The sequence below is a fragment of the Streptomyces sp. AC1-42W genome, from assembly GCF_003248355.1.
Classification (GTDB): Bacteria; Actinomycetota; Actinomycetes; order Streptomycetales; family Streptomycetaceae; genus Streptomyces.
On sequence record NZ_QKWY01000002.1, the window covers coordinates 453256 to 509861 of the forward strand.

Genomic DNA, 56606 nt, shown 5'->3' on the forward strand with positions numbered 1-56606 from the left:
GCTTCGACCGCCTCCATCTCCGCCGCCGACACCCAGATCGGCGAGCTGATCGCCGAGGCCATGGACAAGGTCGGCAAGGAAGGCGTCATCACCGTCGAGGAGTCCCAGACCTTCGGTCTGGAGCTGGAGCTCACCGAGGGTATGCGCTTCGACAAGGGCTACATCTCGGCGTACTTCGCCACCGACATGGAGCGCATGGAGTCGTCCCTGGACGACCCGTACATCCTGATCGTCAACTCCAAGGTCAGCAACGTGAAGGACCTCCTTCCGCTGCTGGAGAAGGTCATGCAGTCCGGCAAGCCGCTGCTGATCATCGCCGAGGACGTCGAGGGCGAGGCCCTGTCGACCCTGGTCGTCAACAAGATCCGCGGCACCTTCAAGTCCGTCGCCGTCAAGGCTCCGGGCTTCGGCGACCGCCGCAAGGCCATGCTCGGTGACATCGCCATCCTCACGGGCGGCACCGTCATCTCCGAGGAGGTCGGCCTCAAGCTGGAGAACGCCGGTCTCGACCTGCTCGGCCGCGCCCGCAAGGTCGTCATCACCAAGGACGAGACGACGATCGTCGACGGCGCCGGTGACAGCGACCAGGTCCAGGGCCGCGTCAACCAGATCCGTGCCGAGATCGAGAACTCCGACTCGGACTACGACCGCGAGAAGCTCCAGGAGCGTCTGGCGAAGCTGGCCGGCGGCGTGGCCGTCATCAAGGCCGGTGCCGCCACCGAGGTCGAGCTCAAGGAGCGCAAGCACCGCATCGAGGACGCGGTGCGCAACGCCAAGGCCGCCGTCGAGGAGGGCATCGTCGCCGGTGGTGGCGTGGCTCTGCTCCAGGCCTCGGCCGTCTTCGAGAAGCTGGAGCTGGAGGGTGACGAGGCGACCGGCGCCAACGCCGTGAAGCTCGCCCTGGAGGCCCCGCTCAAGCAGATCGCCGTCAACGGTGGTCTTGAGGGTGGCGTCGTCGTGGAGAAGGTCCGCAACCTGGCCGTCGGCCACGGTCTGAACGCCGCGACCGGCGAGTACGTCGACATGATCGCCGAGGGCATCCTCGACCCGGCGAAGGTCACGCGCTCCGCGCTGCAGAACGCCGCGTCGATCGCCGCGCTGTTCCTCACCACCGAGGCCGTCATCGCCGACAAGCCGGAGAAGGCCGCCGCGGCCGCTCCGGGCGGCATGCCGGGCGGTGACATGGACTTCTGATCCTGACGGATCGGGATTCCAGCAGTACCAAGACACCGGCCCCCGGGGACTCGTCCCCGGGGGCCGGTGTCGTCGTGCGTACGCACATGGGTACGGGCTCAGCCCGCGTCGAGGCCGTCCACCAGCCGGGTGAGGAACCGGTCGAACATGGCCTCCGCGGTGACCGGCCGCCCCGCCGTCGCCAGCGCCTCCGCCAGTTCCGGATGGCGGCCGTCCGCCGCCACCTCGGCCAGGTACAGCGCCTCGGCCGCCGCCCGCCCCGGCTCCCCGGCCGCCCGCGCCTGGCCGATCTCGTAGGACGCGTGGGCCGCCACGAACGAGGTGAGCTGGGCGAAGACCTCCAGCCGGGCCGCCCCGTCCAGCCCGCTGGGCCGCAGGGCGGCGAGCGCGTGTTCCAGGAAGTCCAGCGTGCGGGGCCCCAGGGTGCGGCGGGCCTGCACGGCGGCCGGCAGCCACCGGCTCCGACCCAGCCCGCCTCACCGTCCCCCTGGGCCACACCGCCCACGTCTTCGCCCCCGGCCACCGCATCCGCTGGCAGATCACCCCGGGCGCCCACCCCCGCTACGCCCCGAACCCCGGCACGGACGTCCCCCGCGCGGAGGCGACGGAGTTCGTCCCGATCCGCATCACGGTGCACGCGGACTCGGAACTGAACCTGCCGGTGGCGGGGGAGTGAACAGGACGCGCCGGACCTTCCTCTGTCAGTCCGGGCTGGTAGACATACGACTGGCCATCGTGAATCAGGTCAGTAAAATAGATTCAACTAGGAGGTGCTAAGTGGATCTCGTGCTTGTGGGGGAGCGGATCCGCCGCGAACGTGAGCGCGCTGGGCTGAACCAGCGTGAGCTCGCTGGGCGCGCCCAGCTCTCCCAACCCACTCTGACTCGTATCGAGACCGGCGCCCGCGCCCATGTGACGCTCGCCGAGCTGGACCGTCTCGCCGTCGCCCTGGACATTCCGGTACGACTGCTGACCAGCGGTGATCCCGTGCGCGAGAGGGTCCAGATCGCGGCGCGGACCAACGAGCTGTCGGCCGAGGCGCGCGAGAAGGCCCTTCGGCACACCCTCGAAGTGCTCGAACTGGACGCTCGTCTGGACAGGCTGGGGACGGATACGGCGCAGCAGCGAAAGCCGCAGGGGCGTCTGCCGGTCCCGGACGAGCGACTCTCCTGTGAACGGCAGGCCGCAGAGCTGGCCGCTCAGGTCCGGGTGGCTCTTCGCCTGGGCTGCGCGCCGATCGCCGATGTGGATGAACTGATCGAACAGCTCACGGGCGTGGACACGGCGGTATTGCGGCTCCCGAAGGGCGCCGAGGGCTTCACGGCCACGGACCCCGTTCGCGAGACGACACTCATCGCCGTTCGAGCGTGCGACGTTCCGGAACGTCAGCGGTTCAGTTTCGCGCACGAACTCGGCCATTGGCTGTGGAACGACGGTGCCCAGGTGCACGAGCTGAATGACGGCAGAACACCGGGCGAGAGACGATGCGATGCCTTTGCCCGGCATCTCCTGGCGCCGGACGAGGGCATCAGATCCTGGCTCGCGGCCGAGGGCTTCGCGGAAGGCGACCGTGTCGAGGAACGCTCCGCCGCACTTCTGGCGCGTCATTTCCGGGTCAGCTTTCCCGTCATTCTGATTCAGCTGGAAGAGATGGGGATCATCACGACTGCGCGGAAGGACGAGTTGTGGGGCCCGACGGGCGAGCAGCTGGCGCACCGCTATGGCTGGGGTCCGGCGTACGAGCAGGAGAAGGAGGCCGCCCAGGCGGTGCGCGCTCCTCGGCGCATCCTCGAACGTGCCGTCGACGCGTATCGGCAGGATCTCCTCGGTGTACGTGCCCTGGCGATGCTTGAGGGACGCAAGCCGGAAGATGCCGAGGCCAGGCTCACGGAAGCGGGTATCGTCCCCGACCCGCCGAGCCCCAGGCGAGCCGACCTTTCCCGATTGGTCGCCCGGGGGCTGGCGAAGGACGAGTAAAGTAGTCCGACCGGGGGATCTCGAAGGGTGGGGGCTTGCCCAGGAAGCACGTCGAAACGTCGAAGGAGACGGTTTCGCCGGATCAACGTGAACCGCTTTGCATTCTCGACGCGGTGATCTGTGTGCACTTCGTCGGTGCGAACGTCCACCGCTTGCTGGTGGGCGTTCTCCAAAAGGCGGATCTGACGCTGCTGGTGCCCCAGGAAGTGTGCGACGAGGTAGCCCGCAAGGACCGCAAGTATCCCGGTCTGGCGCTCAAGTGGGCGCGGCTGACGGGGAGTCCGTACGTCCGGGTTCTCCCCGCCCTTGAGGCCCGGACGGCTCCCGCCCGTGTCGTCGAAGTGTTCGAGGACGTACGGGGGCGGCAGATCGAGGAGGCATTGCGGGGGCCGAAGGATCTCGGGGAAGCGGTGGTGGTGGCCCATGGGGTGCACTACCGGGACCAGGGCCATGAAGTACTCGTCGCCATCGACGATCAGGGGGGTCAGGCCATCGCGAGCGCCCGCGACCTGGACGTCATCACCATCGAGGACGTGCTGGTGCTGGCCATCGAGTTCGGCCACTTCCCCACCGAGGGGGACCTGAAGAAGGTGTACCGGAAGCTCCGGGAGTTCGGCGACGGGCTTCCCTCGTACGGGCAGACGCCGTTGGCCATCTCCTACAAGGAGTGGCGAGGCCGGCAGCCGACGGACGACGCATAGCGTCGCCGGTGGCGGGGGAGTGAACGGTCCCGGCGGGTGTCGGAGGTCGTAGGGTCGGGGGGTCGGACGGGTTCGGCAACCGGGCCCGTACGGAAGGGAATCCGTCGTTCGTACGACCCATGGGAGAGGCTTCCGGTATGGCTGTCATCCACCGCACCACCCTGGCTCCGACCAAGCTCGAAATGCTCACCGCCTGGATGCCCACCCGCCCCTGGTACGTGGGACCCAGCCGGCCGAACCTCGTCAGGTCCGGCGGGTTCCGGCTGGACGATCCGCAGGGGGAGGTGGGCATGGAGCTGATGGTGGTCACCGACACCTCGGGCGACGAGCCGACCGCGTACTTCGTGCCGCTCACCTACCGGGGCGCCGCGCTCGGCGGGGCGGAGGACGCCTTCGTGGGCTACCCGACGCACGGCGTGCTGGGGAGGCGGTGGGTGTACGACGGCTGCCACGACCCGGTCCTGACGGCGCAGCTGCTCGCCCTCCTCGACGGCCGTGTCGAGGCGCAGGCCCAGAGCGTGAGCGACACCCCGGACCCGAGCATCGAACACGCCTCGGAGGCAGGGCCGTTCGACTCCGTCACCGCCTCGGCCGCCGACGGCCCGGACGGTACGGACCTCACCCTCACGGGTGGCGCCGTTCTCCACATCAACCGCGTCCTGCGCCCCGGCGCCCTGTCCCTCCCGGAAGGCGCGACGGGACACGTCTCGGGCCCGTGGCGCACCCCGGACGACGAGGAGGTCCGGGGGGTCTTCGCGGTGCTGCGCACGGCGTAGGCCCGAAGGGTTCGGCGGTCAGTCGGTGGCGTACTGGTCGCGGTACTCCTCCGTGGGGGCGATCGGCGTGATGACGTCGATCAGGACCCCGTTGGGGTCGGCCACGATGAAGTGCCGCTGGCCGAAGTCCTCGCTGCGCAGTTCGAGGACGGGGTGCAGTCCTTCGCCGGTGACGAGGCGGTCCCACTCCGCGTCCACGTCCTCCACCTCGAAGTTGAGCAGCAGGCCCTGCGCGGGGACGCGGTGTCCGGCGGGGACGGTGGGGTGGGTGTGGTCGAGGAGGGCGAGTTCGTAGCCGGGGGCCTCCGGGCGGCGCAGGCTGACGTACCAGTCGGCCTCGAAGGTCGTCTCGAACCCCAGGAGGCGGGTGTAGAAGGCGTGGGACTCTCGCAGCTTCGCTGTGCCGATCACGGGATAGAAGCCGGTCAGCTTCATGTCTGAACCCTTTCGCGTACCGTCAGTATGCGAAGAAGCTATTCACATACCTTCGGTATGTCAATGAGGAGTGCGATGCGACAGGACGGCATCCGGGCGCAGCAGCGGGAGCAGACCAGGCAGACGTTGCTGCGGGAGGGCCGGCGCCTGTTCTCGGCCGGTGGTTACGGTGCGGTGGGCCTGGCGGAGATCGTCGGGGCGGCCGGGGTGACCAAGGGGGCGCTGTATCACCACTTCACCGGCAAGGCGGAGCTGTTCCGTGCCGTTCTGGAGGAGATGCAGCAGGAAGTGGGGCGCCGGGTGGCCGCCGCGGCCGATGCCCATGACGATCCCTGGGATCAGTTGGTCGCCGGCTGCCAGGAGTTCCTCACGGTGACGACCGATCCGGACATCCAGCGCGTCATGCTGGTCGACGGGCCCGCCGCGCTGGGGTGGAGCGAGTGGCGGGCGATGGACGAGGCCGCCTCCGCCCGCCACCTCGCCGACGCGCTGTCCTCCCTCGTCGACGCGGGGATCATCGCCCCGCAGCCGGTCGCGCCCCTGGTCCATCTGCTGTCCGGCGCGATGAACGAGGCGGCCCTGTGGCTCGCTTCCTCCTCGTCCGGCCCCGAGGACCTGCCCCACACGCGAGCGGCACTCACGCGACTGCTGCAGGCGCTGCGCGCGGGTACGACGCCGGGGCGCGGAGGAGAGCGTGATAGGTAGACCGGCGGCCGGTGGGCCGTACTGGGTCTGGGCTCTGCGCGCGGTTGCTCTGGTGGTCCTCTGCCTGGGGTGCCTGAGCGCGATGTCCGCGGTGTGTCCGCGGGGCGTGGGGATGGACGAGTTCCGGGAGGACGTGCGGGGCGGGCGGGTGGACGTCGTGCACGTGGTCTACGTGTCCCCGGTGGAGGTCCAGGCGCGGTGGTCCGTGGGGCTGTTGGGGGACAGGGCGGTCACGTACCGCTTCGAGGAGCTGGGGGGTGGGGTCGAGGAGGAGTTCATCGCTCTGGCCCGGACGGAACTCGGCCCGGCGGGCGAGGGCGTTGCCTTCGACACGGTGGACCCGCTGGCCGGCCTCGGCGGCCTCTCCGTCCTGGTGCCCGTTCTGTACTGGCGGTTCATCGAGCCCGGCCTGCTCCAGTGGGCGGTGCTCGCGGTGTTCCTGGGCGTGCTCGTGGACGCGTGCTTCCGGAGCTCGCTGCGGAGTGTGAACGCCGGGTACTGGCTGGTGGCGTGCGTGCTCACGGGGTCGGGTGCGCAGGCATACCTCTGGTCGGAACCCGCCTCCCCACGGCACCTGGGCAACCCGGCGGCAGCTCCCCGCATCTCGGGACTCGGCGTGGCCGCGAGGACGCTGCTCTGGTCCGGAGCGACGCTGCTCGGCGGATGGGCGGTGCTACGGGGGCTGCCGTGGGGGCGTTGAGGTGCGGTGCTTGTACGGGTTGGGTCCCAGGTGGGGAAGGTTCGATACCCGGAATAGTGAGGTGCTGGCATGGGTGGGGACGGTTCGGTGGCGGCACGGGGTCTTGTTGAGGGGCATTCGGGCCTTTCTGCGGATTCTCGGGCTGCGGCGCTGCGTGTGTTCGTGCCCGGTGAGGGGGACGCTCCCGAGCTGACACCGTTCCTGCTGGGGGTGGCCGCCGACCCTGGTGAGGAGGATCTCGTGCGGATCGCGGCGATTCGGTTGCTGGAGATCGTGCATCGGTACGACGACGGGCTCGCCGCTGTCGCACGGGACGCACTGATCCGGCTGGCCGGGGAGGACGAGGACTGGGATGTGCGTAATGCCGCCGGCTGCGCGGTGTTCAGCCTGCCGGGGGCCGAACGCGAAGTCACCCGCATGCGCGCCCTGATCGCGGCGGAGGAAGACGACTTCGTACGGGAGAACATCGAAGCGGCCCTACGGCTGAGGTCATACAGGGGTCAATGAGCGTGGCCGGGCGGGCCGACTTCAGGGCCGGTGGAGTTCAGGCATGACGGCGCAGGACCGTGTATGCCGCAGCCCGAGGGTGGCAGCCGCATCGCCGTGCAGCGCAGATGGCGACCACCAAGTGAAACGCTGCCGACCCAGCCTTTCCGGCCTCACGGGTAGCCTTGTTCACCACATCAACCATGCCCTGCGCCCCGGCGCCCTGTCCCTCTCGGAGGGCGCGACGGGACATGTCTCGGGCTCGTGGCGCACGCCGGATGACGAGAAGGTCCGCAGGATCTTCGCGGTACTGCGTACGGCGTAACCCCAAGGGGCACGGGTCTCCGCATCCTGCGGGCACAACCCACATGGCGCGGCGGCCGGTCAAGGTTGCGATGATCTCGAAGTCTCCGTCGTAGTGCAGGATGCCCAACTGGTTCAACTCGGCCGTTGCAGCGATCAGTAGGGCGGGCAGGGGCAGGGGTCGACGGAAACCCGCGCCAAGGGCTTGGCGCTGGATCTCCAGTGCACGTGCGAACGCATCGTCCGTTATGTGCAGGTAGTCAAAGGCGCGGAGCCAGGTGCTGATCCGGGTCGCCTCCGCACTGTTACGGCAGCTGTAGATAGGTCTGTCGGTGCTCGTTGCTGCTGTTCAGCGGCTTGAGGGGGCGGGTGAGGGCATGAGGACGGCCGCCTTGATCATGACGTGGTGTGACGCAACATCAGAGCGAGACGGCCGCTTCGGCCACGGTAGACCACGAAGGCCACGACAGCGCGTTCAGGGGCCTGTTGGCCTCGGTGGCCGACTGCTTCGCCCGCTGTGAGACCCGGGAGACGTTCGCGCGGATGACCCGGGGCATGCTGATGGAGCTTGAGGACGTTAATTGCTGGAGCTTGTCCGAAGCGATCGGTGAGCGGGGCCCGCACCGCCTGCATCATCTGTTGTCCCGCGCGGTGTGGGACGAAGAAACGGTGCTGACGAGGACGGCGGCCTGGGCCGTGGGCCTGCTCGACGACGGCGACGGGATCCTGATCGCGGACGAGACGGGCGATGCGAAGTCCTCCACCGACGCGGTCGGCGCGGCCCGCCAGTACTCCGGCTCGGTCGGCGGCGTGGGCCTGTGCCAGGTCGCCGTGCACCTCACCTTCGCCACGACCGCCGGGCACTGCCTGATCAACCGGCGCCTGTACTTCACCCAGGAGTGGGCCGGTGACGAGGAACGCCGTGAACTGGCCGGCGTCCCCGACGAGCTGTGCTTCGCCACCAAGTCGCAACTCGCGGCGGACATGCTCCGCACCGCCGCCCAGCAGGGCATATCCGCCTCTTTCTTCCTGGGCGACGAGGTCTACGGCGGGCAGGAGCTGCGTACCGCCTGCCGCGAGCTTCACCTGGGCTACGTCGTGGGAGTGCGCTCCAACCACCACGTCACCACCCCAGCCGCGAAGCTGAGCGTGGCCAAGGCCGCCGCCCGGCTGCCGACACGGGCCTGGCAGCGCATGCGAACCGGGGCGGGACAGAAAGGCATCCGCGACTACGACTGGGCGATGATCGAAGTCACCGCCGACGACACCCCCGACGGGCACGACGACAAGGCGGGGACCTCGGTGCTGCTGGTCCGCCGGCACCGCTACACCCGCACCGTGTCCTACTACCGCTGCTACGCCCCCGGGCCGGTGACACTGGCGCGACTGGTGTCACTGGTGTGTCTCAGGTGGCGGGTGGAGGACGACTTCCAGGACGCGAAGGAGATCTGCCACCTCGACAAAGGCCAGGTCACCTGCTGGAACTCCTGGCACCGCTGGAGCGTGATCGCCCTGGTCGCCTACGCCTTCCTGGCCACCGCGGCCGCCCTGGAGCGCACCGCACAGGCCGACCGCGACGAACCCGGCGAGGCCGACCTCGTCCCCCTCAGCAGCCACGAACTCCACCGCCTGTTACGGGCCTTGACCCTTCCGCCGCCCCAGCGGGACCCCAACCACCTGCTGTGGTGGTCCACCTGGCGCCGCCGCCACCAACACCGCGCCCGCCTCTGCCACCGCCGCTGGCACGCGTACGCCGACACCGCACCATGATCAGAAGGCTCAGCGGCTATCTACAGCTGCCGTATCAGACCTGCTGGCGGCGCCTGGATCGCTGGCAACAGGCCGGGGCCTTCGCGCAGTTGCACCGCATCTTGCTCGCGAAACTGCACGCGGCCGGCGAACTCGACTGGTCTCGCGCGTGCGTGGATGGCTCCCACGTCCGCGCAAAAAAAAGGGGCTCTCCTGCCGTATGCGTGGGTGCCCTGACCAGGACTGATACGGGAAACACGCCGTCCCCTGCCATCCTTTGAGTTCTCTAAGGGCTGTCCCGTAATCCCCGGTGGATCAGCGCGCGGCGTCAGATGCGGTGCATCGCAAGGCGGAGGGGCGTTCGCATACTGGACGTATTCGGACGTTCCGACAACGCAGCGAGGTGCCGTAGCTGTCGTCGTGCGCCCGCCGGGGATTACGGGACAGCCCTTAGGCTCAAGTTGGATCAAGCAGGAAAACGGCGTGTCCCTCTTCAGGATATGGAAGCGGACCCTGACGGCCGAACACACGGTGGTCGAGGGCGTCCGGATCGATGAGAGTGAACAGTGTGTGGTGGTGTCGGTACGGTCTGATGCCCGACGTCGGCAGCGGTGCGGCCGGTGCGGACGGGCGGCGCCCTGGTTCGACGCGGGGCGGGGCCGGCGCCGGTGGCGGGACCTGGATCACGGCGTGATGCGGGTGTTCCTGGAGGCCGACGCGCCGCGGGTGGACTGCCGCGGGCACGGGGTGACGGTGGCGGCCGTGCCCTGGGCGAGGCACGGCGCCGGGCACACCTACGCCTTCGACCAGCAGACCGCCTGGCTGGCGGCCGAGTGCTCCAAGACCGCGACCGCGCGGTTGATGCGGGCCTCGTGGCGGACGGTCGGGGCGGTCGTGGAGCGGTTCGTGGCCGACCGGGACCGCACCGTGGACCGGCTGGCCGGCCTGCGGCGGATCGGGATCGACGAGATCAGCCACCGCAAGGGGCAGAAGTACATGACGGTCGTCGTCGACCACGACACCGGCCGGGTGGTGTGGATGGCCGACCGGCACGGCAAGGACGTCCTGAACACCTTCTTCGACGCCCTGGGCCCCGAACGCTCCGCGAAGCTCACCCACATCAGCGCCGACGGCGCCTCCTGGATCGCCGACACCCTGGCCCGACGCGCGCCGGACGCCGTCCGCGTGATGGATCCCTTCCATGTGGTGGCCTGGGCCACCGATGCCCTGGACACCGAGCGCCGCGCGAGCTGGAACCGGGCCCGCCGCCAGGCCGACGGCAAGGACACCGCCCGCGCTCTGAAGGGCTCCCGCTTCGCGCTGTGGAAGAACGAGGCGGACCTCACCGACCGGCAGGCCGCGAAACTCACCTGGATCGCCGCCACCGACCCCCGCCTGCACCGCGCCTGGCGCCTGAAGGAGGCTCTGCGGATGGTGTTCGCCCTGGCCAGGACCCGCCCCACGGCTGCCCTCAAGGCCCTGGACCGTTGGATCGGCTGGGCACGGCGCTGCCGCATCGACGCCTTCGTCGACCTCCAGCGCAGGATCACCCGCCACTACGAGGCGATCCGGGCCGCCCTGACCACCGGCATGTCCAACGGCCTCGTCGAATCCACCAACACAAAGACCCGTCTGATCATCCGCCGCGGCTTCGGCTTCCACACCGCCGACGCCATCATCGCCCTCGTCATGCTTACCCTCGCCGGCCCCCGCCCCACCCTCCCCGGACGCCAACCCGCCACAGAGTGACCCACGGAAGCGACAGGAGAGCCTGAATTTACGAAATGCGCCCGGCGTGCTCGGGCGTGCGGAAGCATATTCGAGCCCCGAGCCCCACGCCCCGTCAGCGGCCTGGGCGGTCGGCCTTGGGGATCAGGCCCGCTCGGGCGGCTCGGGCCTGAGCCCGGACCTTGTGCGGCGGGAGCGCGGGCGCGGCGGCCCGGGTTCGCGGCCTGGCGCCTCGGCAGGGGGCGCACTTGCCGCCCAACAGGGCCTCCGGCGGCCCCGGTACGCGGCATTCGCTGCACTCCAGTGTGCGCAGCACCGTCCGGGGCGCGGCCTCGCGCGCGGGCGGGAGCTTCGTGCGGAGACGGTTCGCGACGAACGCCGCCGGGTGGTGGATGCGGTCCGGGAGGCCCGTGGTGAGGGCGTTCAGGATCTCCGGGGGCGTCGCGCCCCGCCGCAGCCACTCGCTCATCGAGGGCTCCAGCGCCACGCAGTCCCGCTGCGCCAGCGACAGCGCGGGGGCGGTGCGTCCGAGCGCGGCAAGCAGGATGAACGCCCTTGAGCGCGTGGACCGTTCGGGCTCCGTGGGGGCGTCGCCCCGGGCGAAGGCCGTCCACCACGTGTGGTCCCGCGCGGTCCGCGAGAAGAACGTACGCGTCACCCACACGAGTTGTTCCCCGCTCGCCACGCAGTCGCTTCCCCGGCGCAAGTGCCCGGCTTCCTGAAGGCGGTTGAGGCTTGTGCGGACCGCGCACTGCCCGTACGGGAGGGTCTTCGCGAGCGTTTTCACGGAGATGTCGGCGCCGTCCGGCAGGGCGTCGATGTACGAGGCGATGGCCGCGTCACGCGGTACGAGGTGCGTGAAGTCGGCGCCGGTACGGGGGCGTTGGTCGGGTGCCGAACGCTTGCCGTAACCGGGGTTCGCCATCGGGTGGTCGGGCGAGGGGTCGCCACTAAACTGGCTGTCAGCCATCTGATCGTTTCCCTTTAGCTGTCGATTGAGGTGGTCAGGCCCCTGGCGGTGCGCAAACACCGGCAGGGGCCGTCTGTGTTCAAGTCCTTGCCGAAGCTAGAACGGGACTACGTTCCGTCGCAAGTCAATCGCCAGAAGTCACCCTTGCGGGTCACAAGGGTGGGCGGGTGGGTACAAGTCCCCCCAACCATTCCGCTGAAAGAGCGCTCGGAGCCCGAAACTTGAGCTTCGGGCCGACCTGCGTCAGGCGAGCTTGAGATCCGCGAGATGGCAGCCTCTGTCGGCTGCTGCTCCCGCCGCTGCGGCCGACAGGCACACAACCCTGTGAGAAGAACCCGCCAACCGGCGACAGGGGACCCCGTCACAGACGGTGACTGTTTAGGGGTTTCAGCTGGTTGCGGGCAGCGTCCAGGGCCGTCCGGCGAAGAGGTCGCGTAGGGCGGTCAGGGGGTTGAGTCCGTGTTTGCGTACGGTGGAGATGTACGAGCGGATCCGGGCGAAGCGTCTGGCGCCGGTCAGGGTCCGCCAGGATCCGGAGATCTTCTGTTGCACCTTGATCATTCGGAGGTCGCGCTCGGCGGCGTTGTTGTCGAACGGGATCGTGAAGTCGACCATGTACCGCTGGTACTCCTCGGTGCGGTCCCTGAGCCGACAGGCCAGGGCTCTGGCTTTGGAGCGGGGCCCGGTGCCGGGGTAGGGGTTGGCGGTGATGCCGCACAACGCCGCCTGGCGGTAGCGGTCTTGGAGGCCGGTAAGGGTGTCGACGGGCAGGGCGTCATGCCCGCCGGCCACAGCGTGGGCGACCGCGTCCTTGGCCTCCAGCAGTACGTCGATCATCGACTGGGCCCAGGCGGGATCGCGGCGGGTGTCCTCGGTTACCGCGATCAGTTCGCGCAGCACGTGCGCGCCGCACAGGGCCTGGGCATTGCCGTAGATGGTGTAGGAGGCCAGGGCGTCGGTGACCAGGGTGCCGGTGAAGGCGGGCAGCACGCCGAGGTCGTCCATCGCGTCCCGGCCGCGCTGGGTGTGGATGCCGTAGTAGGTGACCAGGTGGGTGCACATCACGTGCAGCCAGTGCAGCTTGCCCGCGACCCGGACCCCGGACTCGTCCGCGTGTGCGACAGGAGCCGCGGACAGGTGTTCCTTGAGCTGCTCCTCGAAGTCGGCCAGGTGCTCGTGGGCGCGGGCCGGCACGGACAGGACGGTGCCGGTGGAGACCGGCAGGGCGAACAGGTTCTCCATCGTCTCGGCCAGGCGCTTGGCCGGGAGATGCTGGTATGCCGACAGGTAGGCGATCGCGGCGCGGACCCCGGGCCCGTACACAGCCTGGCCTGTCACCTGGTCCGGAGCCGTCGCCGAGGTGGTGTGCCCACAGCCGCAGACGGCCTGATGCAGCCGGTGCTCGGTCACCTCGGGGCGGATCTCGGGCAGATCGAAGACCTGCCGGGCCCGATAGCCCGTGCTCACGGCCCCGGAAAGTTCGTCGCCGCAGCCGCCGCAGGCGGCCGGATGGTGATCGACTATCACGTGGGGGTCGGTGACCAGCTCCAGCCGGCCGCCCGGATCACCCTTGGCGCGGCTGGGCTTGCGTCCGGTGGCCCTCCGCAGCGACTTCGGTGCCGGCTTCTTCCGCAAGCCGTCGCTGGAAGACGGCTTGGACGAGTTGTGCGAGTCGGTGGCCAGCCGCCGCTTCAACTCCGTGATCTCGGCGTCCTGCTCAACAATCCGGGCTTCGAGCCGCTCGATCGTCGCGGCCTGGGCGGACACCACGAGCTTCAACTCCACGACCAGCGCGGCCAACTCCTCGTACGAGGGTGGCGGCGGGGGCGAAGTCACAAGATCAACCTACCGGAGCGCCGCGATCACTCCGCAGCGAGTCGCCGCAGGTCACGCACGGTCGTAAACAGTCACCCGCCGTCAGGATGGAATCAGCTCACTCTTCACACAGATTGTCCCAGTAGTTGCCAGGAGATGCATTCAGGTCGGTCACCCGTTCGCATCCGACAGAACTCCTCTACCCCTTTGCGAAGCTCCACCAACGGAATAGCTGCTCCGGGCTCGTAGTATCTGGGACCTCCAGGGTCTGCGATTAGCTCCGGATCGACTGGCGGAGGGGTTTCCCCCTTCGACGTCCAAACAAATCTACGCATATCACCTTCGGCAACGCCTTCGGGAATTCGACTCGTCCACCATCTCAAAGCACCGTAGCCAATCTTTGAATTTACTGATACGTAGAGGTAATTATTGGGCCACCTTTCGTTGGTCTCATCCGGGTAAACCCCGCCGACAATGCTGAAGTCAAATCTGTCAGGAACAACCTCAAATCCCTCTTCGGTCAAACTCCTTATGGTCGAACTATTTATTACCTGATCAATGACATCTGCAACTTCTTGATCCGAGCGAGCATACACTTCCCCACTCCCGGAACCACAGTAGATAATCATAAGATTATTTCCATCTCCCTTTGTTTTAGTTCAGTCTACCAGGGAAAGCGTAGTGCCTTGCGGTGCACTGCCCAACAAGTTGGGCAGTGCACCGCAAGGCGGAAGCGCTAGAACGTAAAAACTCTACACTTCGCAACGATTTATTGGCGGCTTAACCCAAGTGGAGTTGGGTCGTTTGACCACGCCGGTGAGAGGGACTGCCGTCTTGGCGGCCGGTAGCCAGACGCATAGTACCTGGTCCTCGTAGAGGATTGCAGGGACGGCTTGCTGACATCCCATTGCCCCTTTTCGATTCACCCGCGGACAGACGTAGTTTTTATTTATGACAACGTGGAGAACTTTCCCTTTCTCCATCCTGTTTCGCATCTCCCATGCAATTTTCGCTTCCACATGTTGTGCGGAATCTGCATAGGTTGAGAAATTAGGAAAATCGTCGGACCCTTTGAGGAAATCGTTTATCGCATTTGCGCGTTCGCTGGGGCCGCTCCGGACGAGTCCTTCCCAGACCTGTGTACCATTTGGTTGGTATACGTACCCGGCGGCCTCTTCTCCATATCCCGAAATGGGAAGCTTACTTCGCGCCTTGATTACCCACGCTGGACAACTTCCCGTGTTGTGGACGAGGACATCGAGACTGCCGGTGGAAACGTAGTATGTGTGAATCCCTCGAACAGTGAGGTCGTATGCATCCTGGATGCCGCGCCAGTTTCGCTTTTGCGTGACCGAAGTAGTGGTGCTTTCCGCCGTACGCAGTGTGTCGCCGACTGCAAGCGCGCTGGCTGCCTTCCACCTTTGTTCGTTCTCCGACCAATAGGGGTGGTGGCTGGTAGACATGACAGAGGACCCATCGGAAATTGTAACTTCCGTAAAATCGCGGTCATCTGGCGTGCGGATAGTCTGGGTAACCTGCCGACTGCCGGTTACTCCCGTCACCGGGTCAGTAGCTGTTACGGCGTCGCCGATGCGGATCTGTTCGATGGCTCGATGGGAACCATCGGCCATAAGGACTCTGGTGCCAGCAGGGAAGCTATGCGTGGCACCGACCAGGCAACTAACGGTACGGCGTACCGCACGTCCGGCCTTGACCGCCTCGATACCCTTACCGATTTTGGCAACGATTTTAAGCTTGCCTGCCGGCGTGATTGCGGCTACAGCCATGATGCAATCGAGAAGGGTTGGGTCTTCTATGCATGCCTCGATGTCGGCGAGACCCGAAAGTTCCCATGCGAGCGTCTTGTACGTCTCTGGGTCTGTTAGGACATCTTTGACTTTACTGAAGAAGTCGGTGCAGTAAGTTGTATTCCAGCCAGGAATCTTTATCTTGCTGTCGAGGAGATCAAGACAGAAGTAATCATGCCCCTCGGGCTCCTCGGACTTACGTCTTTCCTCTTCTTGGCGTTCCGCCTCGTCCTTTTCTTGCTCGGCAAGGGTGAGAACCAAATTCCAGGCGTCCTTTGCTGCCTGCTCGGCCTCAGCTGAACTCTCACCTGCGGCAATGGCTGATGCTTTGGCATCATCGGCGGCCTTTTTAGCCTCGGCAGCCGAGTTGCGGGCATAGTTGGCCGAGAATTCTGCCTGGTAAGCGGAATTCGCGGCAGCTTCTGCCTCCGCTTCTGCCCTGTCGGCAGCATTGCGTGCTGTGGTGGCTGATTGGGCCGCCGCTGCCGCACTTTGTGCAGCCAAGTCAGCAGACTTCTTCGCAGCATCCTTGTATTGATCGGCCAAATCTGCCGACTTTTGGGCTTCGGTGGAGGCATTTGCTGCGTCAGCAGTAGCTTGCTTGGCTGAGGCGGCTGCCTCAGCGGCGCGCCAAGCATCAGCCTTTGCCTGTGCTCCGATTAGGGCGCCTTCGTCGAGGAGACGCTGTACTTGGTGAATGTGGAAACTGGCGAGCTCATCCTTGCGCTGGGCCATGTAATGGCCCGCAATGACAAAATCGTGTATGAGGTTGGGCGGGCCGGCGAGTGCCACCTTGGCCGCGGCTCTGAGTTCAGGCCCGCCGGTCTGGGCAAAACGAGCGGTGAGGACTCTCTCATCTGTGAGCCGTTCACCATACTGGCCGATCTGGAGAAATGCTGCGAGTGCCTTCCCTGTGCCGTTGGCCAGTGCGGCCTTGGCCTTGTCGCTGACGTTGGTGTCACCATTTTCGGCAAGTCGGGCGACATCGACCTTCATATCGTCGAGACCGACCTCGTACTGGCCATCGGTATAGAAGTTGTCTACTTGCTCGGGTGTGCCCTTGAGTATTTCCCCTGCCGCAGTGCGCACGGTCGCGTAAGGACTGTGGTTGCTGAGGTCAAGAACGCGCTCGCGTACATCTCTGTGGTTGGCTTCCTTCCAATGGGTGCAAAGGTAGTCCAGAACATCTTGATCGGTTCCGGAGAGTGCATGGCCTGCGGCTTCCTGGTGCCAGGGGCCCAGCAGTTTCATGGCTTGGAGAGCCAGCCGGCGTCCCTTGGCTGCGGTGGCCTGGGTGTCTACATCCGAGCGTCTGGCCTCAGCTGCGAGCTGTACTGCTGTGTCGTTAAGTGAGAGGGCTTGGACCTGGGCTGCTGCGGAAGCAGAAATGCCAGCCTCGGTGGATATTTTCATCGAGCGGGCTCGCTCGATTGCCGCGTCTGTGCGGGTCTGGAGATCGGCGGTTTCAGTTTCCCGAGCCAGGTCGTAGATGCTCTTGGCCTTGGTGACGGCAGCGTCCACGTCATCAGACGCTGCCAAAGCCGCTTCGGCGTTCTTCTGGGCGACATCTGCGTAGGTGGCTGCATTGCCTGCCTGCGCTGCAGCCTCGTCGGCAAATTTTGCTGCCTTCTTCGCGTGCGCGGCAGCTGCGTTCGCCGCATCACGTGCGCCAAACGCAGCTGTGGCAGCGCGAGTAGCCAGGGCTGTAGAGCGAGCGGCAGCGGCATCGGCCACAGCAGCATGCCGGCGGGCTTCGGCAGCAGCCTGCCGTGCTGCCTCAGAGTGCAAGCCGGCAGCGTCGGCGTAGCTGTTCGCCTCGTCAGCAGCATTTGCGGCTGCGCGCGAGTGGGCTGTTGCGCGCGTGGCGGCCTCGGCGGCCTCGGCGGCCTTTGCCGAGGCTTGGCCTGCAGCATCTGCCGCTCCGGCCGAAGTTACAAGAAGGGCTGCGACAACACGTGCCTGTTTTGCGGCTGCTGTCGCTTCGTCGGCCTTGGACTTGTCCCCGGCAGCGGCGATGGCGGCCTTGAATGCCTTGTTAGTGGCCTTTCCCGCAGCTGCGGCTGCAGAGGCGGTTTGAGCGGCAGCAATAGCAGCTCGGCGTGCTGCACTGCTGGCCGCGTTTGCCGCACCGATGGCCTCCTGAGCGGCATCAGCGGCAGCGTGTGCGGCATCTGCCGCTTGCTGTGCCTTGACAGCAGCCTTCTTGGAGTCGTTCTTGGCCGCCTCAGTTTCTTTGGCGGCTTTCTTGGCCGCCGCTTCAGCAAGCTCGGACGCTGTGACTGCTTTGGCCGATGCTTCTTCTGCCTGCTTCGTGGCATCCTCGGCGAGCTTTCCTGATGCCTTGGCGCTGTCAATCAACTCCGCGATGGACGCATGTTCCTGGTCGCGGTTTCGGGCAACGAACTGTCCGACATCCAGAAATTCTTGGATATCTACGGGAGTGCCACGCAGCGCTACCTTGGCTGCGGCTTTTACGTTCGGACCACCTATGGTCGCCAATCGCGCGGTCTCGACACGGTTGTCATCCTCGACGGCCTCATACTGACCAGTATTGAGGAACAGTTCCCGATCGTCAGCCGTTCCTTGGAGGGCCTGCTTGCCTGCCTCCCGCACGCCGTATTCCCCGAGAGCCACCAGTCGGGCAATGTCGACCTTGCGGTCATCGTCCAGCGGCGATTCGAAGCCGTGGAGAAGAAATTCCTCCAACTCCTCTGGTGACTTCGCTAGAGCATCCTTGGCCGCTTTTCGCAGGCCCGGACCGCCCGTCATAGCCAAACGTGCGGCATCGATTCGATTGTCATCAAACTGGATGGCTTCCGCTTCGTCCAGGAACTGCTGGACTTCTGTATCACCTCCGAGGAGTGCTTGCTCAGCTGCGATCTTCAGCCCGGCACCACCAGTCTCCCAGTACTGAAGAATCTGAGCACGCATATCGACCGGAATTTCTGGTGTTCCCGCTGCTGCGGCGGGAACGCCGAGAAGACCTGAAATCAATCCTGCGCATAGAAAAACCCTTAGAAGGCGCTGACGAACCGACAGGTGCCTATCGTTGCTAAAACCAGATATCCGTCGACCGGATCTTTTTGTTTTATTCACTATTTCTTTACTTTGCATGAATGGTTTTCCGTGTCGGAAATTGCATAGTTGTACTAGTGGTGTTAATTCAACTGGTTCCCATTTGCGCAGATGGGCCGACCTTGGGAGGGATTGCCGGGGCTGCTCGATCGTACATGCAGCCGTGGCCATAAGTGCTCGCGAGTGGATAACGCTGCAGACGAAAACAGCAGGTCAGGTAGGTATGGGTTGGGGTTGCCGAGATTGCCACATGCGCCTGATGGGCGGAGTAATGTGTCATATCGCCTTAATTGGGTGATTGGTGCATCTATGGAGTATCCGTCTCGCCGCAAGCCGGGCTCCGCGCCTGCAATGAGGCGCAGTCATATCGACTAATTCCGGGTGGCTGTGATGCGCATCACCATAGAATCTTCACATTCTTGCCTCTGCGGATGGTTCAATTTGTAATGCCCTGCGCGGGTGGGAATTCATTCGTTCGCAGGTATCTTTGGAAGGGCAGGAAATGATAATGTGCCATGTGCGAAGCGTCCTCTTGGCTGTGCTTTCTGTGCTGTTCGTAGCCACTGCGGCAGCATTCGTCGTACCCCAGCTCCTCAATGACGGTTTCGCTGAAGCTGCGACGGGAAGTGAAATGCCTTATGTGGTGGAGGATTTCAATTACCCGGGTGCGGCAAAGATTGAGCAGGAGGCTGGTGCGGTCCTCAAGCGCGGGGATGGGCATATGGTGATGGTTGCATGTGACGGCACCGAAGACATTTCAGTCATGAGCCGTGCAGGGCAGAAGGATTTCTGCTTCGACGTGACAGCGAAGCCCGCTTTTCTTACGCTTGAGATACCGCAAGCGTACGGTATCTGGACTTCAGACGATCCCGTAAAGACCACGCTCAAGGACGGGGACGGTGCAACGACTGTGATCGACGCGCCTGCTAATAATTTCACCGGGTACGGAGAGGCCGGCCAGATCGACGGTGCACCCACGACCCTTATTGAGTTGCGGGTTGCTGATTGATTGGATGTGACACTGTCAGGTGCTCCCACCCAATATCTAGCCAATAGCCGTCCGCAGTTTAATTCCAGGATACGGGTCCATCTTTTGCGGGTGGTCGCACATCTTCTTCGGTCCCAAGCTCCCTTGACATGAAAGTCGCAAAATAATGCGTAGTTACAGACGTGGCAGCAGGTCCGCTTTTGCGGTTGGTCTCGCATTCATGGTGTCAACCCCTATGCTCATCATGGTTACACCAGCTCAAGCCGTGGTCGGAACTGGTGTAACCGAAACCGCCTACGACTTCACCGCCCGGTTGAATATCGGAAACGGTGTGCGTGCGTGTTCAGCTGCACTCGTAGCACCTCAGTGGCTCGCGGCTTCAGCGAGCTGTTTCAGCGACGACGGCGCCAGTGAGCAGGTGGCTAGCGGTGCACCGAAGTGGAAGACCACGGCTACTCTCGGGCGCTCGAACCTCAACGCTACGGGTGGTCAGGTCCGCGAGGTCGTAGAGATCGTGCCACGCCCCGGCCGGGACGTAGTTATGGCGCGGCTATCCGCGCCCACCACCGGTATCACGCCCGTCCCTACGGCCATAACGGCCCCCGGTACGGGTGAGGAACTGCAGGTTGCCGGTTTCGGCCGAACCAAGGGCGAGTGGGCGCCCATTAAGCTCCATAAGGCTACCTTCAAGGCTAGCTCTCTTACGCACAGCACCCTTGGTATCAGCGGAAAGACAGCCGCGGACGCCATCTGCGCAGGAGACGCCGGCGCTCCGATCGTGCGTACAGCCGGTGATGGTGGATTTGAGCTGGTGGCTCTGGTATCGCGTTCATGGCAAGGGGGCTGCTTCGGCAGCGAGGAGACCCGCACGGATGCCATCGGGGCACGCCTCGACAATATTGTCGTGGGCAACAAGATCATCACGGGTACCACGCTTTTCCCGGGTGACAACCTCGTCTCCAACTCGATGCGTCTGACAATGCAGTCGGATGGCGATCTTGTGATCACTGCCAATGGCAGCGGCAAGGCACTCTGGTCGACAAAGACGGCCGGCCATGCCGGTGCCACTGCCCGCTTCACGGTTGGCGGGAACCTGATCGTCGTGGATGCCGACGGTACGACAGTGTTGTGGGAGTCCAAAACCTCTGCAGCTAACGGTACTGTTGTCCTGCAGAATCGAGGGAATCTGGTCATCTACAACGGCAACAACGAGTCCCAGTGGTCGAGTGGCACGGTGGTTCGCCACGACTACGACGGTGACGGCCGCAGCGATATGGCAAGCTGGTACGACTACTCTGACGGCAGCGACAAGATCCATACATTTCTCGCCGATGCCGCCGGCAAGTTTCAGGAGCCGGGGTCTGGATATGTGAAGGCCAAGGGCACCTGGTGGGCGGAGCACATGAAGTTCGCCACCGGTGACTTCAACGGTGATGGCCGCGGTGATGTCGCCGCGTTCTACGGTTACGACAACGGCAGCGTCTCCCTGTTCACCTGGCTGGCCACTGGGGACGGCAAGTTCGCGGAAGGCATTACATCTTGGACGGTTCCCGCCGGGAACTGGACTTGGAGCCGCATAAAGGTGCAGTCCGGTGACTTCAACGGTGATGGCCGTGACGATGTCGCCGCCTGGTATGACTATGCCGACGGCTCAGACAAGCTCTTCACCTTCACAGCCAAGGCGAATGGCGGGTTCAACGCACCGTTCTCGTCGTTCTCCAAGACCAGTGGCTGGACCGCGTCCAGGATGAAGTTCACCACCGGTGATTACAACGCCGACGGCCGTGATGACATCGGCGTCTTCTACGGCTACGCCGACGGGAACTCCAGACTCTTCACGTTCACCGCCAAGCCGACCGGTGGCTTCGGTGAACCACTCGGGGGCTGGGAAGATGCCAAGTGGGGCAGCTCCGACCGCACCAGCGTCTTCTCCGGCGATTTCAACGGTGACGGCCGTGACGATTTCGGTACTTGGTACGACTACGCCGACGGTCACGACACCGCATTCAGCTTCAATCCCAGCAGCACTGACGGAAAGTTCGGCAACCGCACCGAGATCTGGAACGTCGCGGAGGGTCAGTACTGGCGTGACCACATGCAGATCAGCACCGGTGATTATAACGGCGACGGCCGTGATGACCTCGGAGCCTTTTACGGCTACGACAACGGTACTGTGCGGACCATCACCTGGACTGCCAAGGCTGACGGCACTCTGAACGAACCTGTCAAGAGTTGGACAGCTGAAACCGGCTGGGCCTACAACCGGGTAACCCTTTTCGAGCGCTACAGTTCATAGCAGCCCGACCAGAGGGAAACACAGGCACGTTCGCCCGGTCCCGTCGACCGGGCGCATGCCGGCTATCGCCTCGTCCGTGCGCCTATGACGGACAAGAAGCGCTGCCGACTCCCATGCATCCGTGAGCTGATTCCATCCTGACGGCGGCGTCCGCCCGCAGGCCGGCAGGCCCTGCTCGCCCTGGCTCACCCGCGATGCTGTGATACCTACGCCCAGTTCGCCGCCGGGTTCCGCACAGTCACCGCCACGGTCCACCGCTGCATACACGAGGTCATCGACGTCCTGGCCGCCCCCGCCCCGACCCTGACCGAGGCAATTGGGGCACGGGGCCGCGGAGCTCGCGCTTCGGGCCCCGTGAGTCAGGCGAGCTTGAGATCCGCGACGAACGTCTGCCAGGCGCCCGCGCCGAAGATGACGGCCGGCCCGTCGGTGACCTTTGAATCGCGGACGGGGACGATGTCGGGGACGCCATCGAGGACTTCGAGGCAGTCGCCGCCGCTGCCGCCGCTGTAGCTGGACTTGTGCCAGATGGCCGTGGAGAGGTCGTAGTGCGTACCGGTGTGCTTCATGCTTGCAATCCTCCGCCGCTCGGTCGAGTGAGACGCGCTGTTCGTTGCAAGAGGGCACGGGGCCGCGGAGCTTGTGCTCCGGGCCCCTTTTGCGTCAGGCGGTCTTGACGTCCGCGACGAACGTCTGCCAGGCGGCCGCGCGGAACACGACGGCCGGACCGTCCGTCACCTTGGAGTCGCGGACGGGGACGGCATCGGGGATGCCGTCGAGCACTTCGAGGCAGTCGCCGCCACTGCCGTCGCTGTACGTGGACTTCCGCCAGGCGGCCGTGGCCAGCTGGTAGTCAGAACTCGTCTGCTTCATGCTCGTAATCCTCCGCCACCGACTCGATCAAGGCCAGTGACGCTGTCGGTGAAAGCGCGCTGGCCACAACCAAATTGTAGGTCAGTTCGTACTTGCGGACCGTTGCTGGATCGTCCCGCAGCTGCCCGGTTTCCAGGCCCTGTAGGTAGGCCATCGGCGGTGCGTCGGAGAACGACATCAGTTTGAGGGCACCCCCGAGAGCCATGTGGGCGCCTGCGGAGAACGGCAGGACCTGCACGATGACCCGGTGTTGCCCTATCAGGTTCGCGATGTGACGAAGAGCCTCCGCCATGACCTTCGGGCCGCCCACTCGCCGACGTAAGACCGATTCATCCACCACGGCCCACAACAGCGGGGTTGTTGGATCGGCGAGGAGCTGCGCGCGTTCGAGACGGCCCGCGACCAGGTCGTCGATCACGCTTTCAGCGGCCGTTGGCTGGTTCGCCCAACACACTGCACGCGCGTACGCCTCTGTCTGTAACAGGCCGGGGATGAGCTGAGGCGCGTACTCGCGGATCTCCGTCGCACGGGCCTCCGCCTCAGCGGCATCGGCGAAGTGATCCGGGTACTTGGACTTCGCCAGCGCCTTGCAGTTCCGTACGAAGAAGCCGTCGGCGTTGAAGAAGTCATCCAACTGGACGGCGTGTTCCATCTGCATCCGCCGTACGCCGGACTCCAGCTGGCCGATGAACGAGCCGCTCACGAAGAGGCGGTCGGCCAGTTCCGTCTGGGAGAGGCCCGCCTTCTCTCTTCGGTGGCGCAGTTCGGCGCCGAGTAGGGCGCGCGGCGAGGAGGAAGGGTCCAGCTTCTTGGGACCTGGCATGACTACTCCCGGTTGCACAGATTGCGTTGTTGGGCAGGAACCTCTTCCACCGTAGCGACAGGATCACCACTCTGGGTATGCATCGTCGTTACTCAGTGTGGAAGGAATGGATCATGACGACTACGGAACGGCGCGAGACGGCAGTGGAGACGATCAAGCACGCGGAAGAGGTGGTGGCGCTGTTGCGCGAGGGGTTCCTGAAAGCCGGGGTGAAACTCCCGTCCCTCCGGATCGACGCGGCGTCGTGCGTGGGTGAAACCCCGGCGATCCTCGTTGACCTGGGCCGCTGCAACATGGCGGCGGCGACCCGCCTGGCCCAGGTTCTGGAGCAGAAGGCGGCGGCCTCATGACACACGGCGAGCCGACCGGGCCGGCGGCCTTCGCCCCGGAGCGCGGCTCCTTCGCGGTGGACGGCCGGGACGGCCGCGTGGGCCGGGTGATGGGCCACGTAGGCCCGTCCGTACAACTGCGCCCACCGGGGGGTGGCACCGAGTGGGACTGCCCCCTGGAACTGCTGAAGGTCGCACAACCGGCGGACGTACTACGCGCACGACTGAGCGAAGTGAACTGGGAGGGCCAGCTGCCCCGGTGAGGCGGCGACGTCCTACCCGTACGCGCGGGGCTGTCGGGCCCTGCGCGAGCGGGCGGCGCCGATGTTCGGCTCGCCCTCCGCCTCACCGCTACCGACGCCGACGCGTCGATCGGCACCGGCCCGGTGTGGGGCCGGGCCTTACCGGTTGGTGCCCCCGTGCCGCGTAGACCACTCGGAACGGGGGCGGGTTCTATTCCATCTCAGCCATGAGCTTCACCAGATGCTCAACGGCCGTTTGCTCGTCCTCGCCTTCGGCGCTGATCGTCACGACGCTTCCTTGCGCCAGCCCCAATGTCTGGAGCTTGAACAGGCTTTTCGCGCTGACGCTTTTTCCGTTACATGCAATAGTAATATCGCATGTAAATCCTCTCGCCTCTTTGACGAACTGTGCGGCTGCGCGTGTGTGGACCCCGTTAGGTGCGGTGACAGTGACTTCCTGCTGAAACATGGCGAGTTCCCCTCACGAGAACGGGCGGTCTGTTATCTCCGGTCTGCAGGCTAATGGTCGAGGGGCGCATTTGCGGTCGGGTTGAGCTGCCCGGCGCATCCCCAACCCCACGCACACATGTGCGTCATTTCACAAGGGGCCGCCAGCCGCCACCCGCCGACCGGTGAGCCCGGGCGCACGTTCTGTCGGCGGCGTGGAGAGAGGCAGGATCGAGACCAACGTCGCTCTATTAGATGGCCGTCGCCATGTCTTTGAGTGTCGGTGACGTCGTTTCCTGCGGGGCGAGTTGCAGGGGTCTCGGCTTCGCCCGCGGCTTGCGTGGTCGTCGTTCTTCGGGGAAGAGCGAGAGGCTGATCGTGTGGGTGACCTTGGTGGTGGCGGGCTCGTCCGGTTTGAGGGTGCGGTATCCGGTGGTGCTGCGTTTGGTGGCGCGGGGTGCGGCACGTCCGGGGCGGGGACGGACGGCCTCGCGGGTCAGGTCGGCCTGGATGTCACGGATCCTGGCGGCCAGTTGCCGAGGGGGGAAAGTCCGCGCCGACGGAACGTCGGGCGGCGGCGAGGGTGTTCTTGAAGCTGATGTGCGAGACGGGGAGGTTCGCGTGGTGGGCGGCGTCCACGGCCAGGTCGTGTACGGCCTGGTAGACGCAGAGCATGGCCCACAGTTCCTGCTCGACCATGGCGGGACTGTTGGACCGGAGGGTCGCGGTGCGTCCTCCCCGCTGTTCGATCTTGATGTGCTTGAAGATCGTCTCGCTGGTCCAGCGGGCGGTGTACAGCTCTGCCAGCTCTGCGGCGGGTGCCGCCTCGGGGTCCAGGAGCGTGGTGATCAGGCAGAACAGCTCCGAGGTCTCCTCACTGTCGCCGTCCGCGCCGATCGTGGTGGTGACCACGGTGTACTCCACGGCGCGCACGGTGATCCGGGCGCCGCGCGGCCCGTTCAGGCGGGTGAGGAAGGTGCCGTCGGCCAGAACCTCATGCGGCCGCAGGGTGAAGGAATCCGAGACCCGCCACAGGAGTTCGGCCCCGGTGACCGCGGCTGCCCGCCACAGCTCATAGGCTGGAAAGCCCCGGTCGGCCATCAACAGGATGCCTTCCCGCAGGTGCACCAGGAGGCGGGCGGCCAAGGTGCGCTCGCCGACGGCGAAGGAGTCGAAGACCGCACCGATCAACGCCTTCGTGCCGCACTCCACCAGCGCGAGGAGCCTCACCTGCGGGTACGGTCCAGGCCGATTTCCGTTGGAGGCACGGGTGTAGGCGGCAGCGTTCGCCTCGCTGTCAGGAACGTCCAGCAGTGTGCCGTCCATGGAGGTCAGCCGCAGCCCGCGCCAGAAAGCCCCCGGCGTGGCCGCAGTGCCGGTGCAACCGGCGACCCGGTCGAAGAGCAGTCGCAGCGGCCCCGCACCCAGCCGGGCCCGCGCCGTTGTCAGAGACCCCGTGCGCGCCGGACGCCACACCTCCCGCGCCCGGCGCGGCCAGTGCTCCACCAACTCCCGCAGCACCAGGCCGTATCCGTCACCGCTGAACAGCCACATCGTCAGGACGAAATACACCATCAGCCGGGCCGGCAACGACCGGGTCCGCTCCTCGCGCGCCCCCGCCTCATCGACCACGAAGTCGACCAGCTCGGGCGTGAACGTACGCGACAGCACCCCCATCCGGACCCGCTCCGGGTACGTCTCACCAACTATGTGATCTCTCGGCACAAGACCGAGACTCTACGCGATCATGAACTAAGCGAGCGACGTTGGGATCGAGACAGTCTGGGGTGCCGTGGAGGGTGGGTTCTCGTGGTGGTGATCACTCATCGTGGGGGCGGAGTGGCGGTCTCTGCGTGCATTGTCCGTCTTGGTCGGCTCGCCGATGACGTAGAGCAATTGTGGAGGCTTTCCGTCCGGCGGGGTGCGCCAAAAGCGACGCAGCCGTGAACCAGCCATCGCTTTAATCGTCGTTGACCCTTCCTGTCGCTGTCGTGAAAAGGTTGCCTCTTGGTGGGCGTACAACAACGGCGGCAGTATGCGGCCCCACACCAGAAGGCGAACCAGGAATGCGTAATCATCTCGCGTCGTCGCTGGCCGCAGCCGTCCTGGCAGCGCTGATGCTGTCGGGCTGCGCCACGACCGACGGTGAAGCGAAGGGCTCCGGCGCCGGGGCGGGGGAATCCGCGGACTCCCGCGATGCGATGAGGGATCTGCCGCGCGGAACTCCCGTCGCCTTCTCCGACCTCAAGGTGGGCATGTGCTCCAACTTCCAGGGTGATGTCCGGTCGGACGAGCAGGTCGGGACGGTGAATTGCGCGATTCCGCACCGATTCGAAATCGTCTCCGAAGGCAAGCTCCCGGCGGACGAGAAGAGCCCGTTTCCCGGTGATCGTGGTGTCATGAGCGCCATGCGCGAGGTGTGCGATCCCGTGCTGGAACCCCTCGTCTCGAAGAACAAGGGGTCAGTGATCGGCCTGCTCTTCGTGCCGCTCAACAAGGAATCCTGGGAATCCGGAAACAGGACCGGCTACTGCGCCGTGACCTTCCCCGAACCCAAAACCGGAAAGATCGGCAACGCGGCGTGACACGGGAACCCGAAAACACCGGGCCCTCCGACGCTCTCGTCCGATTCGACAACGTACGAAAGTCCTTCCGCACCGCGCGCGGGCGCAGGCAGCAGGCACTCGACGGATTTTCCATGTCCATTCCGCGAGGCTCGATCGTGGGACTCCTCGGACCGAATGGCTCGGGGAAGACCACCGCTCTCAAGACGCTGCTCGGCCTGGTGCGGCCCGACAGCGGCACGGTCCACGCCTTCGGCCACCCGCTGCCCAAGGACCAGCGCCATGTCGCAGGGCGCATGGGGGCGCTCATCGAAGGCCCCGCGTTCAACGCGTCGCTCACCGGTGAGCACAACCTCCGGCTGATCGGCGAGCTGCACGGCGCGGGCGCCGCCGAGGTGTCCGAGGTGCTGGAACTGGTCGGGATCGCCCATGCCGCCCGGCGCGCCTACTCCGGCTACTCACTCGGCATGAAGCAGCGGCTCGGTGTGGCCGGGGCGCTGATCTCCGGCCCCGAACTCCTCGTGCTCGATGAGCCGATGAACGGGCTCGACCCCGAAGCCGTACGCGACATGCGGGAACTGCTCAAGAGGCTGCGCGACGAGCGCGGTATGACCGTGGTCGTCTCGTCCCACATCCTGGCCGAGGTCGAGCTGGTCAGCGACTGGGTCACCATCGTCAGGAACGGCCGCGTCATCTGCGACGCCGGGATCTCCGAGCTGATCTCGCGGGGGACCGAGCACCTGGTGGTGCGGCTGCACGACACGGTCGCCGAGCAGGCCGTCGCCATACTGGAGCGCAACGGCCACACCCTCACCCGGACCACAGGCCCGCGCGGCACGGACGAGCTGCGCATGGCCGCCCCGCAGCCACCCGCGTATGCGCCCGACGTGCTGAAACTGCTCACCTCCCAGGACGTGTATCCGCGCGAACTGCTGGTGGAGGCCGTGTCCCTGGAGGACATCTACGTCGCGGCCGTCCGGGCCGCCGACGCGGCGGCGAAGGACGTCTCCCTTGACCGACGTTGACCAGGCGCGCGGCCACGGCGCCCCGCCCTGGCGCCGCCTCGTACGCTCCGAGCTGCGCCGGCTGACCGCGCCCCCGGCCGTACGCCGCGTCGCGGTCGCGCTGCCGCTGCTGACCCTGGCCTTCGGCCTGTCGAAGCTGTTCACCCACAGCCCGGACACCGGCCCGGCGCTGCGCGAATCGGAGGCCCGCTACCGGGAGTTCCTCGACCAGGCCGCCCGTACGGGCATGCCGACCGGCAGCATCGGACGCGACAACTTCTTCGACGACCCGCGCTATCTGATGGAGTCGCTCTCCTTCGGCGATCTGCGCACCGTCCTGCTCGGGCTCTGCGTGGCCGCCACGGTCTTCGGGATCATCGGCGGCGGGGCCGACTGGGCTTCCCGCGTGATGCTCACGCTCACCGCCGCCGAACCCCGGCGCGCCCGGCTCTTCCTCACCCGCGGCCTGCTGGCCGGTGGCCTGGCGATGGCGGTGGCCGCCCTGTGCGGGCTGCTGCTCGTGCCGTGCCTGCTGCTCGCGGCGCGGTTCCGGGGCAGTACGGCGGGCCTGGACGCGGCGTACTGGGCGGTGCTGTCCGGCCAACTCCTGCGGGGCGTCGTGCTCGTGGGGCTGCTGGCCCTCCTCGGCTACAGCCTCGCGGCGATGACGCGCCATGTCCCCGCCGCCCTCGCCGTCGTCCTCGGCTACCTCGCCGGCGCGGGCTGGATCTTCGAGGGGCGGGGGCCGCGACTGGCCGAGTACGACATGGACGGGCTGACCTTCGCCGTTCTCAACGAGAAACCCGTGATCCCCATGGCGGAGTCCGACTGCGTCGCGGGGCCCAGCTGCGAGGCGGTCCACGTCGACCTGACCTCCGCGGACGGCTTCGCCGGCATCCTCCTGTACCTCCTCCCGGTCCTCCTCCTGGCCCTGTGGCGCGCCACCCGAACGGACGTTCGCTGATGACGACGACTCTCCTGGCGAAGCCCTCGTCTCTCCTGGCGAAGCCCTCGTCGCCGCCCCTGGGACGGCTCGTCCGGGCCGAACTGCACCGGGTACTGAGTCCGAAGCCCATCCGGTACGGCCTCTACGCGCTTCCCGTGATCCTGCTGGCCCTTGCCGTATCCGCCTTCGTCGGCCACCACACCGATGTGGCGGCGGCGTGGCGGGCGGCCGAAGCGGCCTACCGTACGTACGCGGAGGAGGCGGCGACCCGGCCTGCGGGGTCGGTCGAGTCCTTGTCCCCCCGCGAGTTCTTCGACGACCCGCGCTACCTCATGGCGAAGGCGTCGTTCGTCGACCTGCGCGCGGTGCTGTCCGCGCTGTCGCTCGCCGCTCTGGTTCTCGGGGTCCTCAGCGGGGGCGCCGACTGGTCGTCCCGCGTGATGCTCACCCTCACCGCAGCCGAGCCCCGGCGCACGCGGCTCTTCCTCACCCGGGGCCTGCTCGTCACCGCCGTCGCGACCGGCGTCGCCGCCCTGACCTCGGTCCTCTTCGTGCCCCTCCTGCTGGGCGTGGCCCACTTCAAGGGATCGCTGGACGGCACGGACGGGCGGTACTGGACGGTGCTCGCCGTCGTCGGGGCGCGCGGCGCGGTCCTCGTCGGGCTGATGGCGCTGCTGGGCTACGCCCTCGCCATGCTGACCCGCCGTACGACCACGGCCCTCGGCATCGCCCTCCTGTACCTGGTCGCCTCCGCCCGCGTCGTCCAGGAGTACGCCCCGGCCCTGGCCGCGCATCAGCTCTCCGGGATCACGTTCGCCGTCCTCAACGAGCGCCTTCTCATGGAGACGGACCGGACCACGTGTTTCGGCGAGGCCGCCTGTCTGGCGATGCGGGAGGGCACCACGGCGACTACGGCCTTCCTCGCCCTGGCCGTGCACCTGGTTCCGGTGGTGGCGGCGGCGTGGTGGCGGTTCGCACGCCGGGATGTCGGCTGAGGCTTCGTGTATGCGTGCATGCTGCATACCGGCGGTTCCCGGGCGGGTGCGGGAGGACAGTGATCATGGGCGTGGAGAGCGACGCGGCGTTGGCCGTTCGGGCGGCTTGGGCGGGGGCGGCGGTGGTTCGCCGCATGTACGGGAGTGCGCTGACGCGGTACGAGAAGGGCGGCGGTGACTTCGCCACGACCGCCGACATCGCGGCGGAGGAGGCGGTGCTCGCGGTGCTCCGGGAGGCCCGGCCCGGTGACGCGGTGACGGGGGAGGAGAGCGGGGCGGCGGGGGCGGCCGATGCCGGGCGGCGGTGGCTGGTCGATCCGTTGTGCGGCACGTTGAACTACGCCGTGGGCAACATGCTCGTCGCGGTGAACGTCGCCCTGCGCGAGGGCCCGGCCGTCGTGGCCGCCGCGTCGGCCGATCCGTTCAGCGGCGAGGTGTTCTGGACGGACGGGGCGGGGGCCCGGGTCCGGTCGGAGGACGGCCGTGACACACCGCTCGCGCCCTCGGCCGGCTCGCGGCTGGTGGACGTCAACCTGGACCCGCCGTTCCCGCACGCGCCGGGCTTCCGGGCGGTGGACCTGCTGGCCGCGCCGGAGTTCGTCGCCGGGTTCCGGCCGCGCGTCGTCTCCAGCACGGTGGCCGTCGCCTGGGTCGCGGCCGGTCGCCGCGCGGCGTACGTCACGGACGGCGGGCCCGGCCTCCGCCTCGACAGCGTCCACTTCGCGGCCGGCATCGCGCTCTGCGAGGCCGCGGGCTGCGTGGTCACGGGGCTCGACGGCCTGCCGGTGGACCGGGGGACGGGCGGGCTGATCGCGGCGGCGGACCGGGAGACGCATGGGGAGCTGCTGGGGTTGGTGGCGCGGGGCGGGGGACGCTGAGGGGTTCGGTGCCTTCGGGGTGGGGCTCCCCCGTGCGGTGGAGGCCCTCCTTCTGCGAGGCGACGCCCCGCCCGGCCCCGGGTCCTAGCGTCGAGGCCATGCGAACCATGCGAACCGAACCTGGGAGCACCCGGCGCTGGGCGTACGCCGCCGTCGCCTGGTTGGTGGTGTGCTTCGGATGGCACGTCCAGATGGGCGTCATGTACGAGGACTCGATGGGTCCCGACGACGGCACCCCGGTGTGGGTCTTCCTCGCCTACGACATCCTGATCGTCCTCATGTCGGCCGCCGGCGTGGCGTGCGTGCTCGCGACGATCCGGCCGTGGGGCCGGCGCGTACCGGCCCGGCTGGTGCGGGTGCCGCTGTGGATCGGCTGCGCGGTGCTGACGTTGCGGGGTGTGCCCGGCCTGGTCGAGAACATCACCACGGCCACGGGGCTCACCCCGTACGGCCTGCTCGGCCTGGAGGAGGAGGCGATCGACACCGGGTCCTGGCCCTTCTGGAAGACCATGGTGATCAACGGCTACTTCTTCCTGGGCGCGATGTTTCTCGTACCGGCCACCCTGCTGTCCTGCCGGAGCGGGCGGGGGAGGCGGGAGCGGGAGGTCATCGGCTGAGCAGCGCGTCCGTGATCGCGACGGCGGACGGGGCGAGCCGGGTCTCACCGTCCTCGATGTCCCAGAGCGCGTTCTGCAGCAGCCGCCCCAGGGTCCAGCCGGTCGCGCGTGCGCGGTCCAGGCCGAGGGCGTCGGTGAGCAGATCGAAGCGGCGCCGCACGATGCGCGGGGTGTCGCCCTTCGCCACGACGTCGTCCCACCTGCTGTCCAGGGCGGGCCACAGGTCGAATCCCGGGTCGCCGGCGAGCGGCTCGGGATCGATGGCGATCCACGGCTCGCGCCGCGCGGCGAGCACGTTGTCGTAGTGCAGGTCCCAGTGCGGCATCCGGTCCCCGGGCTCGCCGGCCAGTTCGGCCACCGCCGAGGCCCAGCCGCGCAGGAGCCCGCGGTCGTCCGGGGCGGCCAACCTGGTGACCGCCTGGGGGAGTTGATCCAGCATCTCGGAGGCGATGGCGCCGAGACCGCGCAGCCCCTGCGGCGCCGGGACCGCGACCAGCCGCGCCAGGAGTGCGGCGAGGGTGCTCATCGCCACGTCGTCATCGTCGACCGAGGCCAGCGTGCGGGCTCCGTCCAGGCGCTCCAGGAGCATGCTGCCGCTCACCGGGTCGTGATCGAGCAGCCGCACCATCCCGTCGCCGTTCCAGGTACGGAGGCCGATCAGCGCGGCGGCGGTCTCCTGCCGGGGCATCTGGAGTCTCAGGACGGCGGCCGTACGGTCGGGGCGCAGCACCGGCAGGACGAGTGCGGCCTCCCCGGCTCGCGCTGCGCCGTCCCGTTCCAGGTCCCAGTGTTCCAGCATGCTCGCCGCGAGCGCCGGCAGGCCGGCGATCCAGGCCCTCCCATGCTCCCCGAAGCCCGTGGCGTACGACGCCGCCAGGCGGTGCGGGACCTCGACCGCTTCCCACGTGCCCACTTCGAACCCCCTTCGCGGCGAACCGTGTTCGCGCCGCAACCTACCCGAGGCCGGCTCCGGAACGCGGCCCCGGAAAGCGGCAGCGGATTGGTGCGGTCGTTGGTCTGGACCTATGGACGAAGGGCTGGCTACGCTGCCCCCGGCTGCGACGGGATGCCTTTCCGGGGCTACTGATACGCAGTCAAGTCGCCTACTCATTCAGGGAGTTCTCATGAAGCGACGCATTGCCATGATCGCGGCCACAGTCGCGGCCGCGGTCGCCATTCCGCTCGCCGGAGCGACCACCGCCCAGGCTTCCTCCTGGCACTTCCAGGGGGCCTACTACACCGCCGCCGAATGCAACGCCGCAGGCCGGCAGGGAGCCATCCTGTGGGGCCCGCTGTTCAACTGCAGCCCGATGCAGATGGACGGCCACACCTGGTACGCCCTCTACGTGCACTGATCCTTCCCCGTACACGAGCCGCCCCCGGCACGGCCTCCGGGGGCGGCTCGCGTACCGCTGTCGGCCGCCCCTCGAACTCCGGCACGTCGGTGACGCGTCGCTCGGTGCGCCCTTCACACGAACGTGGGACGCTGAGAAATGCGGCCCCGTGCCGTGAAACCGTCGATCTACGCTCCTCGGACAGGCTTCGAAGAAGGGACCCGCTATGACCGCCGCGATGGTCGAACACCAGCAGGACCCTGACGGCCGCCAGTGGGACTACCTGCTTCGTACCTGGCAGGAACTGGACGTGCCCGAGGGGTGGCGCGCCGAGATCGACGAAGGGCAGATCGTCTTGGTACCGCCGCCGCATGCGCATCACAACGGGATCGCCGCAAAGGTGCAGCGCTGCTTGTACAGGAACTTGCCGGAAGAGCTGGAGATCTACCAGACGCTCGGCGTGCACATCGCGCCGCTCGGCAAGCTCTACGTGCCCGATCTCGTGGTGATGCCGTCCGCGCTGATCGATGCCGTCGATCCCGATGCCAGCGCCCCCATGGACGCGGCGGACGCCCTGCTCGTCGTCGAGATCACCTCGAAGGGGAACGCCCGCGAGGACCGTACGAAGAAGTACCGGGCCTATGCTCGCGCCGGGGCGCCGATGTACCTGCTGATCGACCGGTTCGACACCCGCGGCCCGATGTCCACCCTGTTCACCGAGCCGAGCGAGCACGGCACGTACAAGCACTCCGACGCGGCGCCGTTCGGGAAGCCGCTCGAACTTCCGGCCCCCTTCGACGTAACTCTGCCCACGGACGGCTTCCCGGCCTGACGGGCGTCCCAGCGGCGACACCTCCTCCGCGCACCCGGAGTCAGGCAGTCGCCGGGGCCTTGGCGGTCCCCGGTTGCGCGGGCGGCTGGGGGGCCGGGGTCGGGTCCTCGGGGGCGTTGAACTCTGTCAGGAGGGTTTTGCTGAAGCCGAAGAAGTACGTGGCCAGGAAGCCCGTCAGGTAGCCGGTCAGGAGGCCGCCGCCGTAGATCGCGGCCGTTGCGGCCAGGCTGTGGTTGCCGTCCAGGAGGGGGAACAGGGCCCAGCCGGAGGGGCCGATCGCCGTGGAGCCGACCGCGTCGCCCAGTTGGTTGAAGAAGCCGACGAACGCGCCGCCGAAGGCACCGCCCACGCAGGCCGTGATGAACGGGCGGCCCAGCGGGAGCGAGACGCCGTAGATCAGGGGTTCGCCGACGCCCAGGAAGCCTGCGGGGAGCGCGGACTTGATCGTGCGGCGGATCGACTCGTTGTGGGGGAGGCGGAAGTACGCCGCCACCGCCGCGCCGACCTGGCCCGCGCCGGCCATGGCGAGGATCGGGAGCAGCACCGTGTACCCCTGCTGCTCGATCAGCGTCGTGTGGATCGGGATCAGCGCCTGGTGCAGGCCCAGCATCACCAGCGGGAGGAAGAAGCCGCCCAGGATCAGGCCCGCGCCCGCGCCGCCGTTGGACAGCAGCCAGTCCGCGAAGTCACCGATCGCCGTGGAGACCTCGCCCGCCACGTACATCAGGCCGAAGATCGTGACCAGGCCCGAGACCAGGACCGTCAGCGTCGGCGTGACCAGCACGTCCAGCGCCTCCGGCACCCAGCGGCGGCACCACTTCTCCACGTACACCGCGAGCACCGCCGCGCCCAGCGCGCCGAGCACGCCGCCCTGGCCGGGCGAGAGCTTCTGGCCGAACGCCTCGATGTTCGCCACGCCGGGGAACACGATGATCGCCGCGACCGCGCCGCCCAGGATCGGGGTGCCGCCGAACTCCTTCGCCGTGTTGTACCCGACGAACACCGCGATCAGCGCCATGAAGCCGGAGGCCATCGCCGCGAGCGCCGGGGTCACCGAGGGCAGCCATTCCAGGTTGACCAGCAGGCCGTTGAGCCCGGCGATGATGCCGCAGCCGATCAGGGCCGGGATCAGGGGCACGAAGATGTTCGCGATCCTGCGCAGGAACAGCTTGAACGGCGTCGCGTTCTTCTCCTTGCGGGCCGCCTTCATCGCGGCCCCCTGCGCGGCCAGCTCCCCCGCCGTGGGCGGGGTGGCGGGCGGGGCCTCCGTTCGCCCCTCCTCGACCAGCTTCTCGAACTCCGGGGTGACCCGGGCGACCGTGCCGGGGCCGAGCACGATCTGGTACGTGTCGTCCTCGACCACGCCCATCACCGCGGGCACGGCCTTCAGCGCCTCGTCCTGGACGAGCGAACGGTCGCGCAGACCCAGCCTGAGCCGGGTCATGCAGTGGGCGATGGAGCTGACATTCGCGGCGCCACCGACGAGCGGAAGGATCGCGGCGGCAGTGGCGCGGTTCTTGTCTTCTGTAGCCATGGTGCGTGGTGCCTTGCTGTGCGGGGGGTGGTGGTGCGGTGGGGGTCAGGTGGTGCCGGATGCGGTGGCCGCGAGGGCCGCGCGGAGGTGGCCGGACGAGTCGGACAGCAGCGCGGCGGCCGTGGGGCCGTCCACCCGGCCGAGGATCGTCAGGATCGCGTTCTTCACCTCGCCGTCCGTCGCGGCGAGCGCCGTCTCGATCTCGTCGTCGGACGCGCCGGTCGCCAGCGCGACGATGCGCCGGGAGCGGGCCCGCAGCTTCTCGTTGGAGGCCCGGACGTCGACCATGAGGTTCCCGTACGTCTTGCCGAGCCGGATCATCGTGATGGTCGAGATCATGTTGAGCACGAGCTTCTGCGCCGTGCCGGCCTTGAGGCGGGTGGAGCCGGTCAGCAGTTCGGGGCCGACGACGACCTCGATCGGGTGCTCGGCGGCGGCGCCCAGCGCGGAGCCCGCGTTGCACGACAGGCCCAGGGTCATCGCGCCCTCCGCGCGGGCGTGCTCCACGGCCCCGATCGCGTACGGCGTACGGCCGGAGGCGGAGATGCCGACCACCGTGTCGTCGGCGGTGAGCCCCAGCGCCGTCAGGTCGGCGGCGGCCAGCTCCTTGCTGTCCTCCGCGCCCTCCACCGCCGTCACCATCGCGGACGGGCCGCCGGCGATCAGGCCGACGACCACGGCCGGGTCGGTGTTGAACGTGGGCGGGCACTCGCTGGCGTCCAGCACGCCGAGGCGGCCCGCCGTGCCCGCGCCCGCGTAGATCAGCCGGCCGCCCCGGGCCATGCGCTCCGCCACGGCGTCGATGGCGGCGGAGATCTGGGGCAGCCGGTCGCCGACCGCGTCGGGCACGGTGCGGTCCTCGCCGTTCATGATCCGGGCTATCTCCGCCGTGGACAGCCGGTCTATCTCGGCCAGCTCAGGGCGGAACGCCTCGGTGGTGAGGGTGTCGAGCTGTGCGCGCAGCTCGCCGTAGCCGTAGCCGTCGGCGTCGGCGTCGGTGAGGGAGGTCATGAGGAGCGGTCTGCTTTCTCGTACGGCGTGGGGTGGGGGGTTCGGAGTGCGGTGGGCGGGCCCGGTGGTTCAGGGCCTCGGCGGCTCAGCGGCTCGGTCGCCCGGGGGCTCGGCGGCTCAGCGGGTGCGGGGTGTGTGGCGGTGGGCCAGCGCCTCGTACGAGGCGGCCAGGGCCGGGGCCGCCGTCTCGTACGTACGCTGGGCGACGCCTATGAACAGGCAGTCGACCACCAGCAACTGGCTGGTCCGGCTCGACATCGCGGCCGGCCGCAGCTCGCTCTCCCGCGCCGTGGATGTCGTCAGCACGTGGTCCGCGTACTGCGTGACCGGGCCGGCCGGGCGGCCGGTGATCGCTACGGTCGTCGCCCCCCGGTCGAACGCGACCCGCAGCGGTTCTATGACGTCGCCCGTCGAGCCGGAGTGCGTGATCGCGATCGCCATGTCGCCCGAGCGCAGCTGCACCGCGTTGGTCACCGCGAGGTGCGGGTCCGTGTGGGCGTGGGCGATCAGGCCGATGCGGGCCAGCTTCTGGGCCAGGTCCTGGCCGACGAGGGAGGACGCGCCCACCCCGTAGATGTCGATCCGCCGCGCCGTGGCCGCCGCGGCGACGGCGGCCCCGAGCTGCACGGTGTCCAGCCCGGCCGCCGTGTCCGCGAGGGTCTGCTGCTCGTCGTACGCCAGCTTCGCGACCACGTCCGCGATCGGGTCGTCCACGGCTATGTCCGCCGTGACCGCCGGGGCCCGGCCGGACTCCTGGTGGGCGGCGAGACCGGCGAGCGCGAGGCGCAGATCGCGGTAGCCGGGGTAGCCGAGGAGACGGGCCGTGCGGACCACCGTCGCCTCGCTCGTCCCCGTCAGCTCCGCCAGACCGGTGACCGTCAGGGCGGCGCAGCCCGCCGGATCGCCGGCGACGGCCTCGGCGACCCGCTGCATCGAACGCGTCATGGACGGCGACAGCGTCCGCACCTTGGCGGCGAGGGCCGCCGGCGCGGGCGGAGAGTCCACGTTGAAACTTTCCTTCAAGTCATGGGTCACCTTTGAAAGATATTTTCAACGCTTGGGCCCGTCAACCCCCTTTGGTACGACCTGTGGAAGAAGCGGCGGATGTGACGGATGAGGGGTGCGCAGAGGGGTGGACAATGGCTGCATGGAGCAGAACCCACCCGAGCCCGGCTCGCCCGAGCCCGGCCCGCCCGAGTCCGGCCCGTCGGAGTCCAACCCGACCGGGCCCGATCACCTGGAGCGGGCGCTGCACACCGCCCGCGCCCTCGTCATGGCCGACCTCGCCGCCGGGGACGTCGCCGAGGCGCAGATCGTCTCCATGGTCGAGGACGCCGTGACGCACCGCCGCTGGTGGGTGGAGCAGTGGCCGGAGGGCGCGGAGTTCGTCGTGGGCCTCGTCGCCCAGGACGTCCAGGACGCGCTCCTGGAGCGGTACGGCCGGTGGCCGCTGTGCCCCGTCTGCGACGCGGGCGACCCGCACGCGCTGGACGTCGAGCCGGAGCTCGGCCCCCACCCGCACTGGGTCTGCGCCAAGGCCGCCGTCGCCGTCGCCCCGGTCGGCGCGCTCAGCGGGATACCGCGGCCGTGACGCTCTACATAGACCCGCCGACCTGGCCCGGTCACGGGCGGCTCTGGTCGCACCTGGTCAGCGACGTGTCCTTCGAGGAACTGCACACGTTCGCGGCGTCCATCGGCGCCCCGCCGCGCGCGTTCGAACGGGACCACTACGACATCCCCTCCATCCGGTACGGGGACGCGGTGCGGGCGGGGGCGCTGGAGATCGGCTCCAAGGAGTTGGTCCGGCGGCTCACGGCGGCGGGGCTGCGCCGCCCGAAGGGACGCCCGGCGCCGTAACCCGACGCCGTACCCCGCCCCCGACGCCGTACCCCGCCCCCGGCACCGTAACCGCGCCGCCGCCCCCGTAACCGCGCGGGCGCTCAGCCCGTCGCGCAGTCCGCCGACTCCACCGCCGCGCCCTTCGGCGCACCCCGCGCCACCAGCCGGGACGCCGAGGTGTGCGACCGCTGGAGCCGCAGCGAGACCACCACGACGGCCAGCGCCACCACGGTCATCGCCGCCCCGGCCCAGGCCGTCGCCTCGAACCCGAAGTCCGCGTCGATCACCGCGCCGCCCAGCCACGGGCCGCCCGTGTTGCCCAGGTTGAACGCGGCGGTCGTCGTCGCGCCCGCCAGCGTCGGGGCCGCCCCCGCCACGTTGAACATGCGGGCGTTGAGCGCGGGCGCGGTGTAGAACGCCGACAGGCCCAGCAGGAACGACAGCGTGATCACCGCCGCCTGGTTCGACGCGAACAGGGCCAGCGCCCCCAGGAACACCGTGGACGCCGCGATCCCGCTCAGCAGCACCCCGAAGAGGTGCGCGTCCGCGACCCGGCCGCCGATCGTCGTACCGACCAGGGCGCCGGCTCCGAACAGCGCCAGCACGGTCGGCACCCAGCCCGAGTCCAGCCCGGCGACATCCGTCAGCAGCGGGGCGAGGTAGCTGAACGCGCAGAACACGCCGCCCGCCGCGAGTGCCGTGATCACGATCGACAGCCACACCTGGCGGTCCTTGTAGATCCCCATCTCACTCCTGAGCTGCGGCTTCTCCGCCGGGAGCGGGATGCGCGGGATCAGCGTCACGACGCCGACCAGGGCCACCGCCGAGGCCGCTCCGACCGCCCAGAACGCCGACCGCCAGCCCAGGTTCTCGCCGAGGAACGCGCCCAGCGGCACGCCCAGCACGTTCGCGATGGACAGCCCGCCGATCATCACGGCCATCGCCCGCGCCCGCGCGTTCACCGGCACCATCGCGATGGCGACCGCCGCCCCGACCGCCCAGAACCCGGCGCACGCGAACGCGCTGATCACCCGGGAGGCGAACAGCACCTCGTACGTGGGCGCCAGCGCGCCCGCGACCTGGCCGACGCCGAAGACCGAGATCAGCGAGATCAGGGTCGTCCGGCGGGGCAGCCGCAGCGTCGCCACGGCGAGCAGCGGGGCGCCGACCACCATGCCGATCGCGAACGCGGATATGAGGAGCCCGGCGCGCGGAATCGATACGCCCATGTCGTCGGCGATCGGTGGCAGCAACCCGGAGAGCATGAACTCACTCGTGCCGAGGGCGAAGACCGAGAGGCCGAGGATGTAGACGGCCAGAGGCATACGGGAACGGCCGCGCGCGGCAGAGTCAGGCATAACAGCCCCCAACGCGACCGGACGGTTCCGCATTCCCGCCGGACCGTGGTCCGGAGCACACCGGACCGGGCATCGGGGCACGTCAGCGGGTCAGCAGCGCCAGTTCCGTCAGCAGGTTCTGCCGCGCCCTCGGCTCCCACTCCGCCACCCCGTACGGAGTACGGAACAGTCGCGGCAGGTCCAGGAGCTGCCGCAGCACCTGCGCGCGGCCCTCGCGGAACGCCTCCTCCGGCACGAAGCCGTACTCCTCGCGGACCTGGGAGGCGTACGCCGCGTACTCCGCCGGCGGGGACGCCAGGATCGCCAGGTCCGCGTCGCACAGCACCTCGCCGTTGGTGTCGCCCGCGGCCGGGTCGTGCGTGACCGTGAGGCGGACGAGGCGGGCGACCTCCGCCACGACCGGGGCGGGCACACCGGCCTCCGGCAGGGCGCGCTCGGCCAGGGCCGCGCTGCGCTCCTCGTTCTCCGAGCGGTCGGGCCGGTAGACCGCGTCGTGGAACCAGGCCGCCAGGCGTACGGCGTCCGCGTCGGCGGCATGGTCCGCGAGCGTGTCGACGCGGTCCAGGACCGCCGTCAGGTGGGCGGTGGTGTGGTACTTGCGCTGCGGCTCCGCCCAGCGGTTCAGCAGGTTCTCTGCGTACGGAAGGGGGTCGGGGCCCTCGCCGCCGCGCCGGGCCGCGACGAGGGCGTCCTGCCAGCGGGTGCGGAGACTCTGCGCGCTGTCGTCGGTCATGACGGCGACTCTAGGCCGTGTCCCGAAGGCCCCGCACCGCCCCGCACCGCCCCGTCACGCCCCGCACCGCCCCGCGCCCGTCAGTCCGGTGGGCTGTCGCCCGGCCGGTCCACGCAGGACAGGGCCATGATCTCGTCCTCGGTCGGCTTCGCCTCGTCCCGCGTCTCCTTGGGGACCGCGCCCAGGCTGTTCTGGAAGTCGCGTTCCCAGGCCGTGGCCTGGCGCACGTACTCGATCAGTGCGTCGCGCAGCCGGACGCAGTCCTTGCGGTGGCCCTTGGCCATGGCGATGCCGTAGTCGTTCGGCTCGCCGAACTTGATGCCGGGCACTACCCGGAGCGTCGGGTTCGCCGCCTCGAACCCGTAAAGGATCAGCTGGTCCGTGGAGACGGCGGCGACGTCCTCCTTCCCGTCCTTGAGCGCCCGTACACACGCACTCGCGTCCTCTTCCGTCCGCAGGACGATCTTGTCGTGCGAGGGCTTGCTCAGCTCGTTGGCGGAGGTGGTGCCCTTCCATACGCAGACGACCCTGCCGTTGAGGTCGGCCAGCTTCCGGATGCTTTTGTCGTCGTCGCGGATCAGGAACCCCTGCTGGGTGGAGGCGTACGGGCCGACGAAGTCGAGGCCGTCACCGCCCTCGTCCTGCGGCGCCATCCGGCTGGGGGTGATCGAGTACGTGGCGGCCACCAGCTGCACATCGCCGTCGTGCAGCAGCCTGGCGCGGTTCTTGGACAGCACCCCGCTGAAGCGCGGGGTCTCGTAGCCGAGCATGTTCATGAGGTTGCCGACGACGGAGATGTCGAAGCCGTTGTACTCGCCGTCGTGCGGCGAGTAGCTCGTGCCGGGCTGGTCGCTCTTGGCCGCGACCTCCGTACGGTCGCTGAGGATCGACTCCGGTTCGGAATCGCAGCCGGTCGCGGTCACGTACAGCGCGGCCGCCGCGACGGCCGCCGTGACGGTCACCGCCCGCCGGTGCCGGACTGCTCGTGTCATCTGTGCCTCGCTCCCTGTGCGTTGTCGCCCTGCGCGTTGGCGGCGTCAGTCGTTGTGGAGGACGGCCCGCCAGTCGACCAGCCGCAGGGTGCAGCCCTCGACGGTCCGGACCTGTAGTTCGAAGGAGGTGCCGGACCGGTCGGCGAGATCGCCCAGCGCGAAGTCGGTGGTGGAGCGGGCGGGCAGCTGCGACCGGCGCGGGCTGACGCCCTGGGTGACCGCGGTGAGCAGGACGCGCGTCTTGTGGGAGCACGCCGGGGCGTCCGGATCGTCCTCCCCGATCTCCAGGGTGAGCCGGAGCCGGTCCCGCCGGTCGGCGCGGTCCGGCTGGGGCAGCGTGAGGGTCAGGGCGCTGCCCGGCTCCCCGGTCAGCGGCTGCTCGCCGGTCACCCGGATCGTCGCCGGGACCTCGCCGTTGCGTACGACGTTCTGGAAGGACCACCAGCTGACCAGGGAGAGGACGAGCGAGGCGATGAGCAGCCAGGTCCGCGCCCGGTACCAGAACCTCCGGCCGCGCGGCTGGTTCGTCCCGATGTGGATGACGGCGGTCAGGAAGGCGAGGATCAGGAAGGTGAAGAAGGCGGTGTACTGCTTGCGCGGGCCGCCCGGCCAGTTCCAGGCGGCGTAGCCGGCGAGGACGGTCGCCAGGACGAGGAAGAGCCAGCCCGCGACGGAGGGCACCCGCTGGAAGAAGATCTGGAACATGGTGCCGACACGGCTGATGACCGTGCCGCCGTCACCGTAGTTCTTGCCCTCGAACGAGCTCCCTCCGCCGGTGCCGTCGCTCATGACCGGTCGTCTCTCAGGTGCTGGTTGAACGTCCCGACGCTGCCGACCACCGTGTTGTAGTCGCCGCGCGACTCGACGCTGATGTGCGGGGCGGGTGCGGTGGCCCTGACCACGTTCACGAGGCCGGGGTCCTTCTCCGGGTCGGCCAGCCAGGTGGTCAGCGCGGTGGCGAGCCTGTCGCGTTCCTCATCGTTCAACCCCGCCAGCATGGCGTCCAGTCGGTCGGCGTCCCGCGAGGCGAGCGCGCCCTCGTCGGCGGACGCGGGATCGTCCCGGCCGATGAGGCGCCGGAACGTGCCCTCGCCCGCGTCGAGGGCACGGTCGGAGATCCGGTCCACGGTGCCCTGCAACACGCCGTCGGCCGCGCGGGAGGCGAAGAAGGAGAAGTAGGGGGCAAGCTGGCCGGCGAGATCGATCAAAAGGGACACGATGGCTCCAGGAGGGGCGTGAGGACACTGCCAACTCTCTTGATGCCCAAGGGTAGTTGAGTGGACACAAATCCGGCATACGAAAATTGGTACGTCCGGTGGGTGTACCGCTCAACTGGTGACGGACGGCAGGCCGAAGTATGCGGCTATCGCCCGTGCGTCCCGGTCGTCCCGGTCCCCGTCGTGCTCCCAGCGGTCGTGGGAAGGGTCCGTCTCCCACACCCGGCACTCCGAGTCCGGCCCGATGAGGTTCGCGGCGAGCAGACCCGCCTGTAGTCGACGTCGTCGTAGTGGAGTTGATGCGGTCCCGCCGGGGCGACAGGGCCCGGCATATTCGCGCGACACGTCGTCGGGGGCTCTGGAATTCTGCGGGCGGACCGCGTGCGGCTCCGTTTCGGTGTTCCTTTTTCCGGACTTGAATGGGTGAGCGATGACTTTTGTGCTGGAAGGGCCGGTCCTGCGGGGCTCCCGGGTACGGCTGGAACCGCTGGAACACCGGCACGCCGAGGGGCTGTCGCGGGCCGGGCAGGAGAACCGGGACGCGTACGGATACACCTGGGTCCCCGAGCCCGACGAGGTCGAGGGCTACATCGAGGCCCAGCTCGGCCGGGCCGCCGCCGGGAAGCTCGTGCCGTACGTCCAGGTGGACCCGGCGTCCGGGCGGGTCATCGGGGCCACGGCCTTCTGGGAGCCGCGGTACTGGATGGGCGAGGACGACCTCACCGCGATCGAGGTCGGCTTCACCTGGCTCGCCGCCTCCGCACAGGGCACCGGCGTGAACACCGAGGCCAAGTACCTGCTCTTCCGGCACGCGTTCGAGGAGTGGTACGTCGAGCGCGTCGATCTGAAGACCGACGCCCGCAACGCGCGCTCACGGGCCGCGATCGAATCCGTGGGCGCCCGCTTCGAGGGCGTCCTGCGCAACTGGTCCCGGTCCTGGGCGCCCGGCGAGGGCGACCGGCTGCGGGACTCGGCGATCTTCTCCATCACGTCCGACGAGTGGCCGGCGGTCCGGGAGCGCCTGGAGGCGCGGATGCGGCGGACACCGGCCGGAGGGTGAGCGGACGCACGGAGCCGCCCGCGCCGGGTTCGGCGCGGGCGGCTCCGTCGTGCGTTGCGCTGCGTGCTGTGCGTGGCGTACGGGGTACTGGCGTACCGGTTACGCCTCCGCCCGGAAGCCCCGCAGGCGGAGCGAGTTGCCGACCACGAAGACCGACGAGAACGCCATCGCCGCGCCCGCGATCATCGGGTTCAGCAGGCCCGCGGCGGCCAGCGGGAGCGCCGCCACGTTGTAGGCGAAGGCCCAGAACAGGTTCGTCCGGATCGTGCCCAGGGTCCGGCGGGCCAGGCGGATCGCGTCCGCGGCCGCCCGCAGGTCGCCGCGCACCAGGGTCAGGTCACCGGCCTCGATCGCCGCGTCCGTGCCGGTGCCCATCGCGAGGCCGAGGTCGGCCTGGGCGAGAGCGGCCGCGTCGTTCACGCCGTCCCCGACCATCGCGACCGAACGGCCCTCCGCCTGGAGGCGCTTGACCACGTCCACCTTGTCCTGCGGCATGACCTCCGCGTACACCTCGTCGATCCCGACCTCCGCGGCGACCGCCTCCGCGACCGCACGGTTGTCACCGGTCAGCAGGATCGGCTTCAGGCCCAGCCGGCGCAGCCGCTTGATCGCCTCCGCGCTGGTGTCCTTCACCGCGTCGGCCACCTCCAGGACCGCACGCGCCTCGCCGTCCCAGGCGACCGCGATGGCCGTCCGGCCGGCGGCCTCCGCCTCCGCCTTGCGGCGGGCCAGTTCGGCCGGGAGACGGATCTCCCACTGGGCGAGCAGCTGCTCGCGGCCCACGAGGACCGCGTGGCCCTCCACGATGCCCTGGACGCCGAGTCCGGGGACGTTGGTGAAGTCCTCGGGGGTGGGGAGGGTGGTGCCGGTGCGGTCGGTGGCGCCGGTGGCGACGGCTTGGGCGATGGGGTGTTCGGAGGCGTGTTCGAGGGCTCCGGCCAGGCGGAGGACGTCGGTTTCGGTGGTGCCGGTCGTGGTGTGGATGGTCTGGAGGGTCATGCGGCCGGTGGTGACGGTGCCGGTCTTGTCCAGGACGATGGTGTCGACGCGGCGGGTGGATTCGAGGACTTCGGGGCCCTTGATGAGGATGCCGAGCTGGGCGCCGCGTCCGGTGCCGACCATGAGGGCGGTCGGGGTGGCGAGGCCCAGGGCGCAGGGGCAGGCGATGATCAGCACGGCCACCGCCGCCGTGAACGCCGCCGTCAGCCCGGCGCCGTTGCCCAGCCAGAAGCCCAGGGTGCCCAGGGCGAGCGCGATGACCACGGGGACGAACACCGCCGAGATCCGGTCCGCGAGCCGCTGCGCCGCCGCCTTGCCGTTCTGGGCGTCCTCGACGAGCTTGGCCATCCGGGCGAGCTGGGTGTCCGAGCCGACCCGCGTCGCCTCCACGACCAGCCGGCCGCCCGCGTTGAGTGTCGCGCCGGTCACCGCGTCGCCGACGCCGACCTCCACCGGAACGGACTCGCCGGTGAGCATGGACGCGTCCACCGCGGACGAGCCCTCCACGACCGTGCCGTCCGTGGCGATCTTCTCGCCGGGGCGGACCAGGAAGCGGTCGCCGACCTTGAGGTCCGCCGTGTCCACGGTCACCTCGCGGCCGCCGCGCAGCACGGTGACCTCCTTGGCGCCCAGCTCCAGGAGCGCCTTGAGCGCCGCGCCCGCCTTCCGCTTGGAGCGGGCCTCGAAGTACCGCCCGGCCAGGATGAACGCGGTGACGCCCGCCGCCGCTTCGAGGTAGATGTTGCCCGCGCCGTCGCTCCGGCCGATCGTCAGCTCGAAGGGGTGCGTCATGCCGGTCATCCCGGCGGTGCCGAAGAACAGCGCCCACAGCGACCACAGGAACGCGGCGGACGTGCCGACGGAGATCAGCGTGTCCATCGTCGCCGCGCCGTGCCGGGCGTTGGTCCACGCGGCCCGGTGGAACGGCCAGGCCGCGTAGGTGACGACCGGGGCCGTCAGGGTCAGGGCCAGCCACTGCCAGTAGTCGAACTGGAGCGCCGGCACCATCGACATCGCGATCACCGGCACCGCGAGCAGCACGGACGTGACCAGCCGCTGCCGCAGGGGGCGCAGCTCGTCGGCCGCCGCGTCGGCTTCGGCCGATCCGCCGGTCGCGCCGGGCTCGGCGGTACGGGCCGGGGGCGCGGGCTCGTGCGCCGTGTACCCGGTCTTCTCGACCGTGGCGATGAGGTCCTGGACGGAGACGTCCGCGCCGTCGTAGCTGACGCGGGCCTTCTCCGTGGCGTAGTTGACGGTCGCCGTGACGCCGTCCATCCGGTTGAGCTTCTTCTCGATGCGGGCCGCGCACGAGGCACACGTCATGCCCCCGATGGCGAGCTCGACCTCTGCGGCGCGGGTGGCGCCTTCGGCGCCGATGGCGCCGGTGGTGGCTGTGGTCTGCGCTGACACGGGGGCCCTCCTCGATCGGCTGTCTGTTGTCGCTATCCGTCGCAGATACCCCCTGGGGGTATCTGCTTCTGAGTCATGTATACCCCCTCCCCCTATCCTCGCGCAAGGGTGATCCGGCATGGATGTGCCGTTTGCCGGTGGCGGGTCGGACCCCCCCGTGTTCGGCCTCGCGTATCTTCACGTTCGCAGTGCGGCTGCGCGCGGGCCTACCGCCCCGTAGGCTGGGCCATTGGACTAGACCTGTAGCTGCTTCCTGGAGGATTGGGTTCCCATGAGCAACCGTGCAGTCCTGGAGGTGATCGCTCTCGACGCGGAGGACGCGGTCGCCGCCCAGGCGGGTGGTGCGGACCGGCTTGAGCTGGTCACCGACATGGCGGCGGACGGCCTCACCCCGTCCTGTGCGACCTTCGCGGCGATCCGGGAGGCGGTGGACATCCCGCTGCGCGTGATGCTCAGGGTCGCCGACGGATTCGCGGCCGGTGACATCGACGTCCTCGTGCGCAAGGCGCGTGAGCTGCGTGCGGAGGGGGCGGACGAGTTCGTCCTCGGCTTCCTGGACGCGGACGGCAACCCCGACCTGGTCGCCGTCGAGCGGCTGGTGGCCGAACTGGACGGATGCCGGTGGACGTTCCACCGGGCGATCGACCGGGCCGCCGACCGCGACGCCCTGCGCAAGTCCCTGGCGGACCTGCCCGGCCTCGACACCTACCTCACGGCAGGGGCGGCGGCCGGCGTCGACGAGGGCATCCCCACCCTGGTCGCGGAGGCCGCGCGCAAGGGCGAGCCGGGGTACGAGCCCCAGATCCTCGTCGGCGGCGGCCTGCGCCTCGACCACCTGCCGCAACTCCTGGCCGCCGGCATCGACGCCGTCCACATCGGCGGCGCGGCCCGCCCGACCGGCTGGTCCGGCCCGGTGGACGCGGCAGCGGTACGGGAATGGCGGTCGGTGCTCGACGCGTAGCGCTTCGGGCCGGGGCGGGGGCCTGCCGCGCCCCGGCGCGCGGCGCGGGTTTGCGGGGGCGCTGCCCCCGTACCCCCGCTCCTCGACGGCGGAGGTGCTGATTCTCACGTCGATTCGCCAGTGCTGGAGGGTCGCCGAGGACTTACCGGCGATCGGTGAGGTACGTGCGTGCTCGTTCGTCCAGCTCGATCGCGCATCGCAGTCCGCGTGCGCGGAAGCGGGTGAGATCGCGGCGCATGTTTCCGACGGCCTTTCTGGTGCGTCCGGACCGGACGCCCTCCATGTGGTCCATCGCCCGCCCCCAGGTGGTGCATGCCTGCTCGATGCGGCCCCCGGCGGCCTGCATCTCGGCCTGCGCGACCAGGTCCAGGGCGACGATCCGGGCGTACGTGCCGGTCGGTCGGCTGGCTGCGGCCGCCCCGTACATCGCCGCCGCCTTCGACCGGTCGCCGAGTGTTTCCCAGACCTTGGCCGACCGGCTGTGGACGGTTGCGGTCGGCGGACCCCACGAAAGCGCCCAGAACGGCACCTCGTCCCCCTTGGCCGCGCCCAGCGCCGTACGGGCCCGCTCCACCTCCCGTACGGCCTCCTGCCGCCGGCCCGCCTTGGCGAGGGCGTGAGCGTGGGTGACAGCGAACAGTGCCTCGGTCTGGGTGTCGACCCGCCCGTGGACGCGGTCTACGGCGGTGGCGGCCAGCGAGAGGCAGTGCTCGGGGCGGCGGAGTTTCATACCCTGTTGCGACATCGTCCGCATGACGAAAGCGCTGTGGCCGGTGATCCCGGACTCCTGGGCCAGGGCGTACGACTGGAGGTAGTACCTCTGCGCGAGGCCCTGTTCGCCTCCGTCGTAGGCCCGCCATCCGGCCTGGTGCACGCCGACGGCGGCGGCCGAAAGCATCTGTTGGTGGTCGTCCTCGGAGGTGAACCGGCCCCGGCACAGGGTCGCGACATCGGTCATCAGGTACTGCACCAACGCGGACCGGCCGTGCTGGCCGCCGTGGCGCTCGTCCATCACCGCGAACATCGAGATCATGTCTCGCACTGCCGCTACGTCCGCGTGCCCGACCCGGGCCCCGGTCCGGGCCTTCGAGGCGCGGGACGCGATGTCGGCGACGTGCTCCAGTGGTAGGACAGCGGCCGCGACCGAGTACGCGGCACCGGAAAGAAAGCCTCGGCGGTCCAAGTCACCCCTCCAGATCGGCACCAGCGCGTCCAACGGGTCGGCGCCGATGGACAATCCGATGCTGTCACTGTCCCAGCCCGGCGGTAGCGGCAGGCCCAGATCCTCGGGGGTAAGTACCTTGCCGAGGCGGCGCGAGAGGGCGGCGGTCAGGTATCGGCCCGTCTGCCCGGACGGCACAGCCCCCGCGATCCAGTGATCCACTGCCGATTTGTTCGTCCGCAGCATCTGGCTGTTCTCGGCCGCGACTTGGCGGACGGCCTGTGCGACGCCCGCGTAGGTCCATCCCGACTCCGCGATGGCGGACCGAAGCTTCTCGTTCGGCAAGCGCTGGGTCATGACAGCCCCCTCGTATACCTCGTATACCCATCCGTCGGCTGCCACCGTACCGACGATCCGTAACTGACGCTTGACTGTTAGTCATGTCGGGCAGGGCAGGCGGGCCCACCTCCCAGCCGGGCGAACAACCGTGCACGCACACCATCGCCGGCATCCGTCCGGATGCGGGTTTCCAACTGGTCGCAGGAGTTCCCATGCCGAACCCTCCCGAGCCGGGTCCCCCGCCACCGCCGCCGGGCCCGACCCCGACGCCTCCCCCGGTCGGCGGCGGCCGATAGTTCCAGCCCCGGCCGCGCGTCCCGTCTCCGGCGGGGCACGCGGCCTCGCTGTCCCACCCTCAGCACCGACAAGGAGCCTGCTGTGCAGGGATTCACCGTGCTCAACCCCGACGAGCTGGGCCAGGACCCCGCGGTCGGCATGGACCTGGCCCTCGCCCTCGGCGTGCGCCACCTGGAGATCCGTACCGCTTACGGATCGAACGCGCTCGTGCTGGATGACGAGCAGCTACGCGGCATCCGGCGGTTGGCCGACATGAGGGGCCTGCGGGTGGCAGCGTTGGCGTCTCCGCTATGGAAGTGGTGCCGTCCCGAAGGCACTCCGGGCCGCGTCGACAGCTTCGGCTTTCCGACACAGGTCCCTGTCGAGGACCGGGAGCGGTGGGTGGACCGAGCGGTCACGGTCGCCGGCGTTCTCGGTACGGACCGGGTCCGTGTCTTCTCGCACCTGTCCGTGGGCGAGCAGACGGAGACCTTCCGCGACGATCCGCTGCTGCCGTACGCGCTCGAGGTCGCCGAGCGAGCCGGGGTCCGGCTGTTGTTGGAGAACGAGCCGGTGTGCACGGTTCACGAGCCGGCATCGCTCCTCGAAGTCCTCCAGGCGCACCCCGGGCTGGGGCTGTGGCTCGACCTGGGGAACCTGTTCGAGTCCGGTCACGGTACCGCCGAGGCGGTGGACGCACTTGCTCCGTACACCGAGTACGTGCACATCAAGGACTACCGGCCCCGCGACGACGGCACGAAGGACTTCGTCGTGGCGGGCACCGGGGCCGTGCCGTACAGGAGGCTGCTGCCCGCCCTGCACCAGGCGCGACCGGGGCTGCCGTATGCCCTGGAGACACATGTGCGCGAGACACCGGGCCAGGCGCTGACGCGTGGAGCCGCGTTTCTGCGGAGCATGGTTCCGGGCGGCCTGGCGTGAGGCGAGTGCTGCTCATCGGCTGTGGCGAGGTTGGCGCCAAGCACGCTGATGCCCTCACCTGCGCAGACGGGCTGGACCTGGTGGCGATCGCCGACCCTTCGCCGGTCGTAAAGCCTCCCCCCGGTGTCCCGCTGGTCTCCAGTTGGGAGACAGCAATGAAGGAGTACGCCCCCGATGTGGTCGTGGTGGCCACCCCGCCGGGCTCCGCCCTGCCGGCAGCCCGCGCGGCCGCCCGGGCCAGTGCGGCTGTTCTGGTGGAGAAACCGACCGCGATCGCCCCGGCGGACCTAGAGCCGGTCGAGGAGGACCGGCGGATCTTCGTCGCCTTCCAGCCGCACTTCGCCCCTGGCCTCGCCTGGCTTCTCAGCCAGTGCCCGACGGCCCGCCGGGCCGCGGTGCGGCTGGTGTGCCGTCGGGACCGCGGCTATTACCGGGACTGGCGCACCCGGTACGCGACCGCCGGCGGCATCCTGCACCAGCAGGCCATCCACGGCCTGGCACTTGCGCTGCGTCTCATGCCGCAGGGGCCGATCCGGTCCTCCACCGCCGTGGTGTACCGCGTCCGGCAGTGGAGCGAATCCGAGGACCGGGTTACAGCCACGATCGTCTTCGAGACCGGGGCCGTGCTGACGGTGGACGCCCGGGTCGACAGCGACGAGCCCCGATGCCACGACGTGGCCCTTCAATTCGACGGTGGCCAGGAGCTGTACGTACGCGGCCGGAACCTCGAAGCCGGGCTCGGCCGCCCGCATTCCGCACCCGACGACCGCGCGCTGCGCTTGGCCATGTACCGGGCCCTGCCTGCCGACGGCGCCGGCCCGCTTCACCCCTGCCTTTTCCCGCTGTCCGAGCTCCGCCGCCCCCTGGAGGTAATCGACCATGCCTACCGCAACGCGCGCACCGTTCATGAGGCCCGTACTGCCTCATGACCTCGACGTCGAGGTAGTCGAGCGCAAGGGCATCGGACACCCCGACACCCTGGCCGACGGCATTGCCGAGCTCGCCTCGATCCGCTACAGCGAGTACTGCCTGCGCGAGTTCGGCGCGGTCCTCCACCACAACCTCGACAAGGTCGCAATCCTCGGCGGTCGCGCCCGCTTCGGCGACGCGGACGGCACGTACGACCGCCCCGTGCGGGTCGTCTTCGGCGGCCGGATCTCCACAACCTTCGGCGGTCGGGTGATCCCGGTGCGCGAGATCCTGGAGGCGGCCGCCGCCGAGCAGTTGCGTACAGCGCTCCCTGGGCACGAACGCATCACCTGGGTGGCCCGCCACGAGACAACCGACTCCTCCAAGTTCCGGTACTGGTTCGCCCCGCGCGGGCTGGAAGACCTGCCGGAGCGCCCGAGGGCCTTCTCCAACGACACCGCATTCCTCGTCGGCACCGCACCGCGCACCACTGCCGAAATCGTGGCACTGCTCACCGAATCGTGGTTTCGCCGCCAGCCCTGGGCCGGAAGCGACATCAAGGCACTGGTCATCCGAACCGGCCATGCTCTGACCATCACGGTGTGCGTGCCGGCCGTGGCCGGGCACCTGGCCGGCAGCGCCGAGTTCGACGACGCGGTCACCGGCACCGCGCAGGCCCTCACCGCGCAACTGCGTGAGCGCCTGGACAGGCCGGTGACGGTGGTCTGCAACACCCGCAACACCCGCACCGGTCCGCTGTCCGGTCAGTACTTCACCGTGTCGGGGTCGGCCGTCGACTTCGGCGAGGACGGACTCGTCGGCCGCGGCAACGCCCGGTCCGGGCTCATTACGCCGGGCCAGCAGGCCGGAAACGAGGTCCTGTTCGGGAAGAACCCCGCCTACCACGTCGGGAAGGTCGGCGGGTGGCTCGTGGACGAGGCGAGCCGAGCGCTGGCCGAGAAGACCGGCGCCCCGTGTCGCGTCGCGGTGACGTGGCGCAACGGCAGCCCCTACCCAGAGCCGGCCTCCGTCGACCTCGCGGTCTCGCACGCCGACCCGGACCACACCGACGTGGTCCGCAGCGTGCTCCGGCGCACGGACTGGGTGTCCGACCTCGTCGGGCACCGGCGCTATCTGCCCACCCTGCTGCCGGTGCCCAACCTGTTGGCCGAGCTCGATGCCTCGACGCTGTCATGACCTGGGCCGCCGTGACGACCGGCCACCTGACCGCCGCACTGGAACTGCCGCCGGGGCTGGATACGGGCCCGGCCGTCACGGCGGCCGACCGGCTCCCCGGCGGCTGGTCCCTCACCCCTCCGCCGGCCAACAGCGCCATGGACGGCCCGATCCTGACCATGTCCGACACGGAGCCCGAGCCGACTGTCCGCGTGGAAGGGCAGACCGTGCACCTGACCTTGCCCCACCAAGCCGCCCACACCTCAACGCTTGCGTACGTCACCTACACCGCCCTGGAGCGAAGCCGCCAGCAGCGGCAGATGCTCACCCTGCACGCGAACGCCATGGTCACCCCAAGTGGGCTGGGCATCCTCCTGCTGGGGAGCAAGGGTGCGGGCAAGACCAGTGTGGTCCTGGCTCTCGGCTCTCGCGGCTGGACTCACGCCGGTGACGACTTGGCCGTCTTGGCCGAAGCAGCCTCGGGACTGCTGGTCCTGCCCGGCAAGCCGACCGCCGCCGTCCGTTCGAATGACCCGGTCCTGTGGCAGGCCCCGAAACCGGTCGTCACCTTGGCGCCTTTCCTCCGCGCCCCCGTGCCGCTCGTGGGCATCATCCGCCTGACCGTCCACCCCGCCGTTCCGGGCCCGCTCGTGGCTTCGGCCACCCCGTTCTCACCGAACGAGCAGTTGCGGCTCCATGAGGCCCTGGCCCGCTACATCAGTGGGCTCCCCACCCCGCTGACCGGCCCCGCAGGCGCACCGTACGGACCGGTCTGGCCGCTGGACGACCCATCGCTCGCCCGTTGGCGCACTCACCTGATCACCCGCCTCGAACAGCATCCGTACAACTACCTGTACGCCCCCGACCCGCGAATCGCAGCCGATCTGATCACCAAGAGGTACACGTGAGCCCGATGCCCGCCGCTGTGATCCTCCCCAGCCGGAACGAGCCGTTGACGATCTCCGCCGTCACCACCGCCGTGGACCTCGCGCTGAACGATGCGCACGGGGTGATCGTGCACGCCGACTCGTCCGACGGCCCCGACACGGCTGACGCCTTCGCGGCCACACCCACCCGTGCGAAGACGCTCGTGCTGACCGGGCTGGAGCGCGGCAAGGGTGCGCAGATCCTGGCCGCGCTCCAGCGTCCGGAGATCGTGGAGGCCGATGTGGTGCTGATTGCCGACACCGACACCCGTGCCCCGGAGCCGGGCGTCTACCGTGCGCTCCTCGACCACGTCCGTGCCGGGGCGGCCCTCGCAATCGCCGACTACCCCCGGTACTGGGACGAGGCCAATCTGACCAATCACGTGGCCCGGCCGATGATCGCCGCAGCCACCGGGCTCGACATCCCACAGCCACTTGCCGGCGACCTCGCCGTCTCCGGCCGGGCCCTCGCTGCAGCCCAACATGCCGCAGTCGAACTGCCGGACGAACTCGCGCGGTGCGTCGCCGGATACGGGATCGACGCGTTCCTTCTCCTGACCGCCGCCACGACCGGCCTCGTCACCTCAGTTCCGGTCAAGGGACCCAAACGTCATGCGGGTTCCTTCGATCACCTCCCGGCGATCTACGACCAAGCCGTCCCGGTCTTGTTGCACCTGACCGCAACGTGGCCGCTGCCGCCCGCACCGGCCCGCAGCGGCACAGGCTACTACCGTGCGACAGACCGGACTCTGCCCTCCGGAAGGGTCCGGGAGATGGTGGCCGTGCTCAACCGCCTCGACCTCGCCCCGGGCAGATACGATGGCGATCTCTGGCCGCTCCACCTCGGCAGAGCCTGGCGGGCCGTCACCTCCGGTACGCCGCCGACCGAAGCAGCAGTACAACTGTGGCCGCACTACGTGCGCCGCGTTCGTGCCTGGCTCACCAGCGCGGAGCACGCCACTCCTCGGCAGCGAGCCCGCATGCTGGCCGCCGCACACAACTGCCTATGCGCGAACCTCAGATCCACGGCAGGAGCAGCATGACCACCGCACCGTCCCCCACTTCCGGATTCTCCGCGTTCGCCCTGGAGCCCTTTCCCGAAGTCCGGCCCGGCGACGATGTCGCGAGCATGATCATCGACGTGCTCACCAGGACCGGCACCACCCTGCTGGGCGGGGACGTGGTTGTGGTCGCCAGCAAGGTCGTGTCGATCGGGGAGAAGCGCTACGTCGACCTGACCGACGTTACCCCTTCCGCCGAGGCCCTGGATCTGTCAGCCCGGACGGGCAAGCCCGCAGCCCTGGTCCAGCTCATCCTGGACCACTCCACCGAGCACTTCCTCGCGACCGAACGCGGCCCGATCATTGCCCGACACCACCTCGGTCACCTGCTGACATCGGCCGGAATCGACCGGGCCGGGGACGGAAGGGCCTGGCTGCTGCCCGTGGACCCCGACGCTTCCGCCCGCCGCCTGCGCGACGCCCTGGTCACTCGCACCGGCGCGGCCGTCGCGGTCGTCATCGCCGACTCCGACGGCCGTGCCGACCGCCGCGGTGCCACCTGTATTTCCCTCGGTGCTGCCGGAGTCGCCCCTCTGCGGCTCACCGAGCACGGTGGCAAGCGCCAGGAAGAGACCTTCACCGACATGATCGCCGCAGCGGCCGGAATCATCCTCGGGCAGCGCGGCCGTGGAGTCCCCGCTGCCGTCCTGCGAGGCGTCGGCTACGTTCCCTCGGACGTCGGAGTCGCGGCGATGTTGCACCGTGCGCCCACCCAGTAACCGGGTAGGCCAGCAGCGCCGGCCCGGCCGCGCCGGACCGGGCGGATCGGGCCTGCTGGTCCAGGCCGAGTTCGGCAAAGGGCGAGACGGACCTGCTCACCCCGCCGGAATCCGCCACCGCAGAACGTCGTTCTGTCATGGCCCTGGCGTAACTGGGGTCTCGCCGTTCACAATGGGCGCGCGGTGATGGGAACGCTCCCATGATGCGCCTCCCCGGCATGCCCGTGTGTTGTGGGAGCGCTCCCATTTCTTCCTGTCGTCCCTGACGAAAGGCTCTTCCGGTGAATGCCTTCTCGCCCCCGTCCCCCGTACGGCGCAGACGCCGCGTCGGGGGAGTGCTGGCCCTTGCCGCTCTGTTCGGCGGTGTGCTCACCGCGCCCGGTGCCGTCGCGGCGGACGGTGACGAGCCGGCGCCGGAGCAGATCGTCAACGGTGACTTCTCCGCCGGTACGGCGCCCTGGTGGTCCACGGCCAACGCGCCGGTCGCCGTCGTCGACGGGCGGCTGTGCGCGGAGGTGCCCGCCGGAACCGTGAACCCGTGGGACGCGATCGTCGGGCAGAACGACGTCCCGCTCGTCGCGGGCGAGTCGTACACCCTGACGTACACGGCGAGTTCGACCGTACCGCTGTCCATTCACACCAACGTGCAGATGGCGACCGAGCCGTACACCACCGATCTGGCCGAGACGGATCACATCGGCACCGAGGACACCGCCTTCACGCACGTGTTCACCGCGACCGCCGACCGGGACGCCGCGCAGGTCGCCTTCCAGGTCGGCGGCGGCACGGCGGCGACGACCTTCTGCGTGGACGACGTGTCGCTGCGCGGGGGCGCCGAGCCGCCCGTGTACGTACCGGACACCGGCTCGCCGGTCCGGATCAACCAGGTCGGCTATCTGCCCGAGGGCCCCAAGACCGGCACCCTGGTCACCGACGCGACCGACCCGCTGCCGTGGACGCTGAAGGCGGCCGACGGCTCGACGGCCGCGAGCGGGACGACCGTGCCCGGCGGCGAGGACCCGACCTCCCGGCAGAACGTGCACACCTTCGACTTCAGCGACGCCACCACCACCGGCGACGGCTTCACGATCGAGGCGGACGGGCAGGTCAGCGAGCCGTTCTCGATCCGCGGCGACCTCTACGACGGCCTGCGGTCCGACGCGCTCGCGTACTTCTACCAGAACCGCAGCGGCGTCGCGATCGACGCGGACCTGGTCGGCGAGGAGTACGCCCGCCCGGCCGGGCACCTGGGCGTGGCGCCCAACAAGGGCGACACGGACGTGCCGTGTCAGCCGGGCGTCTGCGACTACCGGCTCGATGTGCGCGGCGGCTGGTACGACGCCGGGGACCACGGCAAGTACGTCGTCAACGGCGGCATCGCGGTCGCCGAGCTGATGGCCACCTACGAGCGGACCCTGACCGCGGACGGCGCCGAGTCCGCCGAGCTGGGCGACGGCGCGCTGCGCGTACCCGAGCACGGCAACGATGTCCCCGACATCCTCGACGAGGCGCGCTGGGAGCTGGAGTTCCTGATGCGCATGCAGGTCCCGGCCGGGCAGCCGCTCGCCGGCATGGCCCACCACAAGGTGCACGACGCCAACTGGACCGGCCTGCCGATGCGCCCCGAACTCGACCCGGAGCAGCGCGAACTGCACCCGCCGACCACTACGGCGACCCTGAACCTCGCCGCGACGGCCGCCCAGTGCGCCCGGCTGTACGCCCCGTTCGACGAGGCGTTCGCGGCGAAGTGCGAGACCGCCGCCGAGACGGCGTGGGCCGCCGCGCAGGCGCACCCGGACGTGCTCGCCAGCCCGGCGGACGGCGTCGGGGGCGGCACGTACGAGGACGGCGACGTGCGCGACGAGTTCTACTGGGCCGCCGCCGAACTGTTCACCACCACCGGCGAGGACACCTACCGGCAGGCGCTGCTCGACTCGCCGCTGCACGGTGACGTGGACGCGGCCTTTCCGGCGGACGGCGGGATCTGGTGGGGCGGCACCGCCGGGCTCGGCGTGCTCACCCTGGCCACCGTGCCCAACGACCTGACGGCGGGCCGGCTCGCCGACGTGCGCGCGGTCGTCACGACGGCCGCCGACCGGTACCGGGCGCAGACCGAGGACCAGCTGTACGGCGTGCCGTACGTGCCCAAGGGCATGAACTACGCCTGGGGCTCCAACAGCCAGGTCCTCAACAACATGATCGTGCTGGCCACGGCCGCCGACCTGACCGGCGAGGCCGGCTACCGGGACGCCGTCCTGCGCGGCGCGGACTACCTGTTCGGGCGCAACCCGCTCAACCAGTCGTACGTCACCGGCTACGGCGAGCGGTCCTCGCAGAACCAGCACCACCGGTTCTGGGCCCACCAGTCCGACCCGTCCCTGCCGCACCCGCCGGC

At 68.8% G+C, this 56606-nt stretch carries 54 protein-coding genes and 2 pseudogenes (2 of these 56 only partly in view); 34 read left to right on the forward strand and 22 right to left on the reverse strand.

Annotated elements, in window-relative coordinates:
- A protein-coding gene (gene groL, locus DNK56_RS19905; protein WP_111336677.1) for a chaperonin GroEL crosses the window boundary here: on the forward strand, positions 1-1194 show its 3' portion. Its footprint begins 429 nt before the window's first position; only the last 1194 of its 1623 coding nucleotides appear in the window; its start codon lies off the left edge, out of view; it ends in the stop codon at positions 1192-1194.
- A gap of 98 nt (positions 1195-1292) precedes the next feature.
- On the opposite strand, the pseudogene DNK56_RS19910 reads toward groL, so the two are convergent.
- Positions 1293-1658: pseudogene (locus DNK56_RS19910) on the reverse strand (TetR/AcrR family transcriptional regulator C-terminal domain-containing protein); the annotation flags it as partial.
- A 62-nt stretch (positions 1659-1720) separates the two neighbouring features.
- Here DNK56_RS19910 and DNK56_RS36795 point away from each other — a divergent pair.
- The 4 genes from DNK56_RS36795 to DNK56_RS19930 all read left to right on the forward strand — a co-directional run bounded on the left by DNK56_RS36795 (position 1721) and on the right by DNK56_RS19930 (position 4648).
- On the forward strand, positions 1721-1870 hold the full coding sequence (locus DNK56_RS36795; RefSeq protein WP_241990163.1) for a hypothetical protein: 150 nt from the start codon (positions 1721-1723) through the stop codon (positions 1868-1870).
- A gap of 101 nt (positions 1871-1971) precedes the next feature.
- Complete coding sequence (locus DNK56_RS19920; protein ID WP_111336679.1) at positions 1972-3171, forward strand: helix-turn-helix domain-containing protein; 1200 nt, start codon at positions 1972-1974, stop codon at positions 3169-3171.
- A 158-nt stretch (positions 3172-3329) separates the two neighbouring features.
- The gene (locus DNK56_RS19925) at positions 3330-3872 is read left to right on the forward strand and encodes a hypothetical protein (protein WP_146610454.1); all 543 of its coding nucleotides are present in this window, start codon (positions 3330-3332) and stop codon (positions 3870-3872) included.
- A 137-nt stretch (positions 3873-4009) separates the two neighbouring features.
- Positions 4010-4648, forward strand: coding sequence for a maltokinase N-terminal cap-like domain-containing protein (locus DNK56_RS19930; protein ID WP_111336683.1), 639 nt, complete (start codon positions 4010-4012; stop codon positions 4646-4648).
- 18 nt (positions 4649-4666) lie between these two features.
- Here DNK56_RS19930 and DNK56_RS19935 read toward each other — a convergent pair whose 3' ends face one another.
- Positions 4667-5083 (reverse strand): VOC family protein, encoded by a 417-nt coding sequence (locus tag DNK56_RS19935; protein ID WP_111336685.1) that lies wholly within the window; start codon positions 5081-5083, stop codon positions 4667-4669.
- Between the two features lie 75 nt (positions 5084-5158).
- Here DNK56_RS19935 and DNK56_RS19940 point away from each other — a divergent pair, with 75 nt between their 5' ends.
- The 5 genes from DNK56_RS19940 to DNK56_RS19960 all read left to right on the forward strand — a co-directional run bounded on the left by DNK56_RS19940 (position 5159) and on the right by DNK56_RS19960 (position 10775).
- Positions 5159-5788 (forward strand): TetR/AcrR family transcriptional regulator, encoded by a 630-nt coding sequence (locus tag DNK56_RS19940; protein ID WP_111336687.1) that lies wholly within the window; start codon positions 5159-5161, stop codon positions 5786-5788.
- Between the two features lie 112 nt (positions 5789-5900).
- Positions 5901-6488, forward strand: a complete 588-nt coding sequence (locus DNK56_RS19945; protein WP_146610453.1) for a hypothetical protein — start codon at positions 5901-5903, stop codon at positions 6486-6488.
- A 69-nt stretch (positions 6489-6557) separates the two neighbouring features.
- Positions 6558-6995 carry a HEAT repeat domain-containing protein gene (locus DNK56_RS19950; RefSeq protein WP_111336691.1) on the forward strand — a complete coding sequence of 146 codons (438 nt, stop codon included), beginning with the start codon at positions 6558-6560 and terminating at the stop codon, positions 6993-6995.
- Between the two features lie 690 nt (positions 6996-7685).
- Positions 7686-9047 (forward strand): IS701 family transposase, encoded by a 1362-nt coding sequence (locus DNK56_RS19955; protein ID WP_111330989.1) that lies wholly within the window; start codon positions 7686-7688, stop codon positions 9045-9047.
- Between the two features lie 462 nt (positions 9048-9509).
- Positions 9510-10775: an ISL3 family transposase gene (locus tag DNK56_RS19960; RefSeq protein WP_111336693.1), complete on the forward strand. Its 1266-nt coding sequence runs from the start codon at positions 9510-9512 to the stop codon at positions 10773-10775.
- 94 nt (positions 10776-10869) lie between these two features.
- Here DNK56_RS19960 and DNK56_RS19965 read toward each other — a convergent pair whose 3' ends face one another.
- From DNK56_RS19965 to DNK56_RS19980, 4 genes are all read right to left on the reverse strand, one after another.
- On the reverse strand, positions 10870-11724 hold the full coding sequence (locus tag DNK56_RS19965) for a hypothetical protein (protein ID WP_111336695.1): 855 nt from the start codon (positions 11722-11724) through the stop codon (positions 10870-10872).
- A gap of 387 nt (positions 11725-12111) precedes the next feature.
- On the reverse strand, positions 12112-13560 hold the full coding sequence (gene tnpC / locus DNK56_RS19970; RefSeq protein WP_111336697.1) for an IS66 family transposase: 1449 nt from the start codon (positions 13558-13560) through the stop codon (positions 12112-12114).
- 104 nt (positions 13561-13664) lie between these two features.
- Positions 13665-14168: an Imm1 family immunity protein gene (locus DNK56_RS19975; protein ID WP_111336699.1), complete on the reverse strand. Its 504-nt coding sequence runs from the start codon at positions 14166-14168 to the stop codon at positions 13665-13667.
- Between the two features lie 123 nt (positions 14169-14291).
- Positions 14292-18593, reverse strand: coding sequence for a polymorphic toxin-type HINT domain-containing protein (locus tag DNK56_RS19980; RefSeq protein WP_241990008.1), 4302 nt, complete (start codon positions 18591-18593; stop codon positions 14292-14294).
- Between the two features lie 337 nt (positions 18594-18930).
- On the opposite strand from DNK56_RS19980, the gene DNK56_RS19985 reads away from it, so the two are divergent.
- The 3 genes and pseudogenes from DNK56_RS19985 to DNK56_RS36115 all read left to right on the forward strand — a co-directional run.
- Positions 18931-19431, forward strand: a complete 501-nt coding sequence (locus DNK56_RS19985; protein WP_446750411.1) for a hypothetical protein — start codon at positions 18931-18933, stop codon at positions 19429-19431.
- A 214-nt stretch (positions 19432-19645) separates the two neighbouring features.
- Positions 19646-21706 carry an FG-GAP-like repeat-containing protein gene (locus DNK56_RS19990; RefSeq protein WP_241990010.1) on the forward strand — a complete coding sequence of 687 codons (2061 nt, stop codon included), beginning with the start codon at positions 19646-19648 and terminating at the stop codon, positions 21704-21706.
- 144 nt (positions 21707-21850) lie between these two features.
- Positions 21851-22024 (forward strand): annotated as a pseudogene (locus tag DNK56_RS36115) (transposase family protein); the annotation flags it as partial.
- A gap of 41 nt (positions 22025-22065) precedes the next feature.
- Here the strand turns inward: DNK56_RS36115 and DNK56_RS20000 are convergent.
- The 3 genes from DNK56_RS20000 to DNK56_RS20010 form a co-directional block, all read right to left on the reverse strand.
- The gene (locus DNK56_RS20000; RefSeq protein WP_111336705.1) at positions 22066-22275 is read right to left on the reverse strand and encodes a DUF397 domain-containing protein; all 210 of its coding nucleotides are present in this window, start codon (positions 22273-22275) and stop codon (positions 22066-22068) included.
- A gap of 94 nt (positions 22276-22369) precedes the next feature.
- Positions 22370-22579: a DUF397 domain-containing protein gene (locus DNK56_RS20005; protein ID WP_111336707.1), complete on the reverse strand. Its 210-nt coding sequence runs from the start codon at positions 22577-22579 to the stop codon at positions 22370-22372.
- Positions 22560-23402, reverse strand: coding sequence for a helix-turn-helix domain-containing protein (locus tag DNK56_RS20010; RefSeq protein ID WP_111336709.1), 843 nt, complete (start codon positions 23400-23402; stop codon positions 22560-22562). The genes DNK56_RS20005 and DNK56_RS20010 overlap by 20 nt, the downstream gene beginning before the upstream one ends.
- Before the next feature lie 113 nt (positions 23403-23515).
- On the opposite strand from DNK56_RS20010, the gene DNK56_RS20015 reads away from it, so the two are divergent.
- Both DNK56_RS20015 and DNK56_RS20020 read left to right on the forward strand, forming a co-directional pair.
- Positions 23516-23752, forward strand: coding sequence for a hypothetical protein (locus DNK56_RS20015; RefSeq protein WP_111336711.1), 237 nt, complete (start codon positions 23516-23518; stop codon positions 23750-23752).
- Entirely contained in the window at positions 23749-23994 is a 246-nt protein-coding gene (locus DNK56_RS20020) for a hypothetical protein (RefSeq protein WP_111336713.1), read from the forward strand. Before DNK56_RS20015 ends, DNK56_RS20020 begins: the two co-directional genes overlap by 4 nt.
- A gap of 190 nt (positions 23995-24184) precedes the next feature.
- Here the strand turns inward: DNK56_RS20020 and ptsH are convergent, their stop codons facing one another.
- Together ptsH and DNK56_RS20030 are read right to left on the reverse strand one after the other, a co-directional pair.
- Positions 24185-24442 carry a phosphocarrier protein Hpr gene (gene ptsH / locus DNK56_RS20025; RefSeq protein ID WP_111336715.1) on the reverse strand — a complete coding sequence of 86 codons (258 nt, stop codon included), beginning with the start codon at positions 24440-24442 and terminating at the stop codon, positions 24185-24187.
- Positions 24443-24933: 491 nt separating this feature from the next.
- On the reverse strand, positions 24934-26097 hold the full coding sequence (locus tag DNK56_RS20030; RefSeq protein WP_111329449.1) for an IS4 family transposase: 1164 nt from the start codon (positions 26095-26097) through the stop codon (positions 24934-24936).
- 389 nt (positions 26098-26486) lie between these two features.
- Here DNK56_RS20030 and DNK56_RS20035 point away from each other — a divergent pair, with 389 nt between their 5' ends.
- From DNK56_RS20035 to DNK56_RS20060, 6 genes are all read left to right on the forward strand, one after another.
- Positions 26487-27005, forward strand: a complete 519-nt coding sequence (locus DNK56_RS20035) for a septum formation family protein (RefSeq protein ID WP_111336717.1) — start codon at positions 26487-26489, stop codon at positions 27003-27005.
- Positions 27002-28009 carry an ABC transporter ATP-binding protein gene (locus DNK56_RS20040; RefSeq protein ID WP_111336719.1) on the forward strand — a complete coding sequence of 336 codons (1008 nt, stop codon included), beginning with the start codon at positions 27002-27004 and terminating at the stop codon, positions 28007-28009. Before DNK56_RS20035 ends, DNK56_RS20040 begins: the two co-directional genes overlap by 4 nt.
- On the forward strand, positions 27996-28952 hold the full coding sequence (locus DNK56_RS20045) for a hypothetical protein (protein ID WP_111336721.1): 957 nt from the start codon (positions 27996-27998) through the stop codon (positions 28950-28952). The genes DNK56_RS20040 and DNK56_RS20045 overlap by 14 nt, the downstream gene beginning before the upstream one ends.
- The gene (locus DNK56_RS20050; RefSeq protein ID WP_111336723.1) at positions 28952-29929 is read left to right on the forward strand and encodes a hypothetical protein; all 978 of its coding nucleotides are present in this window, start codon (positions 28952-28954) and stop codon (positions 29927-29929) included. The genes DNK56_RS20045 and DNK56_RS20050 overlap by 1 nt, the downstream gene beginning before the upstream one ends.
- A 65-nt stretch (positions 29930-29994) precedes the next feature.
- Entirely contained in the window at positions 29995-30807 is an 813-nt protein-coding gene (locus tag DNK56_RS20055; RefSeq protein ID WP_111336725.1) for an inositol monophosphatase family protein, read from the forward strand.
- A 98-nt stretch (positions 30808-30905) separates the two neighbouring features.
- Positions 30906-31424, forward strand: a complete 519-nt coding sequence (locus tag DNK56_RS20060) for a DUF3995 domain-containing protein (RefSeq protein ID WP_111336727.1) — start codon at positions 30906-30908, stop codon at positions 31422-31424.
- On the opposite strand, the gene DNK56_RS20065 is transcribed toward DNK56_RS20060, so the two are convergent.
- Positions 31414-32337 carry an aminoglycoside phosphotransferase family protein gene (locus DNK56_RS20065; RefSeq protein ID WP_111336729.1) on the reverse strand — a complete coding sequence of 308 codons (924 nt, stop codon included), beginning with the start codon at positions 32335-32337 and terminating at the stop codon, positions 31414-31416. The two genes, DNK56_RS20060 and DNK56_RS20065, sit on opposite strands and share 11 nt — an antisense overlap.
- A 211-nt stretch (positions 32338-32548) precedes the next feature.
- Between DNK56_RS20065 and DNK56_RS20070 the strand changes: the two genes are divergently transcribed.
- Positions 32549-32779 (forward strand): hypothetical protein, encoded by a 231-nt coding sequence (locus DNK56_RS20070; RefSeq protein WP_146610452.1) that lies wholly within the window; start codon positions 32549-32551, stop codon positions 32777-32779.
- A 205-nt stretch (positions 32780-32984) separates the two neighbouring features.
- Positions 32985-33590, forward strand: coding sequence for a Uma2 family endonuclease (locus DNK56_RS20075; RefSeq protein WP_111336733.1), 606 nt, complete (start codon positions 32985-32987; stop codon positions 33588-33590).
- Positions 33591-33630: 40 nt separating this feature from the next.
- On the opposite strand, the gene DNK56_RS20080 is transcribed toward DNK56_RS20075, so the two are convergent.
- From DNK56_RS20080 to DNK56_RS20090, 3 genes are all read right to left on the reverse strand, one after another.
- Positions 33631-35124, reverse strand: a complete 1494-nt coding sequence (locus DNK56_RS20080) for a PTS transporter subunit EIIC (protein ID WP_111336735.1) — start codon at positions 35122-35124, stop codon at positions 33631-33633.
- 45 nt (positions 35125-35169) lie between these two features.
- A complete protein-coding gene (murQ, locus tag DNK56_RS20085) occupies positions 35170-36135 on the reverse strand; it encodes an N-acetylmuramic acid 6-phosphate etherase (protein ID WP_111336737.1) in 966 nt (321 codons plus the stop codon).
- Positions 36136-36252: 117 nt separating this feature from the next.
- Complete coding sequence (locus DNK56_RS20090; protein ID WP_111336739.1) at positions 36253-37170, reverse strand: MurR/RpiR family transcriptional regulator; 918 nt, start codon at positions 37168-37170, stop codon at positions 36253-36255.
- A gap of 238 nt (positions 37171-37408) precedes the next feature.
- On the opposite strand from DNK56_RS20090, the gene DNK56_RS20095 reads away from it, so the two are divergent.
- Positions 37409-37726 carry a hypothetical protein gene (locus DNK56_RS20095; RefSeq protein WP_111339408.1) on the forward strand — a complete coding sequence of 106 codons (318 nt, stop codon included), beginning with the start codon at positions 37409-37411 and terminating at the stop codon, positions 37724-37726.
- A complete protein-coding gene (locus DNK56_RS20100) occupies positions 37723-37992 on the forward strand; it encodes a DUF4031 domain-containing protein (RefSeq protein WP_111336742.1) in 270 nt (89 codons plus the stop codon). Before DNK56_RS20095 ends, DNK56_RS20100 begins: the two co-directional genes overlap by 4 nt.
- A gap of 83 nt (positions 37993-38075) precedes the next feature.
- Here the strand turns inward: DNK56_RS20100 and DNK56_RS20105 are convergent, their stop codons facing one another.
- The 5 genes from DNK56_RS20105 to DNK56_RS20125 form a co-directional block, all read right to left on the reverse strand.
- Complete coding sequence (locus DNK56_RS20105; RefSeq protein ID WP_111336744.1) at positions 38076-39299, reverse strand: Cmx/CmrA family chloramphenicol efflux MFS transporter; 1224 nt, start codon at positions 39297-39299, stop codon at positions 38076-38078.
- A 115-nt stretch (positions 39300-39414) separates the two neighbouring features.
- On the reverse strand, positions 39415-40065 hold the full coding sequence (locus tag DNK56_RS20110; RefSeq protein ID WP_111336746.1) for an HD domain-containing protein: 651 nt from the start codon (positions 40063-40065) through the stop codon (positions 39415-39417).
- Positions 40066-40145: 80 nt separating this feature from the next.
- A complete protein-coding gene (locus DNK56_RS20115) occupies positions 40146-41057 on the reverse strand; it encodes a transporter substrate-binding domain-containing protein (RefSeq protein ID WP_241990012.1) in 912 nt (303 codons plus the stop codon).
- Positions 41058-41102: 45 nt separating this feature from the next.
- Positions 41103-41846 (reverse strand): hypothetical protein, encoded by a 744-nt coding sequence (locus tag DNK56_RS20120; protein ID WP_111336750.1) that lies wholly within the window; start codon positions 41844-41846, stop codon positions 41103-41105.
- On the reverse strand, positions 41843-42274 hold the full coding sequence (locus tag DNK56_RS20125) for a hypothetical protein (protein WP_146610451.1): 432 nt from the start codon (positions 42272-42274) through the stop codon (positions 41843-41845). The genes DNK56_RS20120 and DNK56_RS20125 overlap by 4 nt, the downstream gene beginning before the upstream one ends.
- Before the next feature lie 430 nt (positions 42275-42704).
- Between DNK56_RS20125 and DNK56_RS20130 the strand changes: the two genes are divergently transcribed.
- Entirely contained in the window at positions 42705-43334 is a 630-nt protein-coding gene (locus DNK56_RS20130; protein WP_111336754.1) for a GNAT family N-acetyltransferase, read from the forward strand.
- A gap of 99 nt (positions 43335-43433) precedes the next feature.
- Here the strand turns inward: DNK56_RS20130 and DNK56_RS20135 are convergent, their stop codons facing one another.
- Entirely contained in the window at positions 43434-45743 is a 2310-nt protein-coding gene (locus DNK56_RS20135; protein ID WP_446750410.1) for a heavy metal translocating P-type ATPase, read from the reverse strand.
- A gap of 271 nt (positions 45744-46014) precedes the next feature.
- On the opposite strand from DNK56_RS20135, the gene DNK56_RS20140 reads away from it, so the two are divergent.
- Positions 46015-46704, forward strand: coding sequence for a copper homeostasis protein CutC (locus tag DNK56_RS20140; RefSeq protein ID WP_111336756.1), 690 nt, complete (start codon positions 46015-46017; stop codon positions 46702-46704).
- Positions 46705-46846: 142 nt separating this feature from the next.
- Here the strand turns inward: DNK56_RS20140 and DNK56_RS20145 are convergent, their stop codons facing one another.
- Positions 46847-48223, reverse strand: a complete 1377-nt coding sequence (locus DNK56_RS20145; protein ID WP_111336759.1) for a hypothetical protein — start codon at positions 48221-48223, stop codon at positions 46847-46849.
- Positions 48224-48583: 360 nt separating this feature from the next.
- Here DNK56_RS20145 and DNK56_RS20150 point away from each other — a divergent pair, with 360 nt between their 5' ends.
- The 7 genes from DNK56_RS20150 to DNK56_RS20180 all read left to right on the forward strand — a co-directional run.
- Positions 48584-49420, forward strand: a complete 837-nt coding sequence (locus tag DNK56_RS20150; protein ID WP_111336761.1) for a sugar phosphate isomerase/epimerase family protein — start codon at positions 48584-48586, stop codon at positions 49418-49420.
- A 5-nt stretch (positions 49421-49425) separates the two neighbouring features.
- Positions 49426-50349: a Gfo/Idh/MocA family oxidoreductase gene (locus tag DNK56_RS20155; RefSeq protein WP_111339410.1), complete on the forward strand. Its 924-nt coding sequence runs from the start codon at positions 49426-49428 to the stop codon at positions 50347-50349.
- Positions 50300-51526 (forward strand): methionine adenosyltransferase, encoded by a 1227-nt coding sequence (locus DNK56_RS20160; RefSeq protein ID WP_111336763.1) that lies wholly within the window; start codon positions 50300-50302, stop codon positions 51524-51526. The genes DNK56_RS20155 and DNK56_RS20160 overlap by 50 nt, the downstream gene beginning before the upstream one ends.
- Positions 51523-52413 carry a hypothetical protein gene (locus DNK56_RS20165; RefSeq protein WP_111336765.1) on the forward strand — a complete coding sequence of 297 codons (891 nt, stop codon included), beginning with the start codon at positions 51523-51525 and terminating at the stop codon, positions 52411-52413. The genes DNK56_RS20160 and DNK56_RS20165 overlap by 4 nt, the downstream gene beginning before the upstream one ends.
- 5 nt (positions 52414-52418) lie before the next feature.
- Positions 52419-53474 carry a hypothetical protein gene (locus DNK56_RS20170; RefSeq protein WP_111336767.1) on the forward strand — a complete coding sequence of 352 codons (1056 nt, stop codon included), beginning with the start codon at positions 52419-52421 and terminating at the stop codon, positions 53472-53474.
- Positions 53471-54211, forward strand: a complete 741-nt coding sequence (locus DNK56_RS20175; RefSeq protein WP_111336769.1) for a coenzyme F420-0:L-glutamate ligase — start codon at positions 53471-53473, stop codon at positions 54209-54211. The genes DNK56_RS20170 and DNK56_RS20175 overlap by 4 nt, the downstream gene beginning before the upstream one ends.
- Positions 54212-54492: 281 nt before the next feature.
- On the forward strand, positions 54493-56606 hold the 5' portion of the coding sequence (locus DNK56_RS20180) for a glycoside hydrolase family 9 protein (protein WP_111336771.1). 526 nt of this gene lie beyond the right edge of the window; only the first 2114 of its 2640 coding nucleotides appear in the window; the start codon lies at positions 54493-54495; its stop codon lies beyond the right edge, outside the window.

Bases quoted from the DNA above. Each gene is read 5' to 3' on its own strand.
- DNK56_RS19930 (WP_111336683.1), top strand. From the start codon at position 4,010: ATGGCTGTCATCCACCGCACCACCCTGGCTCCGACCAAGCTCGAAATG.
- DNK56_RS19935 (WP_111336685.1), bottom strand. From the start codon at position 5,083: ATGAAGCTGACCGGCTTCTATCCCGTGATCGGCACAGCGAAGCTGCGA.
- DNK56_RS19940 (WP_111336687.1), top strand. From the start codon at position 5,159: ATGCGACAGGACGGCATCCGGGCGCAGCAGCGGGAGCAGACCAGGCAG.
- DNK56_RS19945 (WP_146610453.1), top strand. From the start codon at position 5,901: ATGGACGAGTTCCGGGAGGACGTGCGGGGCGGGCGGGTGGACGTCGTG.
- DNK56_RS19950 (WP_111336691.1), top strand. From the start codon at position 6,558: ATGGGTGGGGACGGTTCGGTGGCGGCACGGGGTCTTGTTGAGGGGCAT.
- DNK56_RS19965 (WP_111336695.1), bottom strand. From the start codon at position 11,724: ATGGCTGACAGCCAGTTTAGTGGCGACCCCTCGCCCGACCACCCGATG.
- DNK56_RS19975 (WP_111336699.1), bottom strand. From the start codon at position 14,168: ATGATTATCTACTGTGGTTCCGGGAGTGGGGAAGTGTATGCTCGCTCG.
- DNK56_RS19980 (WP_241990008.1), bottom strand. From the start codon at position 18,593: ATGGCCACGGCTGCATGTACGATCGAGCAGCCCCGGCAATCCCTCCCA.
- DNK56_RS19985 (WP_446750411.1), top strand. From the start codon at position 18,931: ATGTGCCATGTGCGAAGCGTCCTCTTGGCTGTGCTTTCTGTGCTGTTC.
- DNK56_RS19990 (WP_241990010.1), top strand. From the start codon at position 19,646: ATGCTCATCATGGTTACACCAGCTCAAGCCGTGGTCGGAACTGGTGTA.
- DNK56_RS20000 (WP_111336705.1), bottom strand. From the start codon at position 22,275: ATGAAGCACACCGGTACGCACTACGACCTCTCCACGGCCATCTGGCAC.
- DNK56_RS20005 (WP_111336707.1), bottom strand. From the start codon at position 22,579: ATGAAGCAGACGAGTTCTGACTACCAGCTGGCCACGGCCGCCTGGCGG.
- DNK56_RS20010 (WP_111336709.1), bottom strand. From the start codon at position 23,402: ATGCCAGGTCCCAAGAAGCTGGACCCTTCCTCCTCGCCGCGCGCCCTA.
- DNK56_RS20015 (WP_111336711.1), top strand. From the start codon at position 23,516: ATGACGACTACGGAACGGCGCGAGACGGCAGTGGAGACGATCAAGCAC.
- DNK56_RS20020 (WP_111336713.1), top strand. From the start codon at position 23,749: ATGACACACGGCGAGCCGACCGGGCCGGCGGCCTTCGCCCCGGAGCGC.
- ptsH (WP_111336715.1), bottom strand. From the start codon at position 24,442: ATGTTTCAGCAGGAAGTCACTGTCACCGCACCTAACGGGGTCCACACA.
- DNK56_RS20030 (WP_111329449.1), bottom strand. From the start codon at position 26,097: ATGGGGGTGCTGTCGCGTACGTTCACGCCCGAGCTGGTCGACTTCGTG.
- DNK56_RS20035 (WP_111336717.1), top strand. From the start codon at position 26,487: ATGCGTAATCATCTCGCGTCGTCGCTGGCCGCAGCCGTCCTGGCAGCG.
- DNK56_RS20050 (WP_111336723.1), top strand. From the start codon at position 28,952: ATGACGACGACTCTCCTGGCGAAGCCCTCGTCTCTCCTGGCGAAGCCC.
- DNK56_RS20055 (WP_111336725.1), top strand. From the start codon at position 29,995: ATGGGCGTGGAGAGCGACGCGGCGTTGGCCGTTCGGGCGGCTTGGGCG.
- DNK56_RS20060 (WP_111336727.1), top strand. From the start codon at position 30,906: ATGCGAACCATGCGAACCGAACCTGGGAGCACCCGGCGCTGGGCGTAC.
- DNK56_RS20070 (WP_146610452.1), top strand. From the start codon at position 32,549: ATGAAGCGACGCATTGCCATGATCGCGGCCACAGTCGCGGCCGCGGTC.
- DNK56_RS20075 (WP_111336733.1), top strand. From the start codon at position 32,985: ATGACCGCCGCGATGGTCGAACACCAGCAGGACCCTGACGGCCGCCAG.
- DNK56_RS20080 (WP_111336735.1), bottom strand. From the start codon at position 35,124: ATGGCTACAGAAGACAAGAACCGCGCCACTGCCGCCGCGATCCTTCCG.
- murQ (WP_111336737.1), bottom strand. From the start codon at position 36,135: ATGACCTCCCTCACCGACGCCGACGCCGACGGCTACGGCTACGGCGAG.
- DNK56_RS20095 (WP_111339408.1), top strand. From the start codon at position 37,409: ATGGCCGACCTCGCCGCCGGGGACGTCGCCGAGGCGCAGATCGTCTCC.
- DNK56_RS20105 (WP_111336744.1), bottom strand. From the start codon at position 39,299: ATGCCTCTGGCCGTCTACATCCTCGGCCTCTCGGTCTTCGCCCTCGGC.
- DNK56_RS20110 (WP_111336746.1), bottom strand. From the start codon at position 40,065: ATGACCGACGACAGCGCGCAGAGTCTCCGCACCCGCTGGCAGGACGCC.
- DNK56_RS20115 (WP_241990012.1), bottom strand. From the start codon at position 41,057: ATGACACGAGCAGTCCGGCACCGGCGGGCGGTGACCGTCACGGCGGCC.
- DNK56_RS20120 (WP_111336750.1), bottom strand. From the start codon at position 41,846: ATGAGCGACGGCACCGGCGGAGGGAGCTCGTTCGAGGGCAAGAACTAC.
- DNK56_RS20130 (WP_111336754.1), top strand. From the start codon at position 42,705: ATGACTTTTGTGCTGGAAGGGCCGGTCCTGCGGGGCTCCCGGGTACGG.
- DNK56_RS20140 (WP_111336756.1), top strand. From the start codon at position 46,015: ATGAGCAACCGTGCAGTCCTGGAGGTGATCGCTCTCGACGCGGAGGAC.
- DNK56_RS20145 (WP_111336759.1), bottom strand. From the start codon at position 48,223: ATGACCCAGCGCTTGCCGAACGAGAAGCTTCGGTCCGCCATCGCGGAG.
- DNK56_RS20160 (WP_111336763.1), top strand. From the start codon at position 50,300: ATGCCTACCGCAACGCGCGCACCGTTCATGAGGCCCGTACTGCCTCAT.
- DNK56_RS20165 (WP_111336765.1), top strand. From the start codon at position 51,523: ATGACCTGGGCCGCCGTGACGACCGGCCACCTGACCGCCGCACTGGAA.
- DNK56_RS20170 (WP_111336767.1), top strand. From the start codon at position 52,419: ATGCCCGCCGCTGTGATCCTCCCCAGCCGGAACGAGCCGTTGACGATC.
- DNK56_RS20175 (WP_111336769.1), top strand. From the start codon at position 53,471: ATGACCACCGCACCGTCCCCCACTTCCGGATTCTCCGCGTTCGCCCTG.